We start from the raw sequence: 44,935 nt of genomic DNA on the forward strand, positions 1-44,935 counted from the left end.
GTTGATGGCCGAGGCGCTCAACGAAGCCCATCAGAAGCTGGTCGATGACCTCCAGCGCTCCGCCGCGGCCATTGCCCAGACCCTGGAGCGCGATCAGCAGTCGACCATCGATGCCTTGATGATCCTGGCGCAGACCGAGTCGCTGCGTCAGCATGATCTTCAGTCCTTTCATCGCACCTTGCGGCAGATCCCGCCTGTGCGCCCCACCTTGCGACACGTCTTTCTGGCAGACGAGGCCGGCCAGACCAAGCTCTCCAATGACAAGGCTTGGGGCGAGACTCCGCCTTACGGCTTGAGCGCTGCAGAGCGGCGTGTGATGCGAGACACGCGACGCGCGTTGATCAGCCGCATTGCGCGACGGCCGTCGGACGGGAAGTGGAGCATGCGCATCGCGGTCCCGGTCATCGTTGAAGACGTGCCCCAGTACTTTCTCGTGGCTGAGATCGACGCGGCCACCTGGCAGACCCTGTTGCCCGCCACACGTCATCCTGCCAATGGCTACATCACCTTGTTCGACCAAGATGCCCGCGTGGTCGCCCGTACCTTGAACCCGGAGCGGTTCTTGGGGCATCTGCTGCCTGAGGAAGGGCGCCGCCGCATGGGTGATGACATCGCGGGTCATCAGAAGGCACCTCTGATGGAGGGGGGGCTGACGTATGTGGCCTGGCATCGTCTGTCTGGTTCGGGCTGGGGCGTAGGGGTGGGGGTGGTGGCCAGTGAGCAGGACACCGCGCGTCAGCAGCCGCTGTTGCTGGCCGCTGTGGCCGGTTTGCTGTCTTTGCTGGCCGCTGGTTTGCTGGCCTTGCTGGTGGCACGCAAGGTGTCGCGTCCCTTGCGCCATCTGGCGGAGGGGCATCTGTCGACCGATGAACCGATTGCAGTCAAGGAGATCGGGCTTTTGCAGGCAGCGCTGGTCGACGCGGAGCAGCACCGACAACAGGCCAATGAGCATCTGGCGGCCAAGGCCACCGAGTTCGAGACGCTCTTCAACAGCACACCGATCGGCCTGTCCATCACACTGGATCGAACCGCACAGCAGGTCTGGCGCAACCCCGCCAAGGAGGCCATGCTGGGGGCCGAGCGCAAGGCGGTCATGTACGTGGCAGGGCGGGAGCTGACACCGGCCGAGCACCCCCTTCAACGCGCCGCCCGCGGTGAGGCCGTCCGCAATCTGGAGCTGGAGGTGCGGCAGGCCGATGGCACTTCTCTGCAGGTGCTGGCGCAGGCGGTTCCGCTGCTGGATGCCGGGGGGCAGCCACGGGGTGCCGTGGCGGCGTATGTGGACATCACTGAGCGCATGGCGGCGCAGCGGCGGCTGATCGAGGCGGAGCGGCGCCTGCGCGAAAGCCAGCAACTGGTGGAGTTGGCGCAGGAAGCCGGCCAGGTCGGGTTCTTTGACTACGCGGTGTTCAATCACACCGTGGTCTCCACCTCGGGGTTGAACCGCTTGTTCGGACAACCTCCAGAGCAGACCTTGCTCACGTGGTCGGAGTGGATTCGCTTCATTCACCCGCAGGATCTGCCCAGAGTCGAGCAGGCGCTCAACGAAGCCTGGAAGGAAGAGCGCGATCACATCAGCTTTCTGATCCGCACCACCCCTGAGGTCCAGCCTGGGCGCTGGCTTGCCTGCCGGATGGTGGTGCTTTATGGGGAGCATGGTCAGCCGCAACGCGTGATCGGTGTGATGGTCGACATGACCATCCAGCATGCTGCTGAACAGCAGCGGGCCCGTTTGATCGAGCAGGAGCAACATGCGCGCATGGAAGCCGAGAAGGCCAACCGCGCGAAGGATGAGTTCCTGGCCATGCTGGGGCATGAACTGCGCAATCCGCTGGGTGCCATCTCGGGAGCGGTCGAGGTGCTTAACCGCATCGGCGCGCAGGATGCACCGGCCGTTCGGGTGCGGCAGATCATCACGCGGCAGACACGTCATCTGGCCCGTTTGATGGACGACCTGCTGGATGTGGCCCGGGTGATTGCTGGCAAGATCGTGTTGAGCCCCCAGCCAGTCGACCTGGGGCAACTGGTCGAACGGCTGCTGCATACCTTGAAAATGGCCGGCACCATCCAGAATCAGCCACTGGTGTTGCGGCTGGCGCCGGCCTGGGTACAGGCCGATGCGGTCCGGCTCGAGCAGATTGTCAACAACCTGCTGACCAATGCGGTCAAGTACGGCGGCGAGGGGAAACCCATCGAGATCATTGTCGAGCCGCGTGGCGCCGATGTGGCCCTCATGGTCCGTGACCACGGTGAAGGTATCCCCGCCTCACTGCTGCCCCACATCTTTGACATCTTCGTGCAAGGGGAACGCACGCTGGACCGACGGCAAGGGGGGCTGGGTATCGGGCTGACGCTGGTCAAACGGCTGGTGGACCTGCATCAGGGCCGCATCGAGGTGCACAGTGACGCCCAAGGCAGTGTGTTCACCGTGACCCTGCCTGCTGTGGCGCCGCCCGAGCATGTGCCCTTCACGCCTCTGCCCGTGGTCAGCCCGCCCAGGCGCGTGGTGATCGTGGAGGACAACGAGGACGCGCTTGAGGCCCTGCGCTTCATGCTGGAGCTTCGTGGTCACACGGTATGGCTTGAGACGGATGGGCTGTCTGGTCAGGAGCGCATTCTGGAGGTGCAACCGGATCTCGCGCTGGTGGATCTGGGGCTGCCCACGCTGACCGGCTTCGAGGTGGCCAAGGCCTGCCGCGCGGCCGGGTTCGGCGGGCGCCTTGTTGCCCTGTCGGGGTATGGGCAGGCCCGCGATGTTGAACAGGCCCAGCAGGCGGGCTTCCACGCCCATTTGGTCAAGCCCATCGACCCGATGGCACTGGAGCGCGAACTGGTGCTCAGCGGCGCCTCAGATCTGCCTCATTGAGCGTCGGGTTGCTGCCCCATGAGACGCTGACGTGCCTGCGCCACCTCCTGCTCCTCTTCATCCGCATCGGTATCGGTATCGAAAAGGTCTGGCTCGGGGGGCGGTGGTGCCAGGTCGGGTGTGGTGGCGATGTGATCGGGCAGGATGTCACCGGCTTCGCGCACATGCTGCCCGTCGGCGGCACCCAGGAGCTCACCTGTGCCGGTGGAGTCAGTGTCTGCGGTCATGCCGTGCAGGCTGCCATCCACATCGACGCCAGCGATGTCGCTGGCGCTGTCGGACGTGTCGCTTGGACCCAATGCGCCGGTGCCATGACCTGGCCGCACGGGTTGGCTGTCCTCATCCAATCCAAGCAGAGGGCTGTGTGCCATGGTGAGCTCCTGAGGTGAACATGGTCTCCTTCATGGGCAAGCCATGTGCCCTGGCGGGCGAGGCAGGGGCGCTCAACGCAGCACGCTGATGCTGCCATCCGACTCCATGTAGGCCCGCTTGACCTGTCGCAGGTCCTCAATGCCCTGAGACCGTAGCTTGGCCTGAAGTTCTTCCACAGTGAGCAGCTCCTGCTGGAGGTTGCCATACAGCACGCGGCCATGCTTGACCAGCAGCAGCGGTGGAGGGCTGACCAGGCGTCGAAACGATGGGAAGCGGTAGCTGGCCCAGTCGAGCGTGTAGTTCCACCCGACTATGGTGCTGATCAGCAGCATGCCTTCCGTGATGGTCTTGTATTCCCCGGCCATGGCGTTCTGTGCCGCATCGGCGATCAGAACCAGCAGCAGCACGTCTGCGATGGTCACCGAGCCGATGTCACGCCGTAGTACGAAGCGAAAGATCAGGAACAAGAACCAGTAAATGGCCGTGCCGCGCAGAACGATCTCGCCTGGCGACATCGTTATGTCAAACAGCCCGGCCACACTCATGCGTCAGCGGCGCAGAAGCTGGCGCACCACCATGCCGGCTGCAAGGGCCAGGCCCAGGCTTTTCAGGGGGTGCGTCCGCACATAGCTCTGCGTCTCGTTGACCCAGCGACGGCCTTGGGGCTCCAGGCGCTGTGCAGCGTGCTGCAGGTTGTCCACCATGCGATGCGCCCCGCTTTGCAGGTCGTCGACCACGGCATGCGCGCGGCTGCCTGCCTCACGACTCAAGGGGCTGCGCATGGCGTCGGTCATGTCGGAAAGAGGGGAAGTCGAATGCAACTTGGTCATGTGGCTCTCCTGATGGCAAGGGGAGCCAGATTGAGCAACTCGTGTGCCTGCCATGCCGTGGAGGCGCGCACATCGGCCTTGAAGACCCGTTGCATGTAGGCCAGCGCCTGCGCATGACGCTCAAGCGATTCAGCCGCGGCACAATCTTGCGGCACCCACAACCCGAAGCCACGAAGGTAGGCGTCTGCGGCGCTCATCTGGACGCACATGTCGGTGGACAGCCCGCCGATGATGAGGCGCTGGCAACCCAGGTGATCCAGCAGCAGATCAAGAGGGGTGCCATAAAACGCCGAGTGCCGCGGCTTGAGGATGACGTAGTCCGGCTCCTGGGGCGCCAGCAGGCGTACCAGCTCCGCGGCCACGCCCCCTTTCTGAACACATTGCGCTTTCACGTCACGAAACTCGCTGTGCCACGCGCCATAATGGTCATTGGCGTACACCGTGACCACCTGGTGAGACGCCAGCCTGTGCTTGAGCGCCGCAAGACGCGACGCCATGTGCAGGGCCGATTCCTCCAGATGTGGCGCCTCTGGGAAGGTCAGAGGATTGATCACATCGACCAAGAGCAGTACCAGCGGACTGGTGTCCGAGGTGGCCTGGGCTATCGGCGTGTCGGGACGATGAACATGCATGTCCCGATACGCAGCAAGCTGGATGCCGACCGGCAGAGACGAATCGTTACGTATGGTCTCGCCAGTTGGATTAGGGTAAGCACCCCATCCCAAACAGGAGAGTCTGACCATGAGCCATGCCCTGATCGTTGAGGATGACCGCGAAGCGGCCGAGATGATGGCCGCATTGATCGCCACAGAGAACTTCACCGTGGCGACCGCCCACAGCCTCCGCGAAGCGCGTGCGCAGCTGTCGTTGAACCAACCTGACCTTGTCCTGCTGGATCTGATGCTGCCTGACGGCAGCGGCATGGATCTGCTGGACGACGGGCAGATGCTGGCCAACTCCGAAGTTGTGTTGATCACCGGCCACGCCAGCCTGGAAACATCCATCCAGGCTTTGCGTCATGGGGCTGCTGATTACCTGATCAAACCGGTCAACATCAAGCAGCTGCAGGGCATTCTGTCGCGCGTGATGCGCCCGTCCGAGCTGCAGGCTGAACTGGTGTCCTTGCGCGAGAACGTCGAGGCACATGGCCATTTCGGTCATCTGTGGGGCCGGTCTTCGGCCATGCAGCGTGTCTATGAGCAACTGGCCAAGGTGGCCATCACCTCGGTGACGGTGTTCGTCACTGGCGAGAGCGGCAGCGGCAAGGAAGTGGTGGCGCGTACCGTGCACGATCTCAGCCGCCGACGCAAGCATCCCTTCCTGGCCGTCAACTGCGGGGCCATTTCGCCGAACCTGATTGAAAGCGAGATCTTCGGCCACGAGAAGGGCAGCTTCACGGGTGCCGAACGCACGCACCAGGGCTTTTTCGAGCGTGCCCACGGCGGCACATTGTTCCTGGACGAAGTTACCGAGATGCCGCTGGAACTGCAGGTCAAGCTGCTGCGTGTGTTGGAAACCGGGATGTTCATGCGTGTGGGTTCGACCCAGCCGCGAGAGGCCGACGTGCGCATCATCGCGGCCACCAACCGTGATCCGATGCAGGCCGTGGCGCAAGGCAAGTTGCGTGAGGACCTGCTGTACCGGCTCAATGTGTTCCCGCTGTCATTGCCGCCCTTGCGCGATCGGCTGGAAGACATTCCGTTGCTGGCCGAGCATTTCCTGCAAGACATCTGCCAGCGCGAAGGCAAGCAGCGTCATTTCTCGGCGACGGCTCTGGAGGCCATGCAGCACTATCGCTGGCCAGGCAATGTGCGCGAGTTGCGCAACGTGGTGCAGCGCGCCTATGTGATGGCCAATGGCAGCGAGATCGGCCCGGACTGGATGCCTTGCGGCAGCGCGCCAGAGCCAGTGGTGGTGTCCAGTGGTACGCCGTCGCTGACTTTGAAGATCGGCTCATCCATGGCGGAGGCGGAGCGCGCCTTGATCCTGGCCACGCTGCAGCATTTCGACAACCACAAGGAACGCACGGCGGCAGTGCTGGGCATCAGCCTCAAGACGCTGTACAACCGCTTGAAGGAGTACGCCAACGAGGTCGGCGCTGGCAGCAGCGAGTCTTCAGCGGCGTGATCGTCCGTGTGCCGACCGGCAAGCCGGTCGGCATTGCCTCAGCGAGGCCGCCTCAGCCTGACTTGGCGCAAGGCTCAGGGCGCAGGGTAGTGTCCGTCCAGCGAGAACATGTGACGCAGACGCTGCAGCACAAAGCCCGCATCAATCGGCTTGAGCCAGCGCTCCTGGACGGACGTGTCCGCAATCGACACCTGGTCATCGGCCGTCACCAGGATGGCGGGGATGCTGCCGAGGCCCGGCCGAGTGCGCAGCTGATCAAGCAGCTGCAAGCCATTGCCATCCGGCAGGGTGTAATCCAGCAGGAGCAAGTCGGGAGGGCAACGCGTGGCTTGGCGCCAGCCCGCTGCCGCCGTCTCGGCCACTTCGACATCGAAGGCCGGATGCAGTCGCAGCAGTTCGGCCATCACCATGGCATTGATCGGGTTGTCCTCGACGTACAGCACGCGCACCCGTCGTGGCGGGATCGGGTGATGCATCGGCACATGCGGTTGAGGTTGGGGGTGGGCGGACATGACAGCAGCGAGCATGAGACGGGACTCCCGAAAATCAGACACTGAGAGAGCAAACCGCATGCCTGCGCATCGCGCTGCTGTACATGAGGTCGGCATGCGCTTCGCCACAGTGAGCCCACAGTCTCAAGGAGCATGCAATGTCCGCCAGAACCGAATGGGATTCACTGGGCAGCGTGGAGGTGCCCGCCGACCGGCTCTGGGGCGCCCAGACACAACGGGCCCTCCACCACTTTGCGGTGTCCACCGAGTGCCTGCCTGCGGAGTTCCTGCATGCGCTGGCGTTGGTCAAGCAGGTTTGCGCTCAGGTCAACGGCGAACTGGGCGTGCTGGCGCCGACGCTGGCGCAGGCCATCTCGGATGCCGCCGACGAGGTGATGCAGGGGCACCATCCGGAGCAGTTTCCGCTCCGGATCTGGCAGTCTGGCTCCGGCACCCAAACCAATATGAACATGAACGAGGTGTTGGCTCGCTTGGCGTCGCATCGATTGGGCGAGCAGGCGCAGGACGCGCCTCATGTTCATCCGAACGACCATGTCAATCGCAGTCAGTCATCCAACGACATCATTCCCACGGCGCTTCAGGTGAGTTGCGTGACGGCCGTGCAGCGCCTGCTCCCGGCGCTGGTGCGTCTGCGCGCGGAGATCGTGGCCAAAGCCCGCTTGTATGCCGATCTGATCAAGGTGGGGCGCACGCATCTGCAAGACGCCGTGCCCATGACGGTGGAGCAGGAATGGATGGCATTTGAGGCCCAGCTGGCCCTGTGCAGCGACGCGATCGAACGGGCTTTGCTGCCAGTGCTGGCCTTGCCGGTGGGCGGTACGGCCGTGGGCACCGGGCTGAATGCACCGCCCACGTTCGGCCACCTGGTGTGCGCGCGCCTGGCCGCCCAGGTGGGGTGGCCCTTTCGAGAGGCTGACAACAAGTTCGCCTGGATTGCGGCCCACGACGCCTTGGTGGGGTTGCATGGCAGTCTGCGCCAACTGGCGGTGGTGCTGATGAAACTGGCCAACGATCTGCGTTGGCTGGGTTCAGGGCCCCGCTGTGGTCTGGGCGAGCTGACGCTGCCGGCCAACGAGCCAGGCAGCTCCATCATGCCGGGCAAGGTCAACCCCAGTCAGTGCGAGATGATGATGATGGTGTGCACCCAGGTGATGGGTAACGACGTCACAGCGGGGCTGTGTGGCGCCCAGGGCAACCTTCAACTCAACACATTCAAGCCCTTGCTGGCCCACACCCTGTTGCAGAGCCTGCGCTTGCTGACCGACGCCTGCATGAGCTTCGAGGCGCATTGCCTGCAGGGGGCCCGCGTGGATGCACAGCGTACGCACGGGTACGTCGAGCGCTCGCTGATGACCGTGACAGCCCTGGTGCCACACGTGGGCTATGACCATGCTGCCCGAATTGCCCAGCTTGCCTATCGCGAGGGTCTGACGCTTTCGGAGGCGGCCCGGGCCATGGGTGTGGACCCCGAGGATGTGGCGCGCTGGACCAAGGCGGATCAGCTGGTGCCCGGCTGGCGGGCGCGTCGCTCAGAGCCACCAGGGCCGGTGTCCTCAGGTGGAACCGAGCCCCCACCCGATGACCGCGCCGGGTCGTAGGGTTCAAGGCCAGGCTCATGTGGCCGGTCTGGCACGAAGTCACCGTAGGAGCCGCTGCCATCGGTGCGCGTCCCACCACTGAGAGCGCCTCGTTGGGGATCATCCGGGCATGCGTCGTCGGGCTGACCGCCGTGGCGCTCCGTGGTCGGGTGCGGCTGGGTCTGCGCAGGCTGGTTGCCGGCAGCGCGGCGATCGGTGAAGCGTGGTGGGGGATTCTGGAACATGGGAGCGCTCCTGTCGGGCCGAATGCGCTGCATGCGGCAAGCGCCATGCCGATGTACCGATGCCAGAACTTCAGACAGACTTCAGCGGGGCCAGGCGCAGCAGTGGCGCGATCTGCTCCCATTGAACCGGCTTGACCAGCAGATGGTGCACCCCTGCGTGCTGCGCCCGCTCCCGGTCTTCTGGTTGACCCCAGCCCGTGACGGCCACGAGTACCGTGTGTCGCGTGGCGGCATGACCCCGCAGACGGGAGGCGAGCTGGTAGCCATTGAGTTCGGGCATGCCGATGTCGAGGAAGGCGACGTCAGGCGGCGCTGCGCATGCAGCCTCATACGCCTGACGGCCGTTGTACGCGCGCATGACCTGGTGGCCATGGGCCTCCAGCAGGGCGGCCAAGCTATTGACAAAGTCGATGTTGTCGTCTGCCACCAGCACGCGCAGTGGCGTCTGCTCTGCCACATCGGCGGGTTCGGCGGAGGGGACCATCAACGCTGCACTCACCCCTTGCTGCAGCGGCAGCCTTACCGTGAAGGTGGCGCCGCATCCGGGCCCATCGCTCTGAACCTGGATCTGGCCACCGTGCAGTTCCACCAGCTGACGGGTCAGCGTCAGGCCCAGGCCCAGCCCGGAGTTGTTGCGCTCCAGAGACTGGTCAAGCTGCACGAACAGATCGAAGATGGCCGATTGCAGGTGTGGCGGAATGCCCATGCCGTTGTCCCGCACGCTGACGTTGACCCACTCGTCCGCGGTCAGGACCTGCACGGCGATGTGGCCCCCTGGCGGCGTGTACTTGGCCGCGTTGGTCAGCAGATTGGCAAACACCTGTGTCAGACGGACGGCATCTCCCTCGACCGATACGGGTGCGGCTGGATAGTCGCGCTGCAGGGTATGGGCGCGACGCTGGATCAGTGGCGCAGCCACCTCTTCGGCACTGTGGAGCACCGCGATCAGATCCACAGGATGGATCTTCAGCAGCAGCTTGCCCGTGCTGATGCGCGACACGTCGAGCAAGTCGTCGATCAGGCGCACCATCTGTTGCAGCTGCCGACCCAGCATGTCGATGGCGTTGCGGCGAGCAGCGACCGAGCCATCGTCGAGCCGCTTGAGGATCTCGACGGCTGTGCTGATGGGCGCAAGTGGGTTGCGCAGCTCGTGCGCCAGCGTGGCCAGAAAGGCATCCTTGGTTCGGGCTGATTCCTTGAGCGCTTCTTCTGCCCGGCGCCGTTCAGCCATCTCGATACGCAGATGCTGGTTGGATGCTGCCAGCGCAGAGGTCTGCGTGTCCACTTCGTGCAGCATGTCATTGAAGGCGTCGACCAGTTCGCCGACCTCATCGTCGGACACCTTGTCCGCCCGCAAGCCAAAGTTGCGCTCTTCCATGATTTGCCGCGCCAGACTGGCCACGGCCACGACCGGCCCGGTGACGGTGCGTTGCAGGTAGATCGACACCATCAATGCGATGACCAGACTGGCCACCATGACGGTGGCCAGGATGAGCAGGTAGTCCACGACACGACTGGTCAGGTCGTGCAAACTTTGCATCGACACATAGCCGCTGGTCTTTCCCTGCTCGTCCAAGATGGGCTGCCACAGGGTGACCTCCCGCGCCGTGAAGCGATAACCTGGGAGAGAGGGCAGGGCCAGCGCAACGGGGGCAGTGCCATCCAGCCGCTGATAAGTGGCAAACAAGCTGCCGTCGGGCCTGTGTACTGCGGCGGTCACGATGTCAGGACGCAGCCGCAACATGTGCAGTGTTTCCGTTGCGGCCTGCGGGTCGTCAAAGGCCAGTGCGGCCTTGCTGGTCTGTCCGATGATGTCGGCCTGGGTGGTCAGATCGTTGACCCATCCCTGTCGGTACATCGTGATTTCGTACACCAGCAATGCTGTTGCGCTCAGCAGCAAGGCCACCGCGGTGGTGGCGAGAACGAGTTGCATGAGCTTGCCGCTCAAAGAACGGCGTGACAGCGAGACCATCAGCGGCTTCCCACCACGACCCGGTGGGCAACCTGCAGGATCCGAGAGCTGACCTTCAACCCAACGCGCTCAGCCGCTTCGAGCGAGACGTCAAAGCGTACGCGATCCTGAGTCCAGATGAAGTTGATGACGCCCACTGGATCACCTCTTGGCGCATCGGTCACCAGCACCACAGGCAGGCTCTGGGCCAGCTTGACCAATGGGTGTTGCAGCAAATCGGTGCCAGGGCCCAGGTAAAGCAGATGCACTCGCTCGAGGGTTTCGCCCTCTGCAACTGGCCGGCACACCACAGGATGGGTGCCGACCCGTCTGCCTTGCGCAGCCCGCTGCAGGGCTTGCAATACGTCGTCCGACCCTCCGATGACCATCACCACGGCTTCGTCCGGGGCGGTCTGAGCCAGCGCAGGAGACTCGATGTAATCGAGGAAGCGCAGCAAGAAGTCGGCCTTGACGACATGGGGCGGACGGGTTTCCGTCCCGCCCTCTGTCTTGGTTTCTGTCGGGGTGGTGGCCCCCAGACACGTCATGAGCAAGCCGGTCAGCAAAGCCGTTCCCCAGCGCCCCCTGGATCCCATGTGCACCGACATGGAATGGCCTGCTCATGCCTGAGAGGGGCATGCGCGCCCCCCGAGCACCCGCGGCAAATCGCTCAACCTGACAGCGTGAATCATGCAATGGGCTCCCTGTGAGAAGGTCAGCCCCTCCCCGGGCAATTGGCGTGCCCGCTCAGGGTGGACGGGGGCCGCCGTCACCCGGGGAGGTCGGCGGCATGTCATCTTGCTGGCGTTGGTACGTGTCATGCATGGGTGGCTGGCGATCCGTGTCCGGCAAACCAGCCTGGGCGTCTTCAAAGGCTTGTTCTCCGATGGGATCGGGCGTGCGGCTCTGACTGTCGTACGACTGGTCGCGTTCGTGCGGCAGACGGCGTTCGGTCTCGGGCGGGTCATCGTCCGGATGCAGGTCGTTGGGCTGACGCACGGGCCGCACAAGGGGATCGTGGAGTCCCGGATCGGAAGGGCGGGTAGGAGGCATGCTCACCCATCGGCAAACGGCGGACCACCGCAGGCCCGGCGCCAGGGAAAGGCCGAGACGGCACGCCGCTTGCCCCTGCCATGGCATACCGCCAGTCGCTGGCGGGTTCCCACCCCCACAGGAGTCGCTCATGGCCAACGCCCGCAGCCAACAAGATACCCCCCGCTCATCCAGCCGCTCATCCTCCAGTTCACGCACCTCCTCACGTACAGCCGCTGCCGCGCGCGACGAGGTGTTGGGCATGCTCCGCGACGACCACAAGCGCGTGAAGAAGGCTTTCCGCGATTTCGAGAAGCTGGACCCTCAGGACGAAGAGGCGTGCCAAGCGCTGGTCCAGCAGGTCTGCGCAGAGCTCGAGATCCATGCCGAGTTGGAAGAAGAACTGTTTTATCCGGCAGCGCGTGCCGCCCTGTCTGAAGAAGCCCTGCTCGACGAAGCAGAAGTCGAACACATGACCTTCAAGGTGCTGATCGAGCAACTGAAGGGCATGGAACCGGCTGACGACAAGTTTGTTGCCACCTTCACCGTGCTGGGCGAGTACGTCAAGCACCACGTCAAGGAAGAAGAAAGCGAGATCTTCAAGGATCTCGGCCGGGCCCGCATCGACTGGCGCGCGTTGTGCGACGAGATGCAGCAGGCCAAGCGCGACATGATGATGGAGCGCGGGTTACTGACCGATGACGCCGAGGCGAGCTCGGAAGAAGGGAAGGGCGAATCCGCCAACGGCACGGCCCGTACGCACTGACCCCCGCAATCGGCACGCCATGTGCCAAGGCGGGAGGACGCGCCATCACGGCGCATTTCTTTCATCCAACAAGGAGCCCAGACATGACCAATCACCGCTCTGTTGTGAGCCTTGCCGTCACCCTCGCCATCGTCGGGGGGCTGTTGACCGCTTGTGACCGCCGGGAGGGTGCTGACCCGGAGGTGGCACAGAACGACACCGAAACCACGACGGGTGAGCTCGGCTCCGCCACCGTGCCCGGTATGGGCACGGACGACACCACAGCCATGGGCGGGACCGATGCCGCGCCGGGCATGGGTGTACCTGGGGATGACAGGGTAGCGGGTGCCGACGGCACACGTGATCCCGCCGCATCTCCGGGTACCATTCTGGACAATGATCCGCCTGCCGCGGGAATGAGCCAGTCCGCACTGAGTGCCGCGGATCAGCAATTCATCCGTCGGGCGGCAGAGGCAAGCATGTACGAAGTCGCGGTGGCCAAGCTGGCCATCGAGAAAGCCAATAGTGATCGGATCAAGTCCATGGCCAATCTGTTGCTTGACGACCATCGGCGAGCCAATGACCGTTTGGCGCAGATCGCGGCTGGACGCATGGAGATGCCGGCCCAGATCGCGCCTGACAAGCAGGGCGTCATCGATCGCCTGAGCAAAGCGTCTGGCGCCGAGTTTGACCGCCAATTCGTGCAAACGGTGGGCATCCGTGACCATCAAGCCGACATCGAGCTGTTCGAGCGGGCCCAGCGCGAGGTACAGGATCCTGCACTGAAGCAGTTTGTGCAGACCACCTTGCCCACGCTCAAGCATCACCTGAGCTCGGCCCAGGATCTGGCCCGAACCACGGGGGCGCGCCCCTGAGCATGAGCACGCAGTGGAAGGACCTGGGCGCCCGCACCGCCGGGTGGCCCAGGCTTCAACGACAAGGACGCCTCAGGCTGCCATGGCCTCGGGCGTCCTTGCGTGCATATCTGGTGGCCGTGATTCTGGTGGCCACCGTTCCGATGAGCTTGCTCGCGGCCTTCCTGATCGGACAGAGCATTGTGTCGGCCCGGGAGCAGCTGGATGCCGGTTTGCACCGGGCCGCCGCATCGTTCGCCCTGACTGTGGAGCGGGAGATTGCTTCCTCGGTCGATGCCCTGCATATCCTGTCCTACTCGGATGCCTTGCAGCGCCATGACATCGCCGGCTTCTTCAGTTCGTTGGCAGCCATGCCCCAGTTGCGCACCACCTGGAGCAGCACCTATCTCATCGATGTCGACGGCAGGGTGCTGTTCAATACGCAGCAGCGGGCTGGCGCCGAACTGGGTCAGTTGGACGCCGCAGAGGTGCTGTCCCGACTCAAGCGAGACGGGCGGCCCGTCTGGAGCGACCTGATCCGCGATCCCAGCGGTCAGTGGAGCACCACGGTCCTGGTGCCAGTGTTCGTGGATGGACAGCTGGCTTACGCGCTGGGCGCATGGATCCCGCCGTCCAGCTGGCAGGTGTTGATCAAGAGTGCGCCAGCCCAAGCGCCAGAAGGTTTCTTGACGCTCCATGACGCGCAGATGCGGTTCATCGCGCGCAGCCGCAATGCCGAGAATGTCGTGAGCCAGCCTTTGCCCGAGGTGTCCCAGGAGGCCATGCGCGAGAACCGTGACAGCGGCGTGGCCCGCATCCGGGCCGTGGAAGGGCACAGTGTCTATGGCGCCTGGAAGCGCCTGGAGCCCACAGGGTGGGGCGTGGTGGTGGGCGAGCCGGCGCGCCCCATCGATCAGGCTCATCTGCGCTACCTGGCGTCAGCCTTGGGCGCGGGCCTGTTGTCCTTGCTGGCCGGTGTAGGCCTGTCGATGCTGGTGGCCAAGCGGGTCACCACACCCTTGCGGACCCTGGCTCGGCAAGGGCCTCTGCCGCGAGGCGACATCAGTCAGGTGCGCGAGATTGCGCTGTTGCATGACGCATTGAGGGACGCCGAGTACCAGCGCGAGCGTGCCCGCGAGACCTTGCAGGCCAAGGCAGACGAATTCGAGACGCTGTTCCACAGCAGCCCGATTGGGCTGGCCATCACCCAGGACCCCCAATGCCAGCACGTGCTGCGCAATCCGGCCCTGACCCGCATGCTCGACGAGCCGGAAACCGACGGCTCGCGCACCAGTTGGCCGCTGTTGCCTGTGCTCAGCAAGGACAGGCCGCTTTTGCCGCAGGAGCAGCCCTTGCAGCGGGCGGCCCTCACCGGGACCCGTCAGGAGCATGTCGAGCTGGAGATCCGCCACGCCGATGGACGCAGTGTGCGTTTGATCGCCCACGCTGTTCCGCTGCTGGACAGCCGTGGCCAACCTCGCGGCGCCATCGGAACCTATACGGACATCACGGAACGCAAGCAGGCTGAAGAATCGCTGGTGCTGGCCGAGCGGCGCTTGCGCGAAAGCCAGCACCTCGTCGAACTGGCGCAGGCCGCCGGCCACGTGGGCTTCTTCGATTTGGATCTGCAAAGCCAGCAGGTCACGCTCACATCCGGCATGGCAAGGCTGTTTGATCGACCCATTACTGACACCCGGCTGTCATGGAGCACGCTGCTGGCGCAGCTTGACGGTGCGGACCAGGCGGTCGTGCAGGCCATGCTGCGCGATGCGACTGATCAAAGGTTGAGTCAGACCAGTTTCGAGTTCCGGGTGCACATGCCCACGGGACAGGAGCGGTGGTTGTCCACGCGGGCCACGCTGTCTTACTCGGATGACCAGGCATTGCACATGCATGGGGTCGTGGTGGACATCACCCAGCAAAAGCAGGTCGACCGTGAACGGGCACAGCTCATCCAGCGAGAGCAGCAGGCTCGCCGCGATGCCGAGAACGCCAACCGTGCCAAGGATGAGTTCCTGGCGATGCTGGGCCATGAGTTACGCAACCCTTTGGGGGCCATTTCGGCAGCATCGGAGGTGCTCAACCGCATCGATCAAGGCAACGATGTGGCGCAACGCGCGCGTCAGATCATCAGCCGCCAGACACGTCATCTGGCACGTCTGATGGATGATCTGCTGGATGTGGCACGCGTCATTTCGGGCAAGGTGCTGTTGATGCGCCAGCCGGTCCAGATCGGCCAGCTCGTACAACGGGTGTTGCACCAACTGGAGATGGCGGGTCGCCTGCAGGCCCATCGCGTCACGACCAACATTGACGCGGTGTGGGTGCATGCCGATGCCACGCGCCTGGAACAGATTGCCAGCAACCTGCTGAGCAATGCGCTGAAGTACACGCCTGATGGTGGAGCCATCGAGGTGTCGGTCAAGTCGGATCTGGGCCAGGCTGTGTTGACCGTACGGGACACCGGGGTGGGCATGAGTGCGGAGCTGCGTGACCGCGTGTTCGACTTGTTCGTTCAAGGTGAACGGACGTTGGACCGCCAACAAGGCGGCCTGGGCATCGGCCTGACCCTGGTGCGACGGCTGGTCGAACTGCAGGGCGGACAAGTGCAGGCGGACAGTGCCGGTCCGGGAGAGGGCTCCACATTCACGGTGATGCTGCCAGCGATGTCGGCGCCCGATGCGCAGGAAGAGCCAGTGGCGCCCCCCAGACAGGCCCTGCGCCGCGTGGCGATTGTGGAAGACAACGACGATGCGCGGGACTCGCTGTGTGCCATGCTGGAGCTCCTGGGGCCACATGAAACCCTGTCCGCCGGCGACGGCGAGCAGGGCCTGAAGCTCATACTCCAAGCGCGGCCAGATGTGGCACTGATCGACATCGGTCTGCCCGGGCTGACAGGCTACGAGGTGGCGGAGCGGCTGCGCGCAGCGGGCTACCGGGGCACGCTGGTGGCGCTGTCCGGATACGGGCAGCCGCACGACGTGGAGCGTGCCCATGCCGCAGGGTTCGACCACCACTTTGTCAAGCCCCTGGACCCTGGGCGCTTGGAGGCCCTGCTCAACGCCAGCGCGTCAGGAACACCCCTTGCCGAATGAAGAGGTGCACATGCACATGGACCTTTTCATCCACAGGAGCAGATCATGAACCAGCAAGGCAAGAATCAGAGCAGCAATGCGCCGGGGCATTTCAGCGAACAGCAGAACCAGCAGCAGGGTCGCAGCGGCCAGATGGAGCAGGACACCGGTCGCTCCTCGTCAACGGGTCAGCAGCAAGGCGGCTCGAGCGGCCAACGACAGCAAGACCAGCAGAACCAGTCGTCTACCTCTCAGCAGCCCCAACAGCAAGGCGGCAATGTGGGACAGCAGGGTGGCGGTGAACGCTCGAAGCAGCAGTCGCAAAGCAGCGATTGGCAGGATCAGCCATCTGATCAGCAACAAGGCGGCGAACGCCAGTCCAGCATCGAGAAGCAGCAAGGCAGCACGGGCGACATTCCCGGCCAGCACCGTGGCATGTGATGCATGATGCCGCCGGTCGTCCGGTGGCGATGGCTGCAGACAGCACCACACAGGGCGCCCCAGGCGCCCTGTGTCTTGCCAGACTCCTGTTTACAGGCTCACGTCAACGCTGCTGCAGCCACTTGCCTACCAAGGCAATGGCCACAGGGTGGGCTGCCCAGGTGCGCCATCTGGGAGGCAGCATGGGCAGGACGCCATACTGCATGACCAGCGGCAGGGCGCCCAGAGCCAGGGCACGCCAGTGCTCACGCAACGGCGCCACCGCCGATGCCGTCACTGCGGCGGCCTGCGCACGAAGCGGCCGGGCCCCCTCGCCGCGTTGCCACCACCACCAAGCCAGGACGCCGGCGCCCACTGCCACCGCACCCCATGGCCACACGGCTTCCTTGCAGCGCTGACGCGTGGCCAGCCAGCCTTGCTCCACACGGTAGTTGGCCGCATGCAGATCCTCCACGACCAAGGCGATGTCACGTTGCAAACGCTGAATCTCAGCCATGAGGCTCTCTCCCGAGCAAATGTGCCCGCACAGCAGGCAAGGTGAGCAAGGTCGCCAGATAAGACACACGGTGCCACAACAGGCGCGCCACCAGCAGGTTCAAGGCAATGACCAGAACGGCGGCCCAGATCGCGTGCAGGTTCATGGCCAGCACCGCCAGGCACAGGGCGGCCATCAAGCCGAGCCAGGCTGTGAAGACCAGCAGTCCACACAACAACGCCAACATCACAATCTGCGCTAACGACAGGCCGGCACGCTGCACATCCAGGGCCAGCAGACGTACGCGCGCTTGAAGGCTGTGCAGCAAGGCCGCCAACCAGCCGGAAGGGCCCGCATCCGACGTGGCAGCGGCCCCCGATGCAGGATCGGGGGCCGCTTGCGCATGGTCGGCGGGAGGTACCCCGCCGCTCATCGGCGTGTCATCCGGCCGATCAGCAGGCCGGCCACGACGCCCACGGCCACGGCCGTCAGCGGGCGCGCCCGAATGCGTTCACGGCCATCTTCGACGCACCGGTCTTCCCATTCGACGTATGCACGACGGCCATCATGCAGACGCGTGGAAGCCTGATTCGCCATGCCGCGAACGCGGCGGATGGTCGCTTCAGCCCGCCCGGCGAACCGGTCGATCGCAGCATGAGCCGCCTGCGTGGCACGCTCGATCATGCTGATCTGCTCGTGCAGCGAAGCTTCGCTCTGCGACGTGTCTGTGGCAGGCAGAGCGCCCTGCCCCAGCGGCTGGGAAGTATTGGTGCTGTCCATGGGTATGCTCCTTGTGATCAACTGACGGTGCGTCCTCGTACCAGGCGTACGATGGCCAGCAACAGAATCGCGCCCAGCAGAGAGATCAGCATGGCGCCGAGGCTGAAGACGTTGTCATTGATGCTGGGCACGCCGATCAAGGGCGAGATCAGGAATCCCGCGAGGGCCGCTCCCACAATGCCCACCACGATGTTCAGGAAGATGCCTTGTTGCGCATCCGTCTTCATGATCAAGCTGGCAATCCAGCCAATCACCCCTCCAACCACCAACCAGGTAATGAGATTGATCATTTCGCTTTCCTTTCCTTGATTGCGTTCGAATGGCATCAGCCAGAGCGCTGGAGCCTGCACCGCAGGCAGCAAACCGCATGCCCTCCGCAGCAGATTGGGCGTTTGGCCTCCTGTTACAGCGCGTCGACGGCCTTGCGTACAAGATCAACGCGCACATCGTGTGTGTCAGACACCGCCTCGGATGCATGGCGATGTACAAAGTACTGCGCCAGGGCATCGTCCAGTGACGGCAGCAGGCATCCTCGTTCGCTGCCCAATGCGCTGTAGGCCGGACGACGGGCGGGCCAGGCCAGGGCGCCGCTGCGCACTGGTTGCACGGCCATGGGATCCCGCCCAGCCATGCGAGCAGCGCGACAGGCCAGCTCATACCAACTGACCTGCCCTTGATTGCACAAATGCCAGATGCCCTCAGCGTCGTCGATCAGCAGGTCCAGTGTGTGTTGCACAAGATCAGGCACGTAGGTCGGCGAAACAATCTGGTCGTCGGGCGCCTGCCATGAATCCCCCCGTTTCAGGCGCTGCAGGCCTGTCGTGATGAAGTTGTGCTCATCCCATGGGCCGAAGAAGGCTGCCGTGCGGATGACCAGTGCCTGAGGGCAGACCTGGCGCACTCCGACCTCTGCGGCTGCTTTGGCGCGCCCATATGCGTTCAATGGTGCCGGCCGGTCGCTCTCCGTGTAAGGTCTCGCGGTCTGTCCATTGAAGACCAGATCGCTCGAGAAGCTCACCAGCCGGATCCCGCGCGCTGCGCAGGCCCCGGCCAGCACGACCGCGCCCGTGACGTTCTCCCGCCACTGACGGGGATCGGTTTCCGCCTGGTCCACGCGCACATAGCCTGCCGCATTGATGACAGCCCAGGGCTGCCAGCGCAGCAGCGCCTGGGCCACGGCATGCTCGTCGGCAATGTCCAGATCCTGACGCCCCAGCAGACAAAAGGGCAACCCGCGCAACTCACACAGTCTGGCGAAGGCGCGCCCCAATGTGCCGGTGGCGCCAGTGATCAGGATGGGCGGGCCTGTTGACGCATCACCCATGTGCACGGCGCCATGGGGCACATGATGCAACCGGATGGACCGTCGCCACCAGCCCGGGGAGCGTGTGACCACGTGTCGCTGACCTTCGCCCGTGGCCAGATGACGGGCCAGCGAGAACAGCGCTGTGGCCCTGGGCGGATCACTGCGGACATCCCACAGGCCGGGCTCGTAATGCCCGTCGTGGCGGGTGAGCAGGCTGCTCCAGTCAAACGCACCAAAAGCCGACCAGGCCGTGACAGCGACGATGGGATGGCCCTCCTCGCGAAGCTGGGCCGCGCTGTCCCACGCTTCCGCCAGCCAGCGCAACTGTTCATCACGGGTGCAGCCAAGGTGCGCTTCGGTCAAGGCCACGGGGCGGCCATAACGCTGCGAGGCCTCCCGCAGCCGGGCGGCCACCCCACCGTCAAAGTGCCCCAGAACGCGAACCGCTTCGGTGTCAACATAGGCGTCCCGTCCGTTGCCACCGTGAAGCGCGGTCGGATAGCGCTCCAGCCGATGGTCTAGAAAGCGTTCACTGGTCAGATAGGTGTTGATGCCGATCACATCCGGCGGGCAGGCTTGTTCGCGCAAGGCATGCAAGGTTTCGACCGAAGCCCCGGCATACTGCAGATACGACCACAGCGGGTGGTGTGCATCCACGCGTCCCAGGAGCAGATCGAACCCCAGCCAGCGCCGCGCGTTGTCGAAGTCGACCTGATATTGCAAAGGGGGTGTGCCTGTGGTGTGCCCCAGGTCATCGGTCTGGATCAGCCGCGCGTACGGCTGGATGCGCCGGATGGCGCGCATGGCGGTGATGGTGCCCATCACCTGGTTCAGCAAGGCCTGCACGAAGGCCTGGTCACTGCGTGCATGTGGATACCAGATGCCGTACAGCGCGCTGAAACGCGCCGTGGTCAGCGGCTCATTGATGGGGGTGTAGTCGGTTACCCAGGGATAGCGTTGCGCCACGGCACGCGCAAAATGCGCCAGGCGCGACGGAAAGTCCGGGTCAAGCAGATGGGTGCCAGATGGTCCGCTGCCATGGTGCAGCAAGCCTACGATGGGCGTGAGCCCCAGCTGGCGCATCCGATTCAGCCGAGCGTCTGACCAGTGCCAGTCGTATTGTTGCGGTCCAGCCAGGGTGCGCTCCCACAGCAGTGGAAAGCGAATGGCCTTTGCACCGGTGGCAGCGAGGCGGTCGAGGTCTTCCAGGCGGGTGGCAAAGCCGCTGCGTGCCAACTGGTCGTGCCAAACCTGACCCACCCGATTCACTGTGGCCTCGGGGCCGACCCACAAGGCCAGTGGTGTCATGCCTGTGCCACCTTGTCTGCAGGCCTTGCGCTGCTCCCCTCACTGGCTGTTGCGCAGCCCGATTCAGCGTCGTCCTCCCGGGCGACCAGTTGCCGGAAGGTCTTGAGGGCCTGTGCCACCACCTGATCCATGTTGTAGTACTGATAAGAGGCCAGCCGGCCTACAAAGGTGACGTGGGCCAGCTGCTCTGCATCATCCCGGTAACGTCGATACAGGGCCGCGTTGTCCGGTCTTGGGATCGGGTAGTACGGCTCGCCCTCGGCCTGGGGATACTCGTACACCAGCGAAGTCTGCCTGTGCTCCTGTCCTGTCAGGTGCTTGAACTCGGTCACCCGGGTATAGGCATGCTCGTTGGGGTAATTGATGGTGCCAACGTCCTGATGTTGCTGCTTCGGCAAGGTCACGTGCTCAAAGCGCAGACTGCGATAGGGCAGGCGCCCGTGCCGATGGTCAAAGAAATCATCTATCGGGCCGGTATAGACCATGTGGCGCCACGGAACCAGGTGCTGAATCTCCCGGTAGTCCGTGTTGAGCATCACCTTGATGTTGGGGTGCGCGAGCATGCGTTCGAACATGCGGGTGTAGCCATGCAGCGGCATGGCCTGGAAGGTATCGGTGAAGTAGCGGTCGTCCCGGGTGGTGCGAGTGGGCACGCGAGCGGTCACACTGGCGTCCAGCTCCGAAGGATCCAGCCCCCATTGCTTGCGGGTGTAACCGCGGAAGAACTTGTTGTAGAGGTCTCGGCCAATTTGGCTGATGACCGCGTCTTCGGATGTTCGAACCGGCGAGCACGGCTCGGCGTGGCGCTCAAAGAATGCCGGCAACTCCTGGCTGCTGAGCTGCAATCCATACAGACGATTGACGGTGTCGAGGTTGATGGGCATGGGCAGCAGTTGCCCGTCGACACTGGCGCGCACCCGATGTTCATAGGGGCGCCAGGCCGTGAACTGGGACAGGTACGCAAAGACGTCGGCCGAGTTGGTGTGGAAGATGTGAGGGCCGTAGGGGTGGACGAGTACGCCCGCATCATCATGGCGATCATGGGCGTTGCCACCCAGGGTGGCACGCTTGTCCACGACGAGCACCTTGCGGTTGCGTTGCGACGCCAGACGCTCGGCCATCACGGCACCAGCAAAGCCGGCCCCGACGACCAGATAGTCAAAGCCAGCGGGGTGAGGATGAGAACGGGGCAAGCCCGCATGGAAATCGGAAGACGGCAAGGCCGACGCAGGGAAAGGGCCGTTCACAGCGGGCTCCAGAGGGCATGAGGTGGCCCCAAATGGCAACCGGCGTGCCATACGACTTTGGGCACATCACTTGCTGCACCTCGGGAAAGCCCGCGCATGGGCGCCCACATGCAGGAGTGAACCGATGTACATGAGCCCACAGGAACTGCAACGCCGCCACAGACAGCTTCGTCAGGCACTGGAACAGGCCTATGCCCAGACTCCGTGGAACAGCCGCCAGATCGACCGCATTGCCGATGAACTCACGGAGACTGCGCGCGCGCTGGCCCGCCTTGAGATGCTGTCAGCCCGGCTGTCTCCCCCAGATCGACCAGAGCGGCGTGCTCACGCCACCTGAACCAGCCGTTCGTGCAGGGCCACATGCACCTGCTCAATCTCCATGCCCCCCACGGGAAGGGCCGGTAGCCGTTTGAGGTCAATGCGCAGGTTCTGCGGCGGCACGCTGTACTCGACCCAGGTGAGGAAACGGATGGCTGATTTCATGATCAGCACGGTGGGCGCCTCTCCGGGACAACGGTGTCCGTCCAAGTGCTGTCCGCCGCCTTGTGGAATGAACTGAAAGGCAGTGGGCTCCTGGCCCAGGAATCGTTCTGGCTGAAAAAGCTCGGGATGGCGCCAGACGCGGCTGTCATGGTTGGTGCCATACAAATCCAGCACGGCGCGCTGGCCCTTGCTGATCTGGAGACCTTCCCACTGGAAGCTGCGCCGGGCCCGCGCCACAGCCATCGGAAAGAAGGGATAGTGTCGTCTGACCTCTTGCACGAAGGCATCGAGCATGCGTTCATCGTCGTCCTTCAGCCGGGCACGCCACTGAGGCCGCAAAGCCATCGCGTGCGCAGCGAATACCACGAACACGGCCACTGCAACCAACGGACGCAGCACATTGAGCAGCTCGACAGCCGCCAGCCGTGGCGACAGCAAGCGCCCCTGCTCGTCTTCCAGCAGTGAGAACATCGTCAGCCAGCTCGGTGAGGCCGTGGCAGGCTTGGCGCGGGCCTGGCGCACCACCTCCGTCAACCAGCGCTCGGCCCGATGCCGAGACCAACGGGCCCGCAGGTGCCGCCACCCAGGCGAGGCGGCATCGTCGTACATCGAGACGAGCCAGCGCGTGCACCGTGGCAGCATCTCGTCGCTCACCGAGATGCCGATCCAATTGCAGGCCGCCCGCGCCAGCACGGGTTGGACGGCCTGGTAAAGGCTGAAGCGGCCATGATGGGGCCACTGACGAGCGCATTGTGTCCAACCCAGTTCCAGCCAAGATGCCAGGGATGCCAGCGAAGCGGGCCCCATCATCGACATGAACAGGGTTTTGCGGATGCGATGGGCGTGGCCGTCCAGTCCCTGGAGGGCCCCTTTACCAAACAGCGTCGCCTGCAGAGGCTCGGGCGCCGCGCCCCGTCTTTCGAAGTAGCGTGCATCGTAGAAGAGCTCTGCGGCGCGCGCGCCCGTCAGGCACAGCGTACGCCGGCCGAGCAGGCGGTCCTGGAAGCCATCCACCTGGCGACGCCGACACTGCCGCGCAATGTAGCGGTAGGGGTCGGCCAGCAGATCCAGTGTGTGGTCGAACAGGAGCTTGGGCATCGTTGTTCCATCAGCGCATGGTGACAACCGGCAAATGCCGTGCCACGGCGATCGCAGCGGGCACCTGGCTTGCCAACCTCGCGCAGCCTGACCTCGCAGAGCTTGCCAACCGGAGCCCCCATGTCCACCATCCTGACACCCAGTCCCTCTGCACCTGGCAGCCATGCGGACGATCATCACGTGCAGCATGGCTGGCGGCGCTGGCTGTACGCCACCAACCACAAGGACATCGGCACGCTCTACCTGCTGTTCAGCCTGAGCATGTTGATGGTCGGCGGGCTGCTGGCCATGCTGATCAGGCTGGAACTGTTTCAGCCTGGGCTGCAGTTCATCAACCCTGAGCTGTACAACCAGTTCACCACCATGCACGGCCTCATCATGGTGTTCGGCGCGGTGATGCCGGCCTTTGTGGGCTTGGCTAACTGGATGATTCCGCTGCAGATCGGGGCGTCGGACATGGCCTTTGCGCGCATGAACAACTTCAGCTTCTGGCTGATGCCGCCGGCGGCCATCATCCTGGTGGGATCCTTCTTCATGCCAGGTGGCGCCACCAGCGCAGGGTGGACGCTGTACCCACCCTTGAGCATCCAGATGCAGCCTGGCATGGACGCCGCCATCTTTGCCATCCACCTGCTGGGGGCCTCATCGGTGATGGGGGCGATCAACATCATCGTGACGATTCTGAACATGCGCGCGCCGGGCATGAGTCTGATGAAGATGCCCTTGTTCTGCTGGTCATGGCTGATCACGGCTTATCTGCTGATTGCCGTGATCCCGGTGCTGGCCGCAGCCATCACGATGATCCTGACAGATCGCCACTTCGGCACGTCCTTCTTCAATGCCGCCGGCGGCGGTGATCCGGTGCTGTATCAGCACATCTTCTGGTTCTTCGGCCATCCCGAGGTCTACATCATGATCCTGCCGGCCTTTGGCGTGGTCAGCCAGATCATCCAGGCGTTCTCGCGCAAGCGGCTATTCGGCTATGTCTCCATGGTCTACGCCATGGCCGCGATCGGGGTGCTGTCTTTCATCGTCTGGGCCCACCACATGTTCGTCACCGGCATGGAGGTGACCGGCCAGCTCTTCTTCATGTATGCCACGATGATGGTGGCCATTCCCACCGGGGTGAAGGTGTTCAACTGGATCGCGACCATGTGGCGCGGGTCCATGACGTTCGAAACCCCCATGCTGTTTGCCGTGGGCTTCATCTTCGTGTTTTCGATCGGTGGGCTCAGCGGGGTGATCCTGTCGGTGGCACCGATCGACGTCCAGGTCCACGACACGTACTACGTGATCGCCCACTTTCATTACGTGCTGGTGGCCGGTTCGCTGTTCGCGTTGTTTGCCGCCTTCTACTACTGGGCGCCGAAGTGGAGCGGCGTCATGTACCACGAGCGACGTGGGCAGATCCATTTCTGGCTGTCGATCATCAGCCTGAACGTGACCTTCTTTCCGATGCACTTTCTCGGGTTGGCTGGCATGCCACGGCGCTATGCTGACTACCCGATGCAGTTTGCCGACTTCAACGCACTCGCATCCATGTCGTCGTTCGTCTTCGGGCTGACGCAGGTGTACTTCCTGTTGTTCATCGTGTTGCCGGTCTTGCGCAAGCGCGGCGAACCCGCGCCGCAGCGCCCATGGGAGGGCGCCGAGGGCCTGGAGTGGGAGGTGCCTTCGCCGGCGCCGCACCACACCTTCGAACAGCCACCCCAGTTGGATGAGTCGGGCCACCGTCTGGCCACGCCCGTGGCGCCACAGGGAGGACACTGAGCATGTCTGCACGACGCATGGGTACAGCGGCAGCGCTGCTGGGTTTCAGCCTGGGGGGCTTCTTCGATGGCATCGTGCTGCACCAGATCCTGCAGTGGCACCATGTACTGAGCGCGGTGCGCTCGGAGGCGTGGGCGACCGTAGAAGCGCAAATCCTGGCCGATGGGCTGTTTCACGCGGCCATGTACCTGATCGGCTTGCTGGGCCTGTACCTGCTGGTGAGCCGACACGGCTCGGTGTATGCCCAGCGGACCTGGGCGATGTTTCTGCCGATGTTTCTGGTGGGCTTTGGCGTGTGGCACGCGGTCGATGCGGTGCTGATGCACTGGTGGCTGGGCCTGCACCGGGTGCGCATGGATGTGCCCGAGCCACTGTGGTGGGATCTGGGGTGGCTGGCGGTGTTCGGGGCGCTGCCCCTGCTGCTGGCGCATGTGCTTTGGCGGCGCCGGCAGCACAGGGGCTTTGCAGGCTCGGCACTCACGGGATGGGCCGTGGCCTTGACTGTGGGGGCGGGCGTGGTCGCGGGCTGGCCCAATGGGGGCGACACGGCCACCGTGATCTTGCGTCCGGACATCAGCGCGGCACAATGGCTGCAAGCCTTACCGGCTCATGAGGCGCGCATCCTGGGCAGTGACCCAGGCCAACGGGTCTGGGTGTTGAAACTGGCGCCCGAGGCGCGTCGCCATGGCCTGTACCGCCACGGCGCCATGCTGGTGAGCGGGACGCTGCTACCGGCTGGGTGCGCCAGCCTGGCGCCGCAAGCGGCACTGCGCCCTTGACAGGCGCAATTAACTGGAAAGCAGTTAATTGACTTTTACCATCTATACAAATAAAATGGTTTTACCTGTTCCTCGGGTCAAACCATGCACGCTTCCCTGCTTCCTCTGCTGACGGCTGCGCAACTCGGCCCCACCCTGGTGTCGGCGCGCAAGGCCCGTCGCATCAGCCAGGCGGCCCTGGCCGAACGCATCGGGCTCAGTCAGAGCCGCGTCTCGTATCTTGAGCTGCACCCTGGTGACCTGAGCGTCGACCAGCTGATGGCCTGGTGTGCCGCGCTGGGTCTGGAGCTGACAGTGGGCGCACGCGAGGCCGCCCACACTGGCTCGGCCGGTACGGTGGCCGACACGCCCGCCTGGTGACATGGGGCGCCCCTCACACAGCCGCAGCCTGGGCATCTGGGCCAATGGCGTGCGCGTGGGTCGCTGGACGCTCACCGGGCGCGGTGACGCCGAGTTGCAGTACGACCCGGTCTGGGTGAACAGTGACATCGGGCGGCCCCTGTCGTTGTCGCTGCCGTTCACGCTCGAAAACAGCCCGCTCAAGGGCCCGCGGGTGCTGCATTACTTCGACAACCTGCTGCCCGACAGCGAGGCCATCCGCCGGCGTGTGGCCGAGCGACATCGAACTGGCTCCATCCATGCGTTCGACCTGCTCAAGGCCATCGGCCGAGACTGCGTGGGCGCCGTGCAGTTACTCGACGACGATGCGCCCCCACCCGTCGTGAACCGCGTCGAGGCCACACCGCTGAGCGAAGCCGAGATCGCGCAGCACCTGGTCGATGCGGTGCGCACACCCGCCATGCTGGGGCTGCGGCCGGAAGACGACTTCCGCATCTCGCTGGCAGGCGCGCAAGAGAAGACGGCGCTGCTGTGGTGGCAAGGTCGCTGGCAGCGGCCACATGGCAGCACGCCCACCACCCACATCCTCAAGCTGCCGATGGGGCTGGTGGGTGGACGCGGCGCCGACTTCAGCACCTCGGTCGACAACGAGTGGCTGTGTCTGCAGATTCTGCAAGCCTATGGGCTGCCGGTGGCCCAGGCAGAGATCGCCACCTTCGGCGCGCAGCGGGTGCTCGTGGTCGAGCGCTTTGATCGGCGGCTGGCCCCGACGGGCGACTGGCTCATGCGCCTGCCGCAGGAAGATTTTTGCCAGGTGATGGGCCTGTCACCCTGGCAGAAGTACGAAAGCGACGGTGGGCCCGGCCTGAGCCACCTGTGCACCACGCTGCGCCAATCGGTGAACGCCGAGGCCGATGTGCGCACGGTGCTGATGGCGCAGTTGCTGTTCTGGCTGCTGCGCGCGCCCGATGGTCACGCCAAGAACTTCAGCATTCAGCTTTTGCCGCGGGGGCGCTTCCAGCTCACACGGCTGTACGACGTGATGTCGGCCTATCCGGTGATGGGCGCAGGCGCGGGCCAATGGTCGGTGCACGACATCCGCCTGGCCATGGCCGTGATGGGCCGCAACCGCCACTACCGCATGCACGAGATCCAGCGCCGTCACTTCAACCACACAGCACGCAAGCTGGGGCTGGCCGAAGGTGCCGAGCCGCTGATCGCATACGTGCTGGCCGACACCCCGCGCGTGATCGACGCCGTGCAGCAGCGGCTGCCTGACGGCTTTCATGCCGAGGTGGCCGAGCGGATTCTGGGTGGCTTGAAGCAGGCCGTGGCTGCGCTGGAGCGCATGCCCGCTGAGTGAGGCGGCTGCCTGACGCGCCGGCACTCAGGTTCCGCAGAAGGTCTGGTAGCAGGCTGTGACGGCGGCTGGGGCGGGCTCGCCATAGGGGGCCAACTCGGGTGTCTCGAGATACGGTGTGCGCAGCGCGGCGAGCAGGCGCTCGAAGGGGGCGAGGTTGCCATCGTTGGTGGCGGCAGCCAACGCGTCTTCCACGTGGTGGTTGCGCGGGATCACGTAAGGGTTGCGCTGGCGCATCTGGCCGGCGCGGGCCACGCGGGCCATGTCGTCGGTCGACTCCAGCGCCAGCCGCGCCTGCCAGCGCGTCAGCCAGGCATCCCATGCCTCAGGCTCGCGGCCCAAGGCCCGCAGGGGCTGAGCCTGGCCCTCGGCCGCATCGGCCAGACGCCGCCAGGCCAGCGTGAAATCCGCTTCCTGCTGGCGCAGCAGATCCAGCCAGGCATCGGCCAGTTCGGCATCGGCCGCATCCTGCTCGGGGCCCAGGCTGCTCAAGCCCAGCTTGGCTTGCAGGCCGCGAACCTGCGCCGCCTGATACCACTCGGGGAAGGCTTCAATCACCGCCGTGACCTGCTCGATTGCGCGGTTGATGTGGGGCTCGGTCAGGTCCTCGGCGATCACCGGCAGCAAGGCCTCGGCCAGCCGCGCCAAGTTCCATTGGGCGATGGCCGGCTGGTTGCCATAGGCGTAGCGCCCGCCTTGATCGATCGAGCTGAAGACGGTCTGCGGGTTGTAGGCCTCCATGAAGGCGCAGGGGCCGTAGTCGATCGTCTCGCCCGACAGCGTCATGTTGTCGGTGTTCATCACACCATGGATGAAGCCCACGTTCATCCACTGCGAGATCAGCACGGCCTGACGCCGGGCCACGCGTTGCAGCAGATCCAGGTAGCGGGTGGGCTCGCCCACCAGATCGGGGTCGTGGCGGGCGATGGCGTAATCGGCCACTTTGCGCAGGTGGTCGTACTCGCGGCGCACGGCAAAGTACTCCATCGTGCCCACACGCAAGTGGCTGGCGGCCACGCGGGTCAACACGGCGCCAGGCATGGCCCGCTCGCGGTATACCTGCTCACCTGTGCCGGCCACAGCCAGCGCACGGGTGGTGGGAATGCCCAGGGCATGCATGGCCTCGCCGATCAGTACCTCACGCAGCATGGGCCCGACGGCGGCCTTGCCATCGCCCCCGCGCGAGAACGGCGTGGCGCCCGAGCCCTTGAACGCGATGTCACGCCGCACGCCATGGCGATCCACGACTTCGCCGAGCAAGAGCGCGCGGCCATCGCCCAGCCGGGGCGACAGGCGCCCGAACTGGTGGCCCGCATAGGCTTGCGCCACGGGCTGGGCGCCAGCAGGCAGCAGGTTGCCCGCCCACAAAGCCGCGCCTTGCGCGGTCTGCAAGGCGGCCACATCCAGGCCCAGCTCATCGGCCAGCGTGTCGTTGAAGAACAGCAGCGAGGGTGTCGGCACCACGGCCGGCTGCCACGGCACGCAGCAGTCACTCAGCTCGCGCGCGTAGCTGTTGTCGAACTGAAAGCCAAACGCCTGGGTCATGGCGGCACTCATGTGGGGTGAAACTGCCTCGATGTTGCCTGCAGCGGCGCATGTCTGCCAGGCGGGCGGCGGGTGTCCTTGGGTAGGGCAGGGGTTCAAGACGGGCGTTCAAGCGGGGCTGACGAACCCCTCGGCCATGCGCGCCTCCAGCCGCTGCCGCACCGTCGGCCATTCCGGCGCGGTGATGCTGAAGATGACCGAGTTGCGCACGAAGCCATCGCGCATGACCATGTGGTGGCGCAGGATGCCTTCCTGTTGTGCCCCGATGCGCTGAATGGCCTTGCGAGAGACCGCGTTGCGCTCGTCGGTCAGCAGCTCCACCCGGTTGCAACCCCAGCTTTCGAATGCATGGCACAGCATCAGATACTTGGCCTCGGTGTTGATGTGGGTGCGCTGGCTGGATGCCGCGAGGAAGGTGGCCCCGATCTCCACCCGCCGGTGCGCGGCCTCGATGCAGCGAAAGCGCGTGCTGCCCACAATCCGACCGGATGCCAGATCGACTGTGGCAAAGGCCAGCTCCTTGCCGGCGGCACGGGCCGCGTCGGCCTGGACCAGGAACTCCGGCAGATCCCGAGGGTGGGGCACGAAGGTGACGGGCAATTCCCACAACCGGCCATCCTCGATGGCCGCTGCAAGACCGGGCAGATGCGAGGCGTTCAGCGGCTCGAGCCGAACCTGTTTCCCTGTGAGCGTGATGTTGTCAATGTGCATGGCGCAGGTCTGTGGTTTGACCACAGCCTAGCAAACCTGCGCGCTGGCCTTCAGTGTGCGGCGTCCGATGGCGGCATGAACTGCGCCATGAGGCCAGGCACCTCATCGGGGATTTCGCGCGCCAGGTAGCCCAACAAGCCCCAGCGGCGCGCCAACTGGTCGCCCGCGCTGGCGTGCAGGAACACCGACCAGGCCGCCGCCTGAACCAGGGAGGCGCCGCGCGCCAGCAGGCCGGCGATCAGGCCTGAGACCGTGTCGCCCGAGCCGGAAACCGCCAGACCGATGTTGCCACCCTGATGCGCCCAGGCCTCGCCCTCGGGCGTGGCAATCAAGGTGCGGGCGCCTTTGAGCGCGACCACCGCGCCCCATCGTGCGGCCGCCGCACGCGCCGCCGCATCGGGCGCCTGCCGCAGGGCCGACTTGCTCAGCCCCGTCAGGTGGGCCATCTCGCCGGCATGGGGCGTGAGCAAAACGGGCTGCGCCACCGCGTGGCGCATGACCACGGCCATGGCTGCTGCATCCAGCACCACGCCGGCCTTGCGACAGTGAGGCAAGAGCATCTCGACCACATCCAGTGTGGCGTCGCCCTCGCTCATGCCGGGCCCGATCAGCACGCCCTGCGCGCGCCCGGCCAGCTCGATGAGCTTGGCCATGCTGGCTGAACGGGGCCAGGCCGCCATGTCATCTGGCATGGCGATCACCCGTGCCTCGGGCACGGCCAGCGCGATGCCGGGCGCCACCGAGGCCACGGTGACCAGCGTGAGCTTGCCCACCCCTGCGCGCAGCGCCGCGTGGCCAGCCAGAATGGCCGCCCCTGGTGTCTCGGGGCAGCCGGCAATCACCAGCGCGCGACCACGGGCCTCCTTGTCTTCGTCGTCGGCCGGGACGGGTAGCGGCCAGTCGCGCAGGGTGGCGACATCCAGCTCGTGCACGGTCGGGTTCATGAGTGGGGCGCTCCAGGAACGTCTTTCTCAACGGTGACCGGCGTGCCCTCGTGAACGAGGGGCGCCACAAAGTTTGCCTCACACAGACACAGCTTGCCCTTGCGGCCCGCCTGCGGGTCGAACGCATAGTGGGTGACACCGCAATTGGGCACGTCGGCCTGGCGGTCGGCCTCGAGGATGGTCTGCTCGTCCATGCGCTCCAGCAGGTAGCGAAAGCAGTTAACGATGACCTGGTGCCCGACGATGAGCACGCTTTCGCGGGCATGCTCACGCGTGATGGTCTCCAGCACCTGTCGCAGCCGCAGGATCACATCGCACCAGCTCTCGCCACCTGGCGGGCGGAAATAGAACTTGCCCACATGGGCGCGCTGCTCGCTGAGCTCGGGATAGCGCTGCTGGATGCCCACTCGCGTGAGGCGGTCGAGGATGCCGAACTCTTTCTCGCGCAAGCGCTCGTCGCGCACGATCTGCACGCCCGCGGGCCCTGCGCCCAGTTGTCCAGCTTCCACCACGATGCGGGCGGTCTGGTGTGCGCGGACATAAGGCGAGCACATCACGACGGTGGGCTGCTGCGCCTCGGGCAAGGCGCCAAACCAATGACCCAGGGCACGCGCCTGCTGCTCGCCCAGCGATGACAGCGGCGTGTCCATGTCGCGTGTGGCGATGTCGATCAAGGGCAGGCCGGCCTGCTCGGCGTGGTCGCGCGCGACATTACCGGCGCTCTGGCCGTGCCGGACGATCCACAGGTGCTGCGGCCATTTTTGTTCGGGCATGCGGGCAAGGCAATGTTGAAGACCGCGATTCGCGGCAAGCGCCATGCCCAGGCAAGACTGGCCGGCTGACGCCGCTGTTCGCCCCCCTGTCGGTCTCAAGACCGCTTGCCTGCGCGAGGCGGTCCCTTCTCGCTGGTTGCCAGGCCGTGCAATCTCAATCTCGCGCGTGAAGGAACCGGACTGGTCAGTGTCAATATGGCTGGCCAACTGAAGGGTCCAGCAGTGAGCTCATGCCGCGGGCAGATCTCTCCAGCCGCCCGAGTCATAGCGCTGTAGGCGCGTCGCACCGTAGTGCCACAGATGCAGCCAGCCGTTGTCCAGCAACTGGCGCACGATGGTATGGCGCGTGATGATGGCCTCGATGGCCTCCACCGGCGCGTCTATCAGCACGGTCAGGCGCAAAGGCTCGTGCATCCATTTCTGACCATCATGCAAAGACTGCTTGGACAGGCCGATGCGCAGATCGCCCCCGTTTCCTTCGAACACACCGATGTGGCCACCCACAACGTTGTGGAGCACCTTGTTGCCACTGCCCAGACGTACAGGGTCGCAGGTCGATGCGTGATACTGCCAGTTGATCCAGTGCGTCACCAGCATGGGGGCCGTCATCAGCAGCTCAAGGATGCTGCCATCGGCATCCTCGCTGGCCTCGTAGTCGTGCAGAAAGCTGCGTCCATCCAGGCGAATGCCTTGTGTACGGTAGCGTGGCGCGATGATGAAGGCGGCGTTGCCAGCCAGTCCCCACTCCGGCCGGGTCTGGGCCCCGTCGTTGGCGCGGCGGCGTGCCTGACGCAGCAGCTCATCCGGGGCGGCTGCAGTATTCAGCCCGACCGTCGGCGCGCGCTCACGGCGTACCTGATCGCCGGCCTGATCCAGGGCAGGTTGCAGCTGTTGCCAGCGCTGGCGCGCGGTTTCCGGCAGCAGATCCAGATCAAAGGCTTCGATTTCATCGGTCGTGGTGTTGTGCAGACAGGCCACAAACCGGGTCTCAGCGGGCACTTCGATGCCTTCAGCATGCAGGCCGTCGCGCACGGCTGGATCGTTGAGCAACAGGGCCAGGCTGCGTGCATTGACCTCACCTGTCTGGCCGCAGCAGGCACCGCAGTCCAGCGCGGCGGCATGGGCATTGTTGGCCGACTGGCTCCCATGGCCCACCAGCAGCACCAATGGCGCCAGTCTTTGCGTCATGCCCATGGCGCGCAGGACACGCGCCGCCAGCGCCGTGCGGGTGCCCAGATCGGCGCCGCTCAAGGTTGGGCGACACACAGGCCGATAGCGTGTGGGCACACCCGCAAGGTCGTCGCGCGGCCGCTCGGCAACTGAGGGCAACAACCACCGCCCCAGCTTGCCCAGGTAACCCAGCCCTGCCGCCTCGACATAGGAGAACGCCGCGCTGGGCCAGCGGCTGGCGGCGTCCCACTGCGCAGACAAGCGCAGGCGCTCACGACGGGCCTGGGCGACGGCCAGCGTACGGCTGGCATCGGGCAGCGCATCGCAACCAGCGCCAGCGTAGACCTGATCTGTCACCTCCATGGCCGGGGCAAGCAAGCCGGGCAGTTGCGGACGGCGCGCCTCGGTGGCCAGGGGGGTGTACGCCACGGGCAGGCCAAAGAAACCAGCAACGCCGATTGTCTGCACGCCAGGGTGTGCGGCCTCCAGCGCGCGCCGGACCGGCTCGCTGCGCACGTCGATGCAGAATGCGGCCTGCACGCTGACAGCGCAAGCCGCGGACGTTGGCGCACTCAGAACCCGTTGCGCCAGTTGCCGCTGATAGCCTCGCTCCAGCGCCAGCTGCCACACCTCGTCGGCCAGCAACATGTCTTCGGCCTGGGCCAGCACCGCAGGTGCATTGCGCCATGCCGCCTGAAGGGCGCTGAATGCCGTGCGCGTGCTCAGGTCATCCTTGCACTCCAGCAACACCGCCCCCCAGGCCAGGCGAATGGCCAGCAAATCGCGCAGATGGGCATCTTGTCGCCCTTCCTGGCCGGCCTGCCACCCCAGGTAAGCACACCATGAGGCCCAGCCATTCACCGTCAGAAGCACCGCCTCCAGGTAATCCGCCCACACCGCGTCTGCAAGGCCCAGGCGGCCTATCGCCCAGCGTTCGGCATCTGCCCGTGTGGCGGGCAGCACCCCCAGCCGACGGCCGAGATCGGGCAGGCCCATCAGCAAGCCGATGCCGTGATCGTGCTGCAGGGTGTCACGCCAGAAGCCATACAGCCCCTCTTGTCGCTGAGGCTGCCAATCAGCCTGGCAGCCATCAAAGTAGGCCGCACACGTCTGGCTGACCTGGTGGGTAACAGCCTGCCGCCAGGCCAGGCGGGTGTGGCGATCAGGGGCGTTGTCCAGCACATCGATCAGCAGCGGCAGTTGCTGGCTTGGCGCCGTCGTACGCAAGGCCGCAAGCGCGGTATCGGCTATCCAGCCTTGCTCTCGCGCCTTGGGGATGGCCGCAATCGCCTCGGCCAGATCCTGCGAGGTGATCCGGCCATCATCCCATGCAGCCCACTGCCGCTCGCGTGGCGGGAACACCTGAATACCACCCAGCACCGCCATGCGTGCGGCCACATGCCGGATCGGCATGCTCACGCGCGACCAATGCGGATTGACGGCAATGGCACGGTCCAGTGGCCAGGCGGGTGCAATCGCCTGGCACGCCTGGGCGCAGGCCGCGTCAATGCGCGAAGCATCAAGGCCCTGTCCACGATGGTGGCGGGTCTGCGTTGGCATGGCTTCGGTGCGGGTCAGGCCGGCGAGGGTCATGTGGGCTCCTGGATCCGTTCAGTTCGACTGCGTGGCGTGCGCATCCGGGCTCGCCTGGTACGCGCTGCTGCTGGGGGCGCCGGTCATCCAGCCCGTGGGCCATAAACGCAGGGCCAGTCGCGTGTAGAACTCATCGAGGTAGAGGCCCGCGTAGCTCCAGCGGCGCCAGGCCATCAAGGCGCGCGGCTGCCGTTGAACCGCCACCAGCCACACATGCAGCGCAGCCATGGCCACCAGCGTGAGCACACCGGCGAGCTCATTCGGACGATCTGCCGTCCCCAGCGGCAGCGCATGGAGCAGGGCGGCGAGCGCGGCGAGCCCCGACACCATCACCAGACCCATGGCCAGTTGCAGCACGACCATTCGGGGCAGGTTCACCCGATCACCCGCCTTAGGCTGAGCCACCCACAACATCGGTGCCCAGGCCAGCGCAAGCACCAGGCTCCACCACCACGGCCATGGGCTACCCAGCGCCGCCTGCACAGCCCAGACCACGACAACAGACCACACCGGGGCCAGCATCAGGCTCCAGCCAGCGGGTGCGCTCAGGCCCTGCAACGCCTGAAAGCGTGTGCGTTGCACAGCCGAAGAGGAGGCGAGGAAGGCATGCGCCTTGTACAGCGAGTGGCCCATCAGGTGCAAGGCAGCGAGGGTATAGAGACCCAGGCCGCACTCGACCACCATGAAGCCCATCTGCGCGACCGTCGACCAAGCTAGGCGCACCTTGATGCTGATGCGGGTGAGCATGACCATGCTGGCCAACACTGCCGTGGCCAAGCCCAGCACCACCAGCACGCCTTGCGCCGCTGCCGCTTGCTCCAGCAGGGGCGCAAACAGGATCAGCACGAAACCCCCCAGGTTCACCACGCCGGCATGCAACAGCGCAGAGACCGGCGTGGGCGCCTCCATCACCTGGATCAGCCAGCCATGAACCGGCAGCAGAGCGGTGCGCAACACGACCGCCAATGCGACACACAGTGCGGCACCTTGCAAGGGCGCCGAGGCGCCATGCTGAGCCAGATGGGTCCACAGATCCGAGAAAGCGCCACTGCCCACTTCCGACCATGTCAGCGTGGCAGCCACCACGAGCAGCACGTCGGCTGCGCGGTCGGCCATGCGCTTTTTGAAGGCGGCCAGCCGCGCAAACGGGCGCTCGGTGTAGAAGCACAACAGTTGTTGCAGGCACACCCCCACCACAGCCCATGCCGCGATCAACACCACCCAGTGCCCAGCCAGCAGCAGCACATGCACCGACGCCAGCACACCCGCCAGCGACTGCAGGTAGCGGCGTTGGCCAACCTCGCCCTCGAGGTAACGCGCCGAGAAGCTGGCGATCACGGTGCCCAGGAACTGCACCAGCACCGCCATCCAGGCGCCCAGCAACTGGGGCGACAACCATGGCGCCAACGCACCCCCCTCCACCTGATCCAGCCCATGGCCGACCAGGGTCAGCACCGTCGCCACCAGGGCCAGCACCGACAGCACATGAAAACCCCGCCATGCGCGGCCCACTGCGGCATCGCTTGACCCGGGCAGCCCTGCGGCCAGCAGCATCAGCACGGCGGGGGCCAAGACGCTCAGTGCCCAGACGGGTGGGTGCAAATCCATGGCGGACATCTCGGTAATGCGATAGCCCGAATGGTGCGTCGCTTTGTTTGTTCTGTAAAATTCATTGATTAGAACATTTCATTCACTTTTAAAGAACCATGAAGCTGGAACAACTGAACTTCCATCACTTGTTCTACTTCTGGCGGGTCGCCAAACTGGGTCATCTCACGCAAGCTGCGGCAGACCTGCACACCTCGCAATCGGCCTTGTCAGCCCAGATCAGGCAACTGGAAGATCGCCTCGGCGAGGCGCTGTTCATGCGTGAAGGACGCCGCCTGGTGCTCACGGATGTTGGGCAGTTGGTGCAGTCCTACGCCGAGCACATCTTTGGCCTGGGCCAGGAGATGCTCGGGCGGCTCGAAGGACGCAGCGAGGGCATGACCCGCCTGCGGGTGGGCAGCGTGGCCACGCTCTCACGGAACTACCAGGAGAACTGGATCCGCCCGGTGATGGCCGACCCGAGTGTGGTCCTGACCCTGGAGTCAGGCCTGCTGGAGGATCTGCTCACCCGCCTGCTTCACCACCAACTGGATGTGGTGCTGGCCAACGAGACCGTGCCGGCCGATGCGGATCGCCCCCTGCATTGCCGCTTCCTGGGGAGCCAGTCGATCTCGCTGGTGGGGCCGGCCAAGGTGTGGAAGCGCCGGCGCCTGCGCATCCCGGAAGACCTGGACGGGGTGGAGCTCGTGCTGCCCGGGCCGCGCAATGCCGTGCGTGCGCAGTTCGATGCCTTGTGCGCCTCGGCCGGGGTGAGCCCCAGGCTGAAGGCAGAAGTGGATGACATGGCCATGCTGCGTCTGATTGCACGCGACAGTGGCTGGCTGGCCGTGTTGCCCGAGGTGGTGGTGCAAGACGAGTTGCGCTCCGGCATCCTGGTGACAGTCGGTCAGGCCAGCCAACTTCAGGAGCGCTTCTTCGCCATCACCACGCCCAGACGCCATCGCATCGAGGCCCTGGAGCGCCTGCTAGCGAACTAGCTGCGCGGCAAGCCCGAGTGCCGCGCACGCCGCAAGCAGCGGCATGATCCCGACCTTGAAACGAAACAGCGCCAGCATCGCGCCCAGCACGATCAGCGCCGATGGCCAGTCGAAGCGGCCCTCGAACCCCTGCGGCCACAACACGTGGTACGCAAAGAACAGCGCCAGGTTGAGGATCACGCCCACCACCGCTGCGGTGATGCCCGTCAGCGGCGCGGTGAACTTGAGGTTGCCATGGGTGGATTCGATCAGCGGGCCACCGGCCAGCACGAAGATGAACGAGGGCAGAAAGGTGAAGAAGGTCACCACACAGGCGGCCGCGGCGCCGGCCAGCAACAGCGCATCCGGGCCGAACAGCTGCCTGGCCCACCCGCCGACAAAGCCGACGAACGCCACGACCATGATCAGCGGCCCTGGCGTGGTCTCGCCCAACGCCAGGCCATCGATCATCTGCGGCCCAGTCAGCCACTGATGGTGCTCCACCGCCCCCTGGTACACGTAGGGCAGCACGGCATACGCGCCACCAAATGTCAGCAGCGCCGCCTTGGTGAAGAACCACCCCATCTGCGTGAGCACGGCCTGCGGCCCTTGCGTCAGCGCCAGGATGCCCATGCCGATGGCCCACAGTCCCAGCCCCATGCCCAGTGCCGCCCACAGCCGGCCGCGACGAAAGCGGGCGTGGGGTGGGGTAGGGGTGTCGTCGTCGATCAGCGCGGGCCCGTAGCTGTGCTGGGCTGAACCGTGGCCGCCCCCCACGGCAAACACCTGCGGCGCCAGGCGGCCCCCCACGGCGCCCGCCAGGCCCGCCAGCAACACGATCAGCGGGAAGGGGGCGTCAAACGCGAAAATGCCCACAAAGGCCGCCGCAGCAATGCCCCACAGCCAGCCGTTCTTCAGCGCGCGGCTGCCAATGCGATGGGCCGCATGCACGACCAGGGCGGTCACTGCCGGCTTGATGCCGTAGAACAGGCCGGCCACCAGCGGAAGATGACCATAGGCCAGATAGATCCACGCCAGCGCCATCAGGATGAACAACGAAGGCAGCACGAACAGCGCGCCAGCGACCACGCCGCCCCAGGTGCGGTGCATCAACCACCCGATGTAGGTCGCCAGCTGCTGGGCTTCGGGGCCTGGCAGCAGCATGCAGTAGTTCAGCGCGTGCAAAAAACGCCGCTCGCTCAGCCAGCGTCGGCGCTCCACCAGCTCGGTGTGCATGATGGCGATCTGGCCGGCCGGGCCACCAAAGCTGATGAAGCCGAGCTTGAGCCAGAAGCGGAAGGCTTCCCAGAAGCTCACTGGGCGCGGTGGCGCCTGCAGAGGTGAGGGTGGTTCGTTCATGCGCGATGGCAAAGGCTGCTGGCCTACCTTAGCTCATTTGCGTGTCCGCGCTGTGGCACGTCGCCCGCCCTTGCCCTCTTTCGAACTGTTCTTCAGGCTGACTGGCTGTTGCAGCTGATCCAGCCACAGCAAGGTGTCCGTCTGACCCAGAAAGCGCCGCAGGTAGTCAGGCGACAGGTCCTGCATGCGCGTCATGGCGCGCACCATGAGCCGGTGTGAGTTCAGCGGACCCGCATTCTCGGGCGCCTTCTGAATGGCCTCGGCCAGCTGGCGCTCGGCAGCAATCTGCTCCCACACCACCCCGAAGCGGCGCGCGCTCTGGAGGGTATGGGGGTCATCGTCCATGCTGCCCAGATCGGCCCAGTCATCTGCGGGCTCGGCCGAAGCGCGTGGGCGCGCGGCCCATGCACGGTTGAGTTCTCCCAGCGGGGACAGACGAGGCGGGGGCAGCGGGGAGGAAGACGCTGCTCGCGCGGGCGCAGGGTCAGCCAGCGCCGTCAAGGCGTGCGCCAGGCGTTCGTGAAGCAGGGCCTGCACCGCAGGCGGCTGCGTGGCCAGCCGCCGGGCCAGCGCCTCGGCAAAACGGAAGCGCACCGGATCGCGAAGGTGAGCACCCTGCGCGCGCAAATCAGCCAACGTGGAGGACACGAGCTCGCTCATGGGGCACTCACACCGGCGGCCAGGCGCGGCACCGGTGCCATTTCCACCCTTCGGTTCTGTGCGCGACCGGCCTCGTCGTCATTGGGGGCCACCGGCTGCTCGGCACCAAAAGCGGCCGCGAACACCTGTGACGACGGCATGCCGGCTTCCACCAGCGCCCGCGTCACGGTCAGCGCGCGCTGGGCAGACAGCTCCAGGTTGTCGGCAAAGCGCTGATTGCCATCCCGCAGCAGCTTGTTGTCGGTGAAGCCGCTGACCATCAGCAACTCGTTGCGCTCGCCCAGGTACACGCGCAAGGGCGGCACCAGGCTCTTGAGCAGCTGGCGGCCATCGGCCCGCAGCTGGTCCGACCCTGGGTCGAACAGGACACTGCCGCTGATGCCGATGCGGCCTTCACGCAGGGTGACGCGGCCACTGGCCAGCGGGCCGGCCAGCGCCTGCTCGAGCGCGATGCGGCGCTGCTCTTCCTGCTGGCGCTTGTGCACCTCTTGCTGCAGGTGGGCCACCAGGTCCATCTGCACCACCAGCATGCCCACCAGGATCAGCACGAAGGCGCCCAGCAGGCCAGCCATCAGATCGCCAAACACCGCCCACATGGGCGCGGTCTGCTCCAGCGCGTCGTCGCGGTCCTCGGCCAGCATGTTCATGCGCCTCCAAGCGCCACAGCCGGCTGCTGCTTGAGGCGACGCAGGTCTTCCACAATGCCTTGTTGCGCGCTGATGCTCAGGTCGATCACCTCGCGGGCCTGGGCCACGTAGTAGGCCAACTGTTCGTCGCTGCGCGCCAGCGACTGGGCGATGGCCGCCTCCACGCGCTGCAGGCTGTCAGCCAGCTTGTCGTTGCTGGCGCTGAACTGGCCCACCCCGTGCTGGAACGCCTCGCCCAAACTGGCCAGCTCGACGGCGCTGGCCGCCACCCGTGTGGCGACTTCGTCCACCTGCCCCGTCTGCGCGGCCAGGCTGTCAGACAGTTGTGCGGCCGTCTGCTCGAATACCTGCCCGGCCGACTGCACCAGCTGGTTGACGGCTTCCCGCTGCTGCGCGGTGGTGGCCTGCAGGATGTCGAGCAAGCCCGCCAGGCGTTCGGTGAGTGCGGCGCGCTCGGCCAAGGCCTGGGTGTCGCGCTCGCCCAGCCGAGTCATCTCCTGGCGCAGCTGGGCGATGACCTCGGCGGCGGCCTGGGGCACGTCGGCCGCGGTCTGCAGCAAGCGGGTGATCGGGGTCTCCAGCGAGGCACCCAGGCTGGCCAGGTGCTGCGCGGCAGAAGCCTGAAGGGCATCCAGGCGGGCGATGGCGGTATCTGCCCGTGCGGCCTCCTGCTCGCGCAGCGCGGTCAGCTCCTGACGCCAGACCGTGGCCAGCTCGTCCATGCGCTGGCGCTGGGCGTCCTGCCATTGGGTCTCGGAGGCCATGCGGCTACGCACCAGCGCTTCCGCTTGGGCCACAAGCTGCTGCGAGGCCTGCAGGGTCTCGTGTGCGCGCTGGCCAGCCTGCTCGGCCACGGCCTGCGCCGTGCGGCTGAGCGCCTCGGTCACCGCCTGCTGCTGTGCCACGCTGTGCGCACCGGCGCGCTGCCACTCGTCAGCGAGCCGCTGGGTGGTTTCAGCCAGGCTGTGCTGCCACTGCAGCAGACGCGCGGCATCGGCCTGCGCCTGCTGGTCCTGCGATTGACTGGCCGCCTGCCGCCAGTCGCTCAGCAGCGTCTGCCATTGCGCCTGCGTCGTGGCCACCACGCGCTCGTGCAATTGTTGTGCATCGCGGCCCAGGCTGTCCATGGTCTGCACCACGACCGGCTCGATCGCCTGGGCCGCTTGCTGGACACCCTGGCGCAATGTTTCTTGCAACGACGCCCCGACCGTGCGGGCCAGCTCGGTGTAGGCGGCGGCAGCCTCTTGCTGGAAGGTCTGTTGCTGGCTGACCAGTTGCTGTTGTAGCCGTTCGGTACGCGCGTCCTGCTCGGCCATCCAGGCCTGCAGACGCTCGGCAATCAGCGGCAGCGCCTGGGCCTGTGCTTGCAGGGCCTGAACCGTTTGTTCTCGTTGATGGGCGGCCGACAGCGGGCGCAACACCGTGGCCACCGCCACATCCAGCTGGCGCGACACCGTCAGACGCTCGCGGCGGGCCAATGAGGACATCAGCCCCAGCATGGCCGAGGCCGCCACACCGGCCACCGAGGTGCCGAATGACAGGCTCAGCCCCTTGATCGGCTCGGCCAGCGCGGCACGAATGGCGGTCAGGTCGGCCGAGCCTTCGAGCGCAAACACCGCGCCCTTGAAGGTCACGACCATGCCGAGAAAGGTGCCCAACATGCCCAGCATCACCAGCAGCCCGACCAGATACGGCGTGAGCGCCGGGCCCGGTAGCGGCGCGGCCAGGCCCTCGATGCGCTGGCGCACCGGCGCGCGCAGGCTGGCGTCCATGGGTTGCAGCCACGCACCCAGCTCGGCCGGCGGGGCCGACAAGGTGTCCAGCGACTGAGCCAGGCCCCGTGTGGCCGCACGGTACTGCCGCAGCTCATGCGCCCCCAACAGGTAGCCACCCGCAATCAGCGCCGTCATGACCAAAGCCAGCGGGTTGCTCCCGACAAAGCCCCAGCCCACCCAGACCACGGCGGCCAGCCCCAGCGCAAATGCGCATGCCGTTGCAATACGTGTGTTCATGCTTGATCTCAGTTGTTCTTATCGAGAAGAAAGGGCCGGATCGGCGCGCATCGCGGCAGGCTGCTGCGCGGCATCGACCATGCCTTGAATGGGTTGTTGCCGGTGCTGCAGTTCGGCCAGCAGCATCTGGCGCATGTCCTGGTTGAAACCCTCCACCCAGTTGCTTGCGCCTTCTGGCTCAACACCGCGACGGTGTTCGAAGCGGCGTTCGAGGTAAACCGAGACGCTGGCCAGCAGCCGCTGCTCGCGCGGGCCCAGCATCTCATCAAGTACACCATCGAGCGCGGCCAGTTGCCGCAGGCCAGACGTGCCGGCGGCCAAGGCCTTGCGCACCTGGGCCCGCCAGGCGTTGACGCGGTTTTCCAGCTGCTTCTGAACAGTCAGGTAGCGTTGCTGGCTTGGGCCATACGTGGTCTGCGCGCCATCGCCGAGCGCGGTATCCATCAAGGGCAGGGCGCGGATCCAGTCGGCGGTGTCCGCCAGGAAGCGCCGATGGCGCTCAGCCAGGTCAGCCGCATCCAGGGTGGACGTCACCCCCCGGGCCGCTGACGCGTACCGGTCGATCGATTGCAGGGCGGCCTCCAGCCGGACGCTGTCGACGGCAGACAACCAGTTGCCCAGCGCATGGGCCAAGTCAACCTGTGCGGCATCCGCGTCCAGCCGCGCCCACGCACGCAACAGGCGGGCGAGCGGGGAAGGGGCGAAGGCACGGGGAAGGGACATGGTATTTGCCGGTCAACAGGGCTGCCCACAGCGGAGCCGCCAGCGCGAAAGGGCAGTATTTTCCTCCACGGACGGGCTCGCGCAGTATGCTGATGCATGCTGGACTGCGCGCGCAGCGTCTGGCTCAACACGATCAAGACAGGAGTGCCACGTGAAAATCACGGTCGAAACCACCATCGCCGCACCCATGGACCTGGTCTGGCAAACATGGACTACGCCGGACGACATCAAGCAGTGGAACGCGGCCTCAGACGACTGGCACACCACCCAGGCGCGTGTTGACCTTCGTGTGGGCGGCAGCTTCTGCTCGCGCATGGAGGCGAAAGACGGCAGCGTGGGCTTCGACTTCGAAGGCGTCTACACGAACATCGTGCCGCACCAGCTGATCGAATGCACGTTTGGTGATCGAAGCCTGCAAGTGACTTTCATCGATGGGCCCCAAGGTGTCACCGTCCGAGAGACCTTTGATGCCGAGGAGGTCTTTTCGGAGGAACAGCAACGCGCCGGCTGGCAAGCCATTTTGGATAACTTTGCGCGCCATGTGCTGAGCAAGCACGGGACATGAAACACGGTATGCAGACAACGACCCTGATTGCACAGAGAGGAACGCGCGTGAACGCCCAGCTACAGCACTACGCCAACAAATTGCAATACGAGATCGATGCCTGGGATCTGAAGGTGGCACTCGAGCGCGGCGACAACGTCGTCGTGATTGACGCCCGCTCACCTGACGCCTACGCCACGGAGCACATACCCGGCGCCATCAATCTGCCACATCGGCAGATGACGGAAGAGAACACCTCAGGCATCGATCAGTCCGCATTGATCGTCACCTACTGTGACGGCATCGGCTGTAACGCGTCTACCAAGGGCGCCTTGAACATGACCAAGCTGGGCTTCGACGTCAAAGAACTGATGGGCGGGCTCGACTGGTGGAAACGAGACGGGTATCCCACAGCGGGCTCGGCAGGCATCGCCGCGACGGATGCCCCCAGCTGCGGCTGCGAATGACTCCGTCAGTCCCTGATTCATCACCATGACCAACGATCTTGCACCCCTGCCGTCCCTCCCGCTTGGCCGTTATCGCCACTACAAGGGAGGCGAGTACGAGGTGCTCGGGGTGACCCGGCACAGCGAGACACTGGAGCCGCTGGTTCTGTATCGACCGCTGTACAACGACTCAGGCTTGTGGGTGCGGCCGTTTGCCATGTTCATCGAGCCAGTGACACACGGTGGCAAGACGCAACCGCGATTCAGTCGGGTCACCGCTGAAGACTCTGCATCACCACCTTCTGCCAAACCCGACATCAGATGATCGACCGACTGGCGTCTGCGGCCTTTGGGGCGGTATGGGGGGCACTCATCGGCGCCATCCTCGTGTGGTTACACGGTGTCTACTCCCAGACCCTGGGTCCCGCCACGACAGACATCGACGCCCAACGATGGATTGCGGGATCGGCTCTGTTCTTTGCCGCGCTGGGTCTGGTGTTCAACCTCGGCATCGGCTCGATCATCGGCTCTGCACTCAACGCCCTCCTCCGATTTGAAACCTTCGAAGACCAATCGACCGTCTCTGGCTTGCTCAAAGGCGCTGTGCTGGTCTTGGTTGTGCTGTGTCTGCTGTGGGTATTGCATGTTTGACCTGGGTCGGCGCGGATCTAAGTGATCAGCAACTGAACGACATCATCCGTCACTGACCGTCGACGCCAGCGCGGCAACCCCTGTTCACCCCGCTTATGGCTTAATGGTTCGTCCAGACAACCATCATCAAGGACAAGGGGATGAACATCGACAACGCGCTGCCGCCGGAGCAGTGCCAGAGCATGGACGACATTCGAGCCGAGATCGACCGGATCGACCGGGCGGTCGTCACACTGATCGGCAAACGATATCGGTATGTCCTGGCTGCGGCCAGATTCAAGACATCGGCCTCCGCCGTTCGTGCCCCCGAGCGATTCAAAGCCATGCTGGCCACGCGTCGTGAATGGGCTGAACTAGAGGGGCTCAGTCCGGATGCCATTGAACGCATGTTCGCTGATCTGGTGAGTCACTTCATCGAAGAAGAGATGCAACGCTGGAAGGGCTGCCAGACGTGACCGCCATGCACATCACCCTCCGAGAAGCGAAATGCACCGATGTCGAGTCCGTGGCGGTGCTGTTCGACCAGTACCGCCAGTTCTACGCGCAGGCGCCGGCCCCCGCGCTGGCTCGGCAGTTCATCGGTGACCGACTGAGGCAACAGCAATCCGTCATCCTGGTGGCTGAGCTGGCCGATGGCGCGCTGGCCGGCTTCTGCCAGCTGTATCCCACCTTCTGCTCGGTCGAGGCGCAGCCCATCTATGCCTTGTATGACCTGTTCGTGCGCCCCGAGCTGCGAAAGCTGGCGGTGGGCCGCAGGCTGCTCCAGGCAGCAGAAGCCAGGGCGGCGGCGGATGGCAAGGCGCGCATGGACCTCACCACCGCCCGCACCAACGTGGTCGCGCAATCCTTGTACGAATCGCTGGGATGGGTGCGCGATGAGGTTTTTCTTGGCTACATGTCACCGCCGCAGTAATACTGACCCACTTCGTCGGCGTAAAAGTGACCCACCTGGGGTAAGGATGGCGGCTTTGGCCGCCGATGTTGACCCAGGAGCAAGTAGTGGAGATCAAGGTGATGTCTCG

The 44,935-nt window shown here is 65.2% G+C and carries 45 protein-coding genes (1 of these 45 cut by a window edge); 19 read left to right on the forward strand and 26 right to left on the reverse strand.

The window, feature by feature from the left end; all coding sequences use genetic code 11:
• A protein-coding gene (locus tag GTZ97_RS15865) for an ATP-binding protein (RefSeq protein WP_161651844.1) crosses the window boundary here: on the forward strand, positions 1-2,866 show its 3' portion. Its footprint begins 116 nt before the window's first position; only the last 2,866 of its 2,982 coding nucleotides appear in the window; its start codon lies off the left edge, out of view; it ends in the stop codon at positions 2,864-2,866.
• Here the strand turns inward: GTZ97_RS15865 and GTZ97_RS16505 are convergent.
• The 4 genes from GTZ97_RS16505 to GTZ97_RS15885 form a co-directional block, all read right to left on the reverse strand.
• Entirely contained in the window at positions 2,860-3,237 is a 378-nt protein-coding gene (locus GTZ97_RS16505; RefSeq protein ID WP_201748320.1) for a hypothetical protein, read from the reverse strand. The two genes, GTZ97_RS15865 and GTZ97_RS16505, sit on opposite strands and share 7 nt — an antisense overlap.
• Positions 3,238-3,309: 72 nt before the next feature.
• Positions 3,310-3,783, reverse strand: a complete 474-nt coding sequence (locus GTZ97_RS15875) for a DUF421 domain-containing protein (protein WP_161651846.1) — start codon at positions 3,781-3,783, stop codon at positions 3,310-3,312.
• 3 nt (positions 3,784-3,786) lie between these two features.
• Positions 3,787-4,068, reverse strand: a complete 282-nt coding sequence (locus tag GTZ97_RS15880) for an ElaB/YgaM/YqjD family protein (protein ID WP_161651848.1) — start codon at positions 4,066-4,068, stop codon at positions 3,787-3,789.
• Positions 4,065-4,700, reverse strand: coding sequence for a cysteine hydrolase family protein (locus GTZ97_RS15885; protein ID WP_161651850.1), 636 nt, complete (start codon positions 4,698-4,700; stop codon positions 4,065-4,067). Before GTZ97_RS15885 ends, GTZ97_RS15880 begins: the two co-directional genes overlap by 4 nt.
• A gap of 109 nt (positions 4,701-4,809) precedes the next feature.
• Here GTZ97_RS15885 and GTZ97_RS15890 point away from each other — a divergent pair, with 109 nt between their 5' ends.
• Positions 4,810-6,195: a sigma-54-dependent transcriptional regulator gene (locus GTZ97_RS15890; RefSeq protein WP_161651852.1), complete on the forward strand. Its 1,386-nt coding sequence runs from the start codon at positions 4,810-4,812 to the stop codon at positions 6,193-6,195.
• A gap of 74 nt (positions 6,196-6,269) precedes the next feature.
• On the opposite strand, the gene GTZ97_RS15895 is transcribed toward GTZ97_RS15890, so the two are convergent.
• Complete coding sequence (locus GTZ97_RS15895; RefSeq protein WP_161651854.1) at positions 6,270-6,671, reverse strand: response regulator; 402 nt, start codon at positions 6,669-6,671, stop codon at positions 6,270-6,272.
• Between the two features lie 173 nt (positions 6,672-6,844).
• On the opposite strand from GTZ97_RS15895, the gene GTZ97_RS15900 reads away from it, so the two are divergent.
• Entirely contained in the window at positions 6,845-8,305 is a 1,461-nt protein-coding gene (locus GTZ97_RS15900) for a class II fumarate hydratase (RefSeq protein WP_161651856.1), read from the forward strand.
• Between the two features lie 294 nt (positions 8,306-8,599).
• On the opposite strand, the gene GTZ97_RS15905 is transcribed toward GTZ97_RS15900, so the two are convergent.
• From GTZ97_RS15905 to GTZ97_RS15915, 3 genes are all read right to left on the reverse strand, one after another.
• Entirely contained in the window at positions 8,600-10,501 is a 1,902-nt protein-coding gene (locus GTZ97_RS15905; protein ID WP_508612488.1) for a sensor histidine kinase, YfiR-like protein-associated, read from the reverse strand.
• Positions 10,501-11,088, reverse strand: a complete 588-nt coding sequence (locus GTZ97_RS15910) for a TOL_0243 family YfiR-like periplasmic protein (protein ID WP_161651866.1) — start codon at positions 11,086-11,088, stop codon at positions 10,501-10,503. Before GTZ97_RS15910 ends, GTZ97_RS15905 begins: the two co-directional genes overlap by 1 nt.
• 139 nt (positions 11,089-11,227) lie before the next feature.
• Positions 11,228-11,533 carry a hypothetical protein gene (locus GTZ97_RS15915; protein WP_161651868.1) on the reverse strand — a complete coding sequence of 102 codons (306 nt, stop codon included), beginning with the start codon at positions 11,531-11,533 and terminating at the stop codon, positions 11,228-11,230.
• A gap of 130 nt (positions 11,534-11,663) precedes the next feature.
• Between GTZ97_RS15915 and GTZ97_RS15920 the strand changes: the two genes are divergently transcribed.
• From GTZ97_RS15920 to GTZ97_RS15935, 4 genes are all read left to right on the forward strand, one after another.
• Entirely contained in the window at positions 11,664-12,278 is a 615-nt protein-coding gene (locus GTZ97_RS15920; RefSeq protein ID WP_161651870.1) for a hemerythrin domain-containing protein, read from the forward strand.
• Between the two features lie 83 nt (positions 12,279-12,361).
• Complete coding sequence (locus GTZ97_RS15925) at positions 12,362-13,132, forward strand: DUF4142 domain-containing protein (protein WP_161651872.1); 771 nt, start codon at positions 12,362-12,364, stop codon at positions 13,130-13,132.
• Positions 13,133-13,134: 2 nt separating this feature from the next.
• Positions 13,135-16,206: a hybrid sensor histidine kinase/response regulator gene (locus tag GTZ97_RS15930; protein ID WP_161651874.1), complete on the forward strand. Its 3,072-nt coding sequence runs from the start codon at positions 13,135-13,137 to the stop codon at positions 16,204-16,206.
• 45 nt (positions 16,207-16,251) lie between these two features.
• Positions 16,252-16,626: a hypothetical protein gene (locus GTZ97_RS15935; protein WP_161651876.1), complete on the forward strand. Its 375-nt coding sequence runs from the start codon at positions 16,252-16,254 to the stop codon at positions 16,624-16,626.
• A gap of 103 nt (positions 16,627-16,729) precedes the next feature.
• On the opposite strand, the gene GTZ97_RS15940 is transcribed toward GTZ97_RS15935, so the two are convergent.
• The 6 genes from GTZ97_RS15940 to glf form a co-directional block, all read right to left on the reverse strand.
• Positions 16,730-17,122, reverse strand: a complete 393-nt coding sequence (locus tag GTZ97_RS15940) for a hypothetical protein (protein WP_161651878.1) — start codon at positions 17,120-17,122, stop codon at positions 16,730-16,732.
• Complete coding sequence (locus GTZ97_RS15945) at positions 17,115-17,534, reverse strand: hypothetical protein (RefSeq protein ID WP_161651880.1); 420 nt, start codon at positions 17,532-17,534, stop codon at positions 17,115-17,117. Before GTZ97_RS15945 ends, GTZ97_RS15940 begins: the two co-directional genes overlap by 8 nt.
• Positions 17,531-17,881, reverse strand: a complete 351-nt coding sequence (locus GTZ97_RS15950) for a hypothetical protein (RefSeq protein ID WP_161651882.1) — start codon at positions 17,879-17,881, stop codon at positions 17,531-17,533. The genes GTZ97_RS15945 and GTZ97_RS15950 overlap by 4 nt, the downstream gene beginning before the upstream one ends.
• 17 nt (positions 17,882-17,898) lie before the next feature.
• Positions 17,899-18,207, reverse strand: a complete 309-nt coding sequence (locus GTZ97_RS15955; RefSeq protein WP_456236809.1) for a GlsB/YeaQ/YmgE family stress response membrane protein — start codon at positions 18,205-18,207, stop codon at positions 17,899-17,901.
• 77 nt (positions 18,208-18,284) lie between these two features.
• Entirely contained in the window at positions 18,285-20,495 is a 2,211-nt protein-coding gene (locus GTZ97_RS15960; protein ID WP_161651891.1) for a sugar nucleotide-binding protein, read from the reverse strand.
• Positions 20,492-21,688 (reverse strand): UDP-galactopyranose mutase, encoded by a 1,197-nt coding sequence (gene glf, locus GTZ97_RS15965; protein ID WP_269089946.1) that lies wholly within the window; start codon positions 21,686-21,688, stop codon positions 20,492-20,494. Before glf ends, GTZ97_RS15960 begins: the two co-directional genes overlap by 4 nt.
• Before the next feature lie 184 nt (positions 21,689-21,872).
• Between glf and GTZ97_RS15970 the strand changes: the two genes are divergently transcribed.
• Positions 21,873-22,079 (forward strand): hypothetical protein, encoded by a 207-nt coding sequence (locus GTZ97_RS15970; protein WP_161651896.1) that lies wholly within the window; start codon positions 21,873-21,875, stop codon positions 22,077-22,079.
• Here GTZ97_RS15970 and GTZ97_RS15975 read toward each other — a convergent pair.
• Entirely contained in the window at positions 22,067-23,323 is a 1,257-nt protein-coding gene (locus tag GTZ97_RS15975) for a cytochrome P450 (RefSeq protein ID WP_161651898.1), read from the reverse strand. The genes GTZ97_RS15970 and GTZ97_RS15975 overlap by 13 nt on opposite strands.
• A gap of 120 nt (positions 23,324-23,443) precedes the next feature.
• Between GTZ97_RS15975 and ctaD the strand changes: the two genes are divergently transcribed.
• From ctaD to GTZ97_RS15995, 4 genes are all read left to right on the forward strand, one after another.
• Positions 23,444-25,093, forward strand: coding sequence for a cytochrome c oxidase subunit I (gene ctaD / locus GTZ97_RS15980; RefSeq protein WP_161651900.1), 1,650 nt, complete (start codon positions 23,444-23,446; stop codon positions 25,091-25,093).
• Between the two features lie 2 nt (positions 25,094-25,095).
• Positions 25,096-25,872, forward strand: a complete 777-nt coding sequence (locus tag GTZ97_RS15985; protein ID WP_161651902.1) for a DUF2243 domain-containing protein — start codon at positions 25,096-25,098, stop codon at positions 25,870-25,872.
• Between the two features lie 84 nt (positions 25,873-25,956).
• Positions 25,957-26,232: a helix-turn-helix domain-containing protein gene (locus GTZ97_RS15990; protein WP_161651904.1), complete on the forward strand. Its 276-nt coding sequence runs from the start codon at positions 25,957-25,959 to the stop codon at positions 26,230-26,232.
• A gap of 1 nt (position 26,233) precedes the next feature.
• Entirely contained in the window at positions 26,234-27,574 is a 1,341-nt protein-coding gene (locus tag GTZ97_RS15995; protein WP_161651906.1) for a type II toxin-antitoxin system HipA family toxin, read from the forward strand.
• A gap of 24 nt (positions 27,575-27,598) precedes the next feature.
• On the opposite strand, the gene GTZ97_RS16000 is transcribed toward GTZ97_RS15995, so the two are convergent.
• The 6 genes from GTZ97_RS16000 to GTZ97_RS16025 all read right to left on the reverse strand — a co-directional run bounded on the left by GTZ97_RS16000 (position 27,599) and on the right by GTZ97_RS16025 (position 35,915).
• Positions 27,599-29,116 carry a protein adenylyltransferase SelO gene (locus tag GTZ97_RS16000; protein ID WP_201748321.1) on the reverse strand — a complete coding sequence of 506 codons (1,518 nt, stop codon included), beginning with the start codon at positions 29,114-29,116 and terminating at the stop codon, positions 27,599-27,601.
• A 108-nt stretch (positions 29,117-29,224) separates the two neighbouring features.
• Positions 29,225-29,827, reverse strand: coding sequence for a GNAT family N-acetyltransferase (locus GTZ97_RS16005; RefSeq protein ID WP_161651910.1), 603 nt, complete (start codon positions 29,825-29,827; stop codon positions 29,225-29,227).
• Between the two features lie 50 nt (positions 29,828-29,877).
• The gene (locus GTZ97_RS16010) at positions 29,878-30,771 is read right to left on the reverse strand and encodes an NAD(P)H-hydrate dehydratase (RefSeq protein WP_161651912.1); all 894 of its coding nucleotides are present in this window, start codon (positions 30,769-30,771) and stop codon (positions 29,878-29,880) included.
• Positions 30,768-31,544, reverse strand: coding sequence for a histidine phosphatase family protein (locus tag GTZ97_RS16015; RefSeq protein WP_161651914.1), 777 nt, complete (start codon positions 31,542-31,544; stop codon positions 30,768-30,770). The genes GTZ97_RS16010 and GTZ97_RS16015 overlap by 4 nt, the downstream gene beginning before the upstream one ends.
• Before the next feature lie 228 nt (positions 31,545-31,772).
• Positions 31,773-34,274 carry a YbcC family protein gene (locus tag GTZ97_RS16020; RefSeq protein ID WP_236651272.1) on the reverse strand — a complete coding sequence of 834 codons (2,502 nt, stop codon included), beginning with the start codon at positions 34,272-34,274 and terminating at the stop codon, positions 31,773-31,775.
• 51 nt (positions 34,275-34,325) lie between these two features.
• Positions 34,326-35,915, reverse strand: coding sequence for an NADH-quinone oxidoreductase subunit L (locus GTZ97_RS16025; protein ID WP_161651918.1), 1,590 nt, complete (start codon positions 35,913-35,915; stop codon positions 34,326-34,328).
• Between the two features lie 98 nt (positions 35,916-36,013).
• On the opposite strand from GTZ97_RS16025, the gene GTZ97_RS16030 reads away from it, so the two are divergent.
• Positions 36,014-36,892 carry a LysR family transcriptional regulator gene (locus tag GTZ97_RS16030; protein WP_161651921.1) on the forward strand — a complete coding sequence of 293 codons (879 nt, stop codon included), beginning with the start codon at positions 36,014-36,016 and terminating at the stop codon, positions 36,890-36,892.
• Here the strand turns inward: GTZ97_RS16030 and chrA are convergent.
• Genes chrA through GTZ97_RS16055 form a run of 5 tightly spaced genes read right to left on the reverse strand, consistent with a single transcriptional unit; the run spans position 36,881 to position 42,272 of the window.
• The gene (chrA, locus tag GTZ97_RS16035) at positions 36,881-38,230 is read right to left on the reverse strand and encodes a chromate efflux transporter (RefSeq protein WP_161651923.1); all 1,350 of its coding nucleotides are present in this window, start codon (positions 38,228-38,230) and stop codon (positions 36,881-36,883) included. The genes GTZ97_RS16030 and chrA overlap by 12 nt on opposite strands.
• A gap of 33 nt (positions 38,231-38,263) precedes the next feature.
• Positions 38,264-38,890, reverse strand: a complete 627-nt coding sequence (locus GTZ97_RS16040) for a DUF2894 domain-containing protein (protein ID WP_161651925.1) — start codon at positions 38,888-38,890, stop codon at positions 38,264-38,266.
• Entirely contained in the window at positions 38,887-39,537 is a 651-nt protein-coding gene (locus GTZ97_RS16045; RefSeq protein ID WP_407926749.1) for an OmpA family protein, read from the reverse strand. The genes GTZ97_RS16040 and GTZ97_RS16045 overlap by 4 nt, the downstream gene beginning before the upstream one ends.
• The gene (locus tag GTZ97_RS16050; RefSeq protein ID WP_161651927.1) at positions 39,534-41,549 is read right to left on the reverse strand and encodes a coiled-coil domain-containing protein; all 2,016 of its coding nucleotides are present in this window, start codon (positions 41,547-41,549) and stop codon (positions 39,534-39,536) included. Before GTZ97_RS16050 ends, GTZ97_RS16045 begins: the two co-directional genes overlap by 4 nt.
• Positions 41,550-41,567: 18 nt before the next feature.
• Positions 41,568-42,272: a DUF3348 family protein gene (locus GTZ97_RS16055; protein ID WP_161651929.1), complete on the reverse strand. Its 705-nt coding sequence runs from the start codon at positions 42,270-42,272 to the stop codon at positions 41,568-41,570.
• A 187-nt stretch (positions 42,273-42,459) separates the two neighbouring features.
• Between GTZ97_RS16055 and GTZ97_RS16060 the strand changes: the two genes are divergently transcribed.
• The 6 genes from GTZ97_RS16060 to GTZ97_RS16085 all read left to right on the forward strand — a co-directional run bounded on the left by GTZ97_RS16060 (position 42,460) and on the right by GTZ97_RS16085 (position 44,826).
• A complete protein-coding gene (locus GTZ97_RS16060; RefSeq protein ID WP_201748322.1) occupies positions 42,460-42,837 on the forward strand; it encodes an SRPBCC domain-containing protein in 378 nt (125 codons plus the stop codon).
• The gene (locus GTZ97_RS16065) at positions 42,834-43,283 is read left to right on the forward strand and encodes a rhodanese-like domain-containing protein (RefSeq protein ID WP_236651266.1); all 450 of its coding nucleotides are present in this window, start codon (positions 42,834-42,836) and stop codon (positions 43,281-43,283) included. Before GTZ97_RS16060 ends, GTZ97_RS16065 begins: the two co-directional genes overlap by 4 nt.
• Positions 43,284-43,308: 25 nt before the next feature.
• Positions 43,309-43,587, forward strand: coding sequence for a DUF1653 domain-containing protein (locus tag GTZ97_RS16070; protein ID WP_161651933.1), 279 nt, complete (start codon positions 43,309-43,311; stop codon positions 43,585-43,587).
• A complete protein-coding gene (locus GTZ97_RS16075; protein WP_161651935.1) occupies positions 43,584-43,913 on the forward strand; it encodes a hypothetical protein in 330 nt (109 codons plus the stop codon). The genes GTZ97_RS16070 and GTZ97_RS16075 overlap by 4 nt, the downstream gene beginning before the upstream one ends.
• A 140-nt stretch (positions 43,914-44,053) precedes the next feature.
• Positions 44,054-44,368: an isochorismate lyase gene (locus GTZ97_RS16080; protein ID WP_161651938.1), complete on the forward strand. Its 315-nt coding sequence runs from the start codon at positions 44,054-44,056 to the stop codon at positions 44,366-44,368.
• Between the two features lie 5 nt (positions 44,369-44,373).
• Positions 44,374-44,826 carry a GNAT family N-acetyltransferase gene (locus tag GTZ97_RS16085; protein WP_161651940.1) on the forward strand — a complete coding sequence of 151 codons (453 nt, stop codon included), beginning with the start codon at positions 44,374-44,376 and terminating at the stop codon, positions 44,824-44,826.
• Positions 44,827-44,935: the final 109 nt, after the last annotated feature.

It is taken from the genome of Aquabacterium fontiphilum (genome assembly GCF_009909205.1).
In the GTDB taxonomy this organism is placed as follows: domain Bacteria; phylum Pseudomonadota; class Gammaproteobacteria; order Burkholderiales; family Burkholderiaceae_C; genus Aquabacterium; species Aquabacterium fontiphilum.

Excerpts from the sequence above, each read along its gene's own strand:
- GTZ97_RS16505 (WP_201748320.1), bottom strand. The coding sequence starts at position 3,237 with ATGGCACACAGCCCTCTGCTTGGATTGGATGAGGACAGCCAACCCGTG.
- GTZ97_RS15875 (WP_161651846.1), bottom strand. The coding sequence starts at position 3,783 with ATGAGTGTGGCCGGGCTGTTTGACATAACGATGTCGCCAGGCGAGATC.
- GTZ97_RS15880 (WP_161651848.1), bottom strand. The coding sequence starts at position 4,068 with ATGACCAAGTTGCATTCGACTTCCCCTCTTTCCGACATGACCGACGCC.
- GTZ97_RS15885 (WP_161651850.1), bottom strand. The coding sequence starts at position 4,700 with ATGCATGTTCATCGTCCCGACACGCCGATAGCCCAGGCCACCTCGGAC.
- GTZ97_RS15890 (WP_161651852.1), top strand. The coding sequence starts at position 4,810 with ATGAGCCATGCCCTGATCGTTGAGGATGACCGCGAAGCGGCCGAGATG.
- GTZ97_RS15895 (WP_161651854.1), bottom strand. The coding sequence starts at position 6,671 with ATGCATCACCCGATCCCGCCACGACGGGTGCGCGTGCTGTACGTCGAG.
- GTZ97_RS15900 (WP_161651856.1), top strand. The coding sequence starts at position 6,845 with ATGTCCGCCAGAACCGAATGGGATTCACTGGGCAGCGTGGAGGTGCCC.
- GTZ97_RS15905 (WP_508612488.1), bottom strand. The coding sequence starts at position 10,501 with ATGGTCTCGCTGTCACGCCGTTCTTTGAGCGGCAAGCTCATGCAACTC.
- GTZ97_RS15910 (WP_161651866.1), bottom strand. The coding sequence starts at position 11,088 with ATGTCGGTGCACATGGGATCCAGGGGGCGCTGGGGAACGGCTTTGCTG.
- GTZ97_RS15915 (WP_161651868.1), bottom strand. The coding sequence starts at position 11,533 with ATGCCTCCTACCCGCCCTTCCGATCCGGGACTCCACGATCCCCTTGTG.
- GTZ97_RS15920 (WP_161651870.1), top strand. The coding sequence starts at position 11,664 with ATGGCCAACGCCCGCAGCCAACAAGATACCCCCCGCTCATCCAGCCGC.
- GTZ97_RS15925 (WP_161651872.1), top strand. The coding sequence starts at position 12,362 with ATGACCAATCACCGCTCTGTTGTGAGCCTTGCCGTCACCCTCGCCATC.
- GTZ97_RS15930 (WP_161651874.1), top strand. The coding sequence starts at position 13,135 with ATGAGCACGCAGTGGAAGGACCTGGGCGCCCGCACCGCCGGGTGGCCC.
- GTZ97_RS15935 (WP_161651876.1), top strand. The coding sequence starts at position 16,252 with ATGAACCAGCAAGGCAAGAATCAGAGCAGCAATGCGCCGGGGCATTTC.
- GTZ97_RS15940 (WP_161651878.1), bottom strand. The coding sequence starts at position 17,122 with ATGGCTGAGATTCAGCGTTTGCAACGTGACATCGCCTTGGTCGTGGAG.
- GTZ97_RS15945 (WP_161651880.1), bottom strand. The coding sequence starts at position 17,534 with ATGAGCGGCGGGGTACCTCCCGCCGACCATGCGCAAGCGGCCCCCGAT.
- GTZ97_RS15950 (WP_161651882.1), bottom strand. The coding sequence starts at position 17,881 with ATGGACAGCACCAATACTTCCCAGCCGCTGGGGCAGGGCGCTCTGCCT.
- GTZ97_RS15955 (WP_456236809.1), bottom strand. The coding sequence starts at position 18,207 with ATGCCATTCGAACGCAATCAAGGAAAGGAAAGCGAAATGATCAATCTC.
- GTZ97_RS15960 (WP_161651891.1), bottom strand. The coding sequence starts at position 20,495 with ATGACACCACTGGCCTTGTGGGTCGGCCCCGAGGCCACAGTGAATCGG.
- GTZ97_RS15970 (WP_161651896.1), top strand. The coding sequence starts at position 21,873 with ATGAGCCCACAGGAACTGCAACGCCGCCACAGACAGCTTCGTCAGGCA.
- GTZ97_RS15975 (WP_161651898.1), bottom strand. The coding sequence starts at position 23,323 with ATGCCCAAGCTCCTGTTCGACCACACACTGGATCTGCTGGCCGACCCC.
- ctaD (WP_161651900.1), top strand. The coding sequence starts at position 23,444 with ATGTCCACCATCCTGACACCCAGTCCCTCTGCACCTGGCAGCCATGCG.
- GTZ97_RS15985 (WP_161651902.1), top strand. The coding sequence starts at position 25,096 with ATGTCTGCACGACGCATGGGTACAGCGGCAGCGCTGCTGGGTTTCAGC.
- GTZ97_RS15990 (WP_161651904.1), top strand. The coding sequence starts at position 25,957 with ATGCACGCTTCCCTGCTTCCTCTGCTGACGGCTGCGCAACTCGGCCCC.
- GTZ97_RS15995 (WP_161651906.1), top strand. The coding sequence starts at position 26,234 with ATGGGGCGCCCCTCACACAGCCGCAGCCTGGGCATCTGGGCCAATGGC.
- GTZ97_RS16000 (WP_201748321.1), bottom strand. The coding sequence starts at position 29,116 with ATGACCCAGGCGTTTGGCTTTCAGTTCGACAACAGCTACGCGCGCGAG.
- GTZ97_RS16005 (WP_161651910.1), bottom strand. The coding sequence starts at position 29,827 with ATGCACATTGACAACATCACGCTCACAGGGAAACAGGTTCGGCTCGAG.
- GTZ97_RS16010 (WP_161651912.1), bottom strand. The coding sequence starts at position 30,771 with ATGAACCCGACCGTGCACGAGCTGGATGTCGCCACCCTGCGCGACTGG.
- GTZ97_RS16015 (WP_161651914.1), bottom strand. The coding sequence starts at position 31,544 with ATGCCCGAACAAAAATGGCCGCAGCACCTGTGGATCGTCCGGCACGGC.
- GTZ97_RS16020 (WP_236651272.1), bottom strand. The coding sequence starts at position 34,274 with ATGCCAACGCAGACCCGCCACCATCGTGGACAGGGCCTTGATGCTTCG.
- GTZ97_RS16025 (WP_161651918.1), bottom strand. The coding sequence starts at position 35,915 with ATGGATTTGCACCCACCCGTCTGGGCACTGAGCGTCTTGGCCCCCGCC.
- GTZ97_RS16030 (WP_161651921.1), top strand. The coding sequence starts at position 36,014 with ATGAAGCTGGAACAACTGAACTTCCATCACTTGTTCTACTTCTGGCGG.
- chrA (WP_161651923.1), bottom strand. The coding sequence starts at position 38,230 with ATGAACGAACCACCCTCACCTCTGCAGGCGCCACCGCGCCCAGTGAGC.
- GTZ97_RS16040 (WP_161651925.1), bottom strand. The coding sequence starts at position 38,890 with ATGAGCGAGCTCGTGTCCTCCACGTTGGCTGATTTGCGCGCGCAGGGT.
- GTZ97_RS16045 (WP_407926749.1), bottom strand. The coding sequence starts at position 39,537 with ATGAACATGCTGGCCGAGGACCGCGACGACGCGCTGGAGCAGACCGCG.
- GTZ97_RS16050 (WP_161651927.1), bottom strand. The coding sequence starts at position 41,549 with ATGAACACACGTATTGCAACGGCATGCGCATTTGCGCTGGGGCTGGCC.
- GTZ97_RS16055 (WP_161651929.1), bottom strand. The coding sequence starts at position 42,272 with ATGTCCCTTCCCCGTGCCTTCGCCCCTTCCCCGCTCGCCCGCCTGTTG.
- GTZ97_RS16060 (WP_201748322.1), top strand. The coding sequence starts at position 42,460 with ATGGACCTGGTCTGGCAAACATGGACTACGCCGGACGACATCAAGCAG.
- GTZ97_RS16065 (WP_236651266.1), top strand. The coding sequence starts at position 42,834 with ATGAAACACGGTATGCAGACAACGACCCTGATTGCACAGAGAGGAACG.
- GTZ97_RS16070 (WP_161651933.1), top strand. The coding sequence starts at position 43,309 with ATGACCAACGATCTTGCACCCCTGCCGTCCCTCCCGCTTGGCCGTTAT.
- GTZ97_RS16075 (WP_161651935.1), top strand. The coding sequence starts at position 43,584 with ATGATCGACCGACTGGCGTCTGCGGCCTTTGGGGCGGTATGGGGGGCA.
- GTZ97_RS16080 (WP_161651938.1), top strand. The coding sequence starts at position 44,054 with ATGAACATCGACAACGCGCTGCCGCCGGAGCAGTGCCAGAGCATGGAC.
- GTZ97_RS16085 (WP_161651940.1), top strand. The coding sequence starts at position 44,374 with ATGCACATCACCCTCCGAGAAGCGAAATGCACCGATGTCGAGTCCGTG.